Genomic DNA, 57,671 nt, shown 5'->3' on the forward strand with positions numbered 1-57,671 from the left:
AGGCTGGCCGCCGAGATAATCGACACGCCTATGCGCATGGTGAAATAGACCACGATAGACGAGACCGTTCCCGGCAGAATATGGCTGAACAGGATGGTGGCATCGCTGGCTCCCATGCTGCGCGCCGACTCGATAAAGGTCTGCTGCTTCAGCACCAGCGTGTTGCCACGTACCAGACGCGCGAAAGCGGGAATCGAGAATACCGCCACGGCGATAATGACGTTCGCCATGCCGCTGCCCATCACCGCCACCACGGCAATCGCCAGCAGAATACCGGGAAAGGCAAACAGCACGTCGCAGATACGCATGATGATGCGGTCCCACCAGCCTTCGTAGTACCCGGCCACCAGCCCCAGCACGGTGCCAATTGCTGCGCCCATCAGCACCGCGAAGACCCCGGCCGCCAGTGAGATCTGCGCCCCTACCAGCACGCGGCTGAATATATCGCGCCCGAGCGAGTCCACGCCAAACCAGTGCATCATCGACGGACCATCGTTCAGCCGGTCGTAGTCGAAGTAGTTTTCCGCATCAAACGGGGCTATCCAGGGGGCGATAATCGCCACCAGGATCAGCAGTAACACAAACAACCCGGCGACCATAGCGACGGGCTGACGACGGAATCGACGCCAGAACTCAACCCACGGGGTGCGAATATGGTCCGGCCTGATCCCCGGCATAGCGTTTAAAATGGCCTGGCGACGCCAGTTCAGTAATCGCATCTTACTTATACCTGATGGCCGGGTTAATGGCGGCGTACAGCACGTCCACCACGAGATTGATAAGAATAAATTCCAGCGAGAAAAGCAGGACTTCCGCCTGAATAACCGGATAGTCACGCATATCGACCGAGTCGACCAGCAGACGCCCCAGCCCCGGCCAGTTGAAGACCTTCTCTACCACGATAGAGCCGCCCAGCAGGAAGCCGAACTGTAGTCCCATCATCGTGACCACCGGGATCATCGCATTACGAAAACCATGCTTCAGAATGACCCATTTCTCACTCACCCCTTTTGCCCGCGCGGTGCGAATGTAATCTTCGCTCAGCACGTCGACAAAGGAGGCGCGGGTGAAGCGGGCCATCACTGCCGCAACGGCTGCGCCAAGCGTCATAGAGGGCAGAATGTAGTGCTTCCAGGTGTCGGCCCCGACGGTGGGCAACCAGCCCAGCTCGACGGAGAAAATCTGCATCAGTAGCATGCCCAGCGCAAACGCCGGGAAAGAGATACCGGTGACCGCCAGCGCCATACCGAGCTTATCCGGCCAGCGGTTGCGCCAGACGGCGGCGACAATCCCCGCGCCCAGGCCAAACACAACCGCCCAGCTCATACTGGCAATCGTTAACCAGAAGGTGGGCATAAAGCGGCTGGCAATCTCCTCCGACACCGGACGACGCGACACCATCGAGATGCCGAAATCGCCCTGAAGGACATTGCCAATGTAGCGCAGAAATTGCCGATACAGCGGCTGGTCAAGACCGAGCTGTTTACGCACCAGTTCTATAACCGTGGCATCCGCTTCCGGTCCGGCAATCAAACGCGCCGGATCGCCGGGCAGCATGTGGACAAACAAAAACACCAGCACGGCCACAATCAGCAGCGTCGGGATAAGCCCCAGCAGGCGTTTACACACATAATTCAGCATGAGTTTTATTTTAGATCCGCGTCATCAAAGCTAAAGCCCGTATCCGGCATGATGTAAAAACCGGTCAGCGCTTTATTGTGGGCTGAGACCAGTTTTTCCACCACCAGCGGCACCCACGGCGACTCTTTCCAGATAATGTCCTGCGCCTCTTTGTACAGGCGCGCTTTCTCTTCCGGTTTGGTGGTTTTCAGGGCATCGGCCAGATCCTTATCCACCTGCGGATTACTGTAGAACGCGGTATTGAACAGCGTTGGCGGCCAGTTCTGGGAAGCAAACAGCGGCGACAGGGACCAGTCCGCTTCACCGGTTGAAGCCGTCCAGCCGGTGTAGAACATCCGCACGCCGCTCTCTTTCTGTCCTTTGCCTTCCACTTCCGCCGCGCGCTGTCCGGCATCCATCGCCGTGACCCTGGCTTTAATGCCCACCTGTGCCAGTTGCTGCTGGGTAAATTGCAGCATCTTCTGCGCGGTACTGTGGTTATGCGACGACCACAGCGTGGTGCTAAAGCCGTTCGGATAGCCCGCCTCTTTCAGCAGTTCCCGCGCTTTCGCCGGATCGTACGGCCACGGCTGATAGCTCTGCGCGTACTCAATGGTTGGCGGCATCACGCCCGTCGCCGGGGTGGCGTAGCCGGCAAAGGCCACCTTCACCAGTGCCTGGCGGTTAATGGCGTAGTTGATGGCTTCGCGCACCTTCGGGTTATCAAACGGTTTTTGCGTGACGTTCATGCTGATGTAGCGCTGCATAATCGACGGGCTGGCCACCAGCTCCAGCTTGCTGTTTTTCGCCAGCAGCGCTGCCTGTTCGTAGGGGATCGGGAAGGCAAACTGCGCTTCGCCGGTTTGCAGCATCGCGGCGCGGGTATTGTTGTCCACGACCGGCCGCCAGGTGAGGGTATCCAGCATCGGCAGCCCCGGCTGCCAGTATCCGGCGAATTTCTTCACCTTCACATAATCGGTCTGGTTCCAGGTAAGCAGTTCGTACGGTCCGGTCCCCACCGGGTGGAAGCCAATCTCTTTGCCGTATTTCTTTAACGCCGCAGGGGAAATCATCACCGTCGCGGGATGCGCCAGGATATTGATAAACGCCGAAAACGGCTCTTTGAGGGTGATCTTCACCGTCGCCGGATCAACCGCCTCGGTTTGGGCGATATTTTTATACAGGTTGTAGCGCTTAAGACCGTTTTCCGGATTGCTGGCTCGGTCCAGGTTGACCTTAACCGCCTCGGCGTTGAAGTCGGTGCCGTCCTGGAACTTCACGCCGGTACGGAGTTTAACGGTATAGACCAGCCCGTCGTCCGACACGGTATAGCCTTCCGCCAGCACGTTTTTCAGCTTCATCTCGCGGTCCAGGCCGAACAGCCCCTGGTAGAAGGATTTTGCCACCGCCTGAGAAAGGGTGTCGTTAGCATCATACGGATCCAGCGTCGTGAAGTTAGACCCCACAGCCACCACCACGTCTTTCGCCGCGATCGCGGGGGCGGCGGCCAGCGCAGCCGTCACGCTCGCAGCAAGCAGCCATTGACGAGCAACAAAAGGAACCATTGTGTTCTCCTGCCTGTTGTAAGTTATAACCGCGAGAATGCATTGCCCTGACGCGGGGGTGCGACAAAATGATCGGGACCGACTTCACGCAGCGCCACGCGCTCCAGAGTTTCGCCCCGTTTACGAATATTGCTCGGCATTTCGTCCTGCAACAGCACGCGCTGGGCGTGACGATGTTCAGGATCGGCAACCGGTACGGCGGCCATCAGCTTGCGGGTGTACGGATGGTGCGGGTTTTCAAATACCGCCCGACGGGGGCCAATTTCAACAATTTGCCCCATGTACATCACCGCCACGCGATGGCTGATCCGCTCAACCACCGCCATATCGTGAGAGATAAACAGAAACGCAATGCCCAAATCCCGCTGTAAATCGAGCAGGAGATTGATGATTTGCGCGCGGATGGAGACATCCAGCGCTGACACGGACTCATCCGCAATCACCACTTTCGGATTGAGGGCCAATGCCCGGGCTATGCAGATACGCTGTCGCTGACCGCCAGAAAATTCGTGCGGATAACGCCAGGCATGCTCCGGTTTCAGGCCCACGCGCTCCAGCAGCCACGCGACGCGGCGCTGCGCGGCTTCACCGTCGAGCAGGTTGTGCACCCGCAGCGGCTCCATAATCGAGTACCCCACCGTATGGCGCGGATCGAGCGACGCATAAGGATCCTGAAAAATAAACTGAATATCCCGGCGCACCGCCTGCAATTTACCATTGGGGAGTGTATCGATGCGCTCACCGTTGAAGGTGATGCTCCCCTCCTGCGACTCAACCAGCCTGAGCAGCGCCCGCCCGGTGGTGGATTTACCGCAGCCGGACTCCCCCACCAGCGCCAGCGTTTCGCCCGGCCAGAGATCAAAACTGACGTATTCAACCGCATGCACTTCGCGCTTCACGCGATTGAGGATCCCGCTACGCAGCGGGAAACGGGTCACCAGTTCACGCACTTCAAGGATCGGCCTGCCGGAAACCACCGTGTTCTGCTCGGTTTCGTCTTCCTGTTGGCCCTGTTCGGTCTGAGAGAACAGCGGAAAACGGCGCGGAAAATCACTGCCATTCATGGCGCCCAGACGCGGGACCGCCGCCAGCAGCGCTTTAGTATAAGGATGCACCGGCGCATGAAAGACCTGCTCCACCGTGCCGGTTTCCACAGCATTGCCCTGATGCATAACCAGCACCCGATCGGCAATATCCGCCACCACCCCCATATCGTGGGTGATGAATATCACCCCCATCTCCATCTCCTGCTGCAACACCTTAATCAGTTGCAGGATCTGGGCCTGAATGGTGACATCCAGCGCCGTGGTGGGTTCGTCCGCAATGAGCACCGCCGGACGGCACGACAGCGCCATCGCAATCATCACCCGCTGGCGCATGCCACCGGAAAGCTGATGCGGATAGCGGGACAAAATCGCGTGCGCCTCAGGGATACGTACCAGCTCCAGCATCCGTTTAGCTTCGTTGAGCGCCTCATCACCGCTCAGTCCCTGATGCAGGCGGATAGATTCGGCAATCTGCTCGCCCACCGGGAAGACCGGGTTCAGGGAGGTCATCGGCTCCTGAAAAATCATCGCAATATCCGCCCCGCGCACCCCCTGCATCCGGGACGCGCTCAGCTCGTTGAGATCGATAACCTGACGGTTGCGACGGCGCAACAGCATCCGCTCGCTGGTGACCTGCCCGCCCGTCTGCTCAAGCAGACGCATCAGCGCCAGCGCGGTAACGGATTTACCGGAACCTGATTCGCCAACAATCGCCAGCGTCTCGCCGCGCCTGAGCGAAAACGATAAATTCTGTACTGCAGGGATGAACTGCCGCTCTTCCTGAAAGGCAATATTCAGTTGGTGGACAGCCAGCACTTCGCAGTTGTCCAGCTCTTCACTGTGCGGCACGCAATGCCCCCTTATTCACGATAAATGCCTGTGCTGGGCGCATCGCCGGCATACCCCCACGCCCGGTACATCCCTTCACTGTTGAACGGCAGCGCCACGTTGCCCTCCCGATCCACCGCGATTAAGCCACCATCTCCGCCCAGGGCTGGCAGTTTCTCCATTACCACCCGCTCGCAGGCCTCACTCAGGCTTAATCCGCCGTAATCCATTAGCGCGGTAATGTCGTAGGCCGCCAGCGCGCGAATAAACACTTCGCCAGTGCCGGTGCATGACACCGCCGCCGTGGCGTTATTAGCGTAACACCCGGCCCCCGGCAGCGGACTATCGCCGACGCGTCCGGGAAGCTTGTTGGTCATACCGCCTGTCGACGTCGCGGCGGCGAGGTTACCGGCTTTATCCAGCGCCACCGCGCCTACCGTGCCCATTTTGCTGCGTTCATCGAGCGGCGCGGCATGGTCCAGCTGCGTCATCCCCGCTGTACGGGCCTCCAGCAACTGCCGGTAACGCTCCTCGGTGGAAAAAAGATCGGGCGAGACCGTATCCATCCCGTGCTCGACGGCAAATTTCTCCGCCCCCGCCCCGGTCAGCAGCACATGCGGGCTTTGATCCATCACCAGACGCGCGGCCAGCACGGGATTGCGCAGTCGGCTGACGCCCGCCACCGCCCCCGCTTTCAGGGTGATACCGTCCATCACGCAGGCATCCAGTTCATGCGTTTCATCGCGCGTAAAGACCGAGCCAATACCGGCATTAAACAGCGGACACTCCTCCAGCAGGCGCACCGCTTCGGTCACCACGTCCAGCGCGCTTTCGCCCGCTTCCAGCATGCGCTGGCCTGTTTCCACAATGGCGTTCAGCGCATCAATATAACGCTTCTCCTGCTCGGGACTGAGCTGTGCACGGGTGATTGCCCCGGCACCGCCATGAATTGCGATAACCGCTTTACTCATTTCGCATCACCCATCAGCCTGGCTGGCTGCTTTTTCTATAAATATCATTATCGTCGACGAATCTTCAGATGATTTTTGAATATAGAAAGACGCAACTGTGATGTAAAGCGTACACCCATCGGGTCATACAGTTAGCCGCACTTTTCTGCCATAATGAGCGCTTTCGTTGTTACTCCGCAGGAGCCCACCATGGATTTTACCGCCGGACTGATGCCGCTTGAGACGGCACTCTCGCAGATGCTTGATCGTATTACTCCCCTGCACGACGTTGAGACGCTGCCGCTTGTGCGCTGTTTTGGCCGTATTGCCGCGCGCGATATCGTCTCGCCGCTGAACGTGCCGGGGTTCGATAACGCGGCGATGGACGGCTATGCCGTACGTCTGGCGGATTTGCAAACGGGTCAGCCGCTGCCGGTGGCAGGTAAAGCCTTTGCCGGGCAGCCGTTCAACGGTGAGTGGCCAGCGGGCACCTGCGTGCGCATTATGACCGGCGCGCCGGTGCCAAAGGGCTGTGAAGCCGTGGTGATGCAGGAAGAGACCGAACTAACGGACGACGGCGTGCGTTTTACCGCCAGCGTCAAAGCGGGACAGAATATCCGCCACATCGGGGAAGACATTACCCTCGGCGCAACGGTCTTTGCCGCCGGGCAAAAACTGACGGTCGCCGAACTGCCGGTGCTGGCATCGCTTGGCATCGCGGAGATTGACGTTGTCCGCAAGGTACGCGTGGCGGTGTTCTCAACGGGAGACGAGCTACAGCTTCCGGGTCAGCCGCTGAACGAGGGGCAGATTTACGACACCAACCGTCTGGCGGTGCACCTGATGCTTGAGCAACTGGGCTGCGAGGTGATTAACCTCGGCATCATTCCTGACGATCCGGAGAAACTGCGCACGGCGTTTATCGACGCGGACGCCTCTGCCGACGTGGTGATCAGCTCCGGCGGCGTTTCGGTTGGCGAAGCGGATTACACCAAAACCCTGCTTGAAGAGCTGGGTGAAATCGCCTTCTGGAAGCTGGCGATTAAACCGGGCAAACCGTTCGCGTTTGGCAAACTTCCGCACAGCTGGTTCTGTGGCCTGCCGGGTAACCCGGTCTCTGCCGCGCTGACCTTCTACCAGCTGGTGATCCCGCTGCTGGCGAAGCTTTCAGGCAACAATGCCGACCCGCTGCCGGAACGTGTGCGCGTGCGGGCGGCAACGCGCCTCAAAAAATCTCCGGGCCGTCTCGATTTCCAGCGCGGCATTCTGGCGCGCAACGCCGATGGCGAGCTGGAGGTGAGCACCACCGGGCATCAGGGTTCGCACATCTTTAGCTCCTTCAGCCAGGGTAACTGCTTTATCGTGCTGGAGCGCGATCGCGGCCACGTTGAGGCGGGCGAATGGGTTGAAGTGGAACGCTTTAACCACCTGTTCGGAGGCTGACATGACGGTGGAACTGAGCGTCCCGGAGATGATGCGCTACAACCGCCAGATCGTGCTGCGCGGGTTTGATTTCGAGGGTCAGGAAGCGCTCAAGGCGGCCAGCGTGCTGGTTGTGGGTCTTGGCGGGCTGGGCTGCGCGGCAGCGCAATATCTGGCTGCGGCGGGCGTCGGCCGCATGACGCTGCTGGATTTCGATACCGTGTCGGTGTCGAACCTGCAACGCCAGACGCTACACAGCGACGCGACGGTTGGTCAGCCGAAAGTGGAATCTGCGCGCACGGCGCTGGCGCGAATTAACCCCAACGTTCAGTTCACCCTGATTGACGCGATGCTGGATGACGACGCGCTGTTTGCGCAGATTGCACGGCATGACCTGGTGCTGGACTGCACCGATAACGTCGCCATTCGCAACCAGCTCAATGCGGGCTGCTTTGCCCATAAAACGCCGCTAATTTCCGGCGCGGCCATCCGCATGGAGGGTCAAATCAGCGTTTTCACCTACGTTGAGGGAGAGCCCTGCTACCGCTGCCTGAGCCGTCTGTTTGGCGAGAATGCGCTGACCTGCGTCGAGGCGGGCGTGATGGCGCCGCTGGTTGGGGTTATCGGTTCCTTGCAGGCCATGGAGGCGATCAAGGTGCTGGCGCATTACGGCACGCCCGCAGCGGGCAAAATCGTGATGTATGACGCGATGACCTGTCAGTTCCGCGAGATGAAGCTGATGCGTAATCCGGGGTGTGAGGTGTGCGGAGGTTAAACCCTGCTGCGCCCTGATGCCCTCACCCCGGCCCTCTCCCACAGGGAGAGGGAGAAAATCGTAGGCCGGGTAAGCGTCAGCGCCACCCGGCAACAGCATCAAATAGACGTCCGCCCAAACGCCCCCTGCCAGTCCTGCTCAAACTTCACAATTGCCGCATCTACTGCCGGAGAGGTAATAAACTGCTGCGCCACGTCCAGCGGCAGCGTGATGGACTCGCACCCTGCCAGCAGGCAGTCCAGCGCCTGGCGCGGGGTTTTAAAGCTCGCGGCGAGCACTTTTGACTGCGGTGCGTGCAGCGTCAGCAATTGTTGCAGTTCAATCACCGTCTGGATCCCGTCCCCGCCCTGCGCGTCCACGCGGTTCACGTAAGGGGCCACATACTCAGCACCCGCCAGCGCGGAGAGCATCCCCTGCGCTGCGCCGTATACCGCGGTACCCAGGGTCGGGATCCCTTCTGCTTTCAGCATTTTGATCGCCGCCAGCCCTTCAGCGGTCACGGGCACTTTCACCACCAGGTCATCGATTATCGCGCGCAGCTTACGTGCGTCTTCCACCATCCCCTCGGCGGTCTTCGCCATCACCTGGGCGAACAGCCGGCCCTTGCCGCCCAGCGCGTCGTGCAGCGCGGGCAGCAACTCTTCCAGGGGGGTTTTACCCGCCGCCACAATGCTTGGGTTAGTGGTCACGCCCGCCAGCGGGAAGATACGCGCCAGCTTTTTGACTGCCGCAACGTCAGATGTGTCGAGATAAAGTTCCATGATGTCACCCTCAAAATTAGCCTGCATTTACCCTATCACGAGAAAACCTGCTCATGAATTGACCCATATCAAGATAACTTTCATTCGAAAGTAATTTAATCTTCATATGTAATTAGAGGGCAAAAAAATGATCTTCAACATACAGCGTTACTCCACCCACGACGGCCCCGGTATTCGAACCGTGGTGTTCCTGAAAGGCTGCTCGCTGGGCTGTCGCTGGTGCCAGAACCCGGAAAGCCGCTCCCGCACGCGGGACGTCCTGTTTGACGCCCGTCTGTGTCTGGACGGCTGTGACCTGTGTCAGCAGGCCGCGCCAGGGTGTGTTGAACGCGCGCTGAACGGGTTGACCATCCATCGTGAAAAATTAAGTGAAAAGACGCTCACTGCCCTCACCGACTGCTGCCCGACGCAGGCGCTTACCGTCTGCGGTGAAGAGAAGCAGGTGGAGGAGATTATGGCCACCGTGCTGCGCGACAAGCCCTTCTACGACCGCAGCGGCGGCGGGATCACCCTTTCCGGCGGCGAGCCGTTTATGAATCCTGACCTGGCGCACGCCCTGTTTAAAGCCAGCCATGAACAAGGCATTCATACTGCGGTTGAAACCTGCCTTCACGTGCCCTGGCATTATATCGAGCCTTCACTGCCGTATGTCGATCTGTTCCTGGCGGACCTGAAACATGTCGACGGCGAGGTGTTCAAGCAGTGGACCGATGGCTCTGCTAAGCGGATCCTGGACAACCTGAAGCGCCTGGCTACCGTCGGGAAGAAGATCACCATCCGCGTGCCGCTGATCCAGGGCTTTAACGCCGATGAAGCGTCGGTTACCGCCATTACCAACTTCGCCGCCGATGAACTCGGCGTCGATGATATTCATTTTCTGCCGTATCACACGCTGGGCATGAACAAATACACCCTGCTCGGCCAACCCTACTCTGCCCCTGACAAACCGCTGGATAACCCTGCCCTGCTGGACTTCGCGCAGCAGTATGCCTGCCAGAAAGGGTTAACCGCGACCTTACGAGGATAAACTTATGACCACCCTGAATCTCAACACCCTCAGCGAGCGCATCAAGGCGCACAAAACGGCTCTGGTGCATATCGTTAAGCCGCCGGTCTGTACCGAACGCGCGCAGCACTATACCGAAATGTATCAGCAGCATCTGGACAAGCCGATCCCGGTACGTCGCGCGCTGGCCCTCGCCCACCACCTGGCAAAACGTACCATCTGGATCAAGCACGACGAGCTGATTATCGGTAACCAGGCCAGCGAAGTGCGTGCCGCGCCGATCTTCCCGGAATATACCGTCTCCTGGATTGAGAAAGAGATTGACGATCTGGCGGACCGTCCAGGTGCAGGCTTTGCGGTGAGCGAAGAGAATAAACGCGTTCTGCATGAAATCTGCCCGTGGTGGCGCGGCCAGACGGTACAGGATCGCTGCTACGGTATGTTTACCGACGAGCAGAAGGGCCTGCTGGAAACCGGCATCATCAAAGCGGAAGGCAACATGACCTCCGGTGACGCACACCTGGCGGTGAATTTCCCGCTGGTGCTGGAGAAAGGGCTCGACGGCCTGCGCGCGAAAGTAGCCGAGCGCCGCTCGCGCATCAACCTGACGGTACTGGACGATCTGCACGGCGATCAGTTCCTGAAAGCCATTGATATCGTGCTGGAAGCCGTAAGCCTGCACATCAGGCGCTTCGCCGATCTGGCTCGTGAGATGGCCGCCAGCGAAACCCGCGACAGCCGCCGCGACGAGCTGCTGGCGATGGCGGAAAACTGCGACATCATCGCCCACCAGCCGCCAAAAACCTTCTGGCAGGCGCTACAGCTGTGCTACTTCATTCAGTTGATCCTGCAAATTGAGTCCAACGGTCACTCCGTCTCCTTTGCCCGTATGGACCAGTACCTTTACCCGTACTATCGCCGCGACGTGGAGCTGGACCAGAGTCTGGATCGCGAGCACGCCATTGAGCTGCTGCACAGCTGCTGGCTGAAGCTGCTGGAGGTGAACAAAATCCGCTCCGGCTCGCACTCCAAAGCCTCTGCGGGCAGCCCGCTGTATCAGAACGTTACCATCGGCGGCCAGAAGCTGGTCAACGGTGAGCCGATGGACGCGGTCAACCCGCTCTCCTACGCGATTCTGGAGTCCTGCGGTCGCCTGCGCTCCACCCAGCCGAACCTGAGCGTGCGCTACCACGCGGGCATGAGCAACGACGTCCTCGACGCCTGCGTGCAGGTGATCCGCTGCGGCTTCGGGATGCCAGCGTTTAACAACGATGAAATCGTCATCCCGGAATTTATCAAGCTCGGCGTGGAACGAGAGGACGCGTATGACTATGCGGCGATTGGCTGCATCGAAACCGCCGTCGGCGGAAAGTGGGGCTATCGCTGCACCGGCATGAGCTTTATCAACTTCGCCCGCGTGATGCTGGCAGCGCTGGAAGGCGGTCGCGATGCCACCAGCGGCCAGGTATTCCTGCCGCAGGAAAAAGCGCTTTCGGCCGGTAATTTCGGCAATTTCGACGAAGTGATGGCGGCGTGGGATAACCAGATCCGCTACTACACCCGCAAATCTATTGAAATCGAGTACGTGGTGGACACCATGCTGGAAGAGAACGTCCACGATATTCTCTGCTCGGCGCTGGTGGACGACTGCATCGAACGCGCGAAAAGCATTAAGCAGGGCGGCGCGAAGTATGACTGGGTTTCCGGCCTTCAGGTGGGGATCGCCAACCTCGGTAACAGCCTGGCCGCGGTGAAGAAGCTGGTGTTTGACCAGGGCGTTATCGGTCAGCAACAGCTGGCGGCGGCGCTGGCGGATGACTTCGAGGGGCTGACCCACGAGCAGCTGCGCCAGCGCCTGATCAACGGCGCGCCGAAGTACGGCAACGACGACGACAGCGTGGACCTGCTGCTGACCCGTGCCTACGAAACCTACATTGAAGAGCTGAAGCAGTATCACAACCCACGCTACGGCCGTGGCCCAATTGGGGGTAACTACTACGCGGGCACGTCGTCTATCTCCGCAAACGTGCCGTTTGGCGCAGCAACCATGGCGACGCCGGACGGACGTAAAGCGCATACCCCGCTGGCGGAAGGGGCAAGCCCGGCCTCCGGTACCGACCACCTCGGCCCGACGGCGGTGATTGGCTCCGTGGGTAAACTGCCGACGGAAGCGATCCTCGGCGGCGTGCTGCTTAACCAGAAGCTGAACCCGTCGACGCTGGAAAACGACAGCGATCGCCAGAAGCTGATGGTGCTGCTGCGCACCTTCTTCGAGGTGCATAAAGGCTGGCATATTCAGTACAACATTGTCTCGCGCGAAACGCTGCTGGAAGCGAAGAAACACCCTGATCAGTATCGTGACCTGGTGGTGCGCGTCGCGGGTTACTCGGCGTTCTTCACCGCCCTGTCACCGGATGCGCAGGACGATATTATTGCCCGTACCGAGCATACGCTGTAACGGTTTATCCCCTCTCCCTTGAGGGAGAGGGTTAGGGTGAGGGGGAAATGCGCACGCTGATGCCCTCACCCCGGCCCTCTCCCACGGGGAGAGGGAGAAAACACTAAAAACGGCAACTTCGGTTGCCGTTTTGCTTTGACTTTCGAGTGAAATTAAATTTGTGCTCCCCGTCACCTTGTTATTAGAATGTTTCAAAACGCAGTGACCCAGGAGCACAGTATGACCGTAAAAGTTATCGTCACCGATATGGACGGAACTTTCCTTGATGATGCCAAGCAGTACGATCGTGACCGCTTCCAGGCACAGTTTGAGCAGCTTAAAGCCCGTAACATCGAATTTGTTGTCGCCAGCGGCAACCAGTATTACCAGCTCATCTCCTTTTTCCCGGAACTGAAAGATCAGATCTCCTTCGTCGCGGAAAATGGCGCGCTGGTGTTCGACCACGGCGAACAGATTTTCCACGGTGAGCTAACGCGTCATGAGTCGCAGATCGTCATTGGTGAACTACTGAAAGACAAAGGGCTGAATTTTGTGGCCTGCGGGCTGGAGAGCGCGTACGTCAGCGATAAGGCTCCAGAAGCGTTCGTGAAGCTGATGTCGAAACACTACCATCGCTTAAAACCCATCAGCGATTACCGCGACATTGACGACGTGCTGTTTAAATTCTCCCTGAACCTGCCGGACAGCGATATCCCGAATCTGGTCGATAAACTGCATGTCTCCCTGGACGGCATCATGAAGCCGGTTACCAGCGGCTTCGGTTTTGTCGATTTGATTATCCCGGGCCTGCACAAAGCCAACGGCATCAGTCGTCTGCTGAAACGCTGGAAAGTCTCCCCGCAGGCCTGCGTGGGCATTGGCGACAGCGGCAACGATGCGGAAATGCTGAAGCTGGTGAAATATTCATTTGCGATGGGCAATGCGGCAGAAAGCATTAAAGCGGTCAGCCGTTACACTACTGACGATAACAACCATCAGGGCGCGCTGAATGTGATTCAGGCCGTGCTCGACGCCCACTCCCCGTTCGACGTCTGATCCCCTACCTGCCGGAGCCTCACTCCGGCCCCTTCACTCTTTTACCATCCTGTGGCGCCCGTCAAGGTTTTAAACTTGCATTAACTTATTTTTAACTTAAAGTATCACTTGTAGACACTTTTACTTTCGAATGAAAGATGCGAGGCAGTTATGACCTTTACCAGCGAAACGTTGCCAGCGGACCACAAAGCGGCAATTCGTCAGATGAAACGCGCGCTACGGGCCCAGATCGGTGACCTGCAGGCAGTGTTCGACCGGCTTAGCGACAAAATCGCCGCCCGCGTGGCGGAAATTAATGCCCTTAAAAATAAAGGTGAATCCGTATGGCCGATAATCCCCTTTACGGATGTGAAAAACGGTACGATCACCGCCGAACAGCGCGAAGCGGTTAAACGTCGCGGCTGCGCGGTGATCAAAAGCCACTTCCCGCGCGAGCAGGCGCTGGCATGGGATCAATCGATGCTCGACTACCTCGATCTGAATAAGTTTGACGAGGTTTACAAAGGACCCGGCGATAACTTCTTCGGCACCTTAACGGCCTCTCGCCCGGAGATTTATCCGATCTACTGGTCTCAGGCGCAAATGCAGGCGCGCCAGAGTGAAGAGATGGCACAGGTACAGTCGTTCCTGAACCGTTTATGGACATTTGAGAGCAACGGTAAGCAGTGGTTCGACCCGGACGTGAGCGTAATTTATCCGGACCGCATTCGCCGCCGCCCACCAGGAACAACCTCGAAAGGCCTTGGCGCACACACCGATTCCGGCGCGCTGGAGCGCTGGCTGCTGCCCGCTTATCAGCAGGTCTTTGCCCGCGTGTTTGACGGCAACGTTGAGAAATATGATCCGTGGAATGCTGCGCACCGTACAGAGGTGGAAGAGTATACCGTCGATAACACCACCAAATGCTCCGTGTTCCGCACCTTCCAGGGCTGGACGGCACTGTCGGACATGATCCCCGGCCAGGGGCTGCTGCACGTGGTGCCGATCCCGGAAGCGATGGCTTACATTCTGCTGCGTCCGCTGCTGGACGACGTGCCGGAAGACGAACTGTGCGGCGTGGCGCCGGGGCGCGTGCTGCCGATTTCTGAGAAGTGGCATCCGCTGCTCATCGAAGCGTTGACCAGCATTCCCGCGCTGGAAGCCGGTGATTCTGTCTGGTGGCACTGCGATGTGATCCACTCGGTCGCGCCGGTGGAAAACCAACAGGGCTGGGGCAACGTGATGTATATTCCTGCCGCGCCGATGTGCGAGAAAAACCTCGCCTACGCGAAAAAGGTCAAAGAAGCGCTGGAAACCGGCGCGTCACCGGGAGATTTCCCGCGCGAGGATTATGAGAAAAGCTGGCAGGACCGTTTCACCGTGAACGATCTGAACATCCACGGCAAGCGCGCGCTGGGCATGGCTTAACTGTCGTAAAGCCCTTCCCGCTCAACGGCGGTGCGTCGTTTTCCCTGACGTATCCGCCGTACCGATTCCCGCACGGCCAGCGTGCCGTTTAGCAGCAATGTTCCGACCGGCGCGTCCGGGCGCATCAGCCGCTGCTGGAGCATATATACCGCTTCTGTTCCCAGCTCATCGCGCGGGACATGCACCGCCGTCAGAGGCACATCCTGAATCGCCGCGAGATTAAAGCCGTCGATGCTCATCACCGAGACATCCTGCGGCACGCGCAGACCGTGTTTTTGCAGGGCGCTGATGGTCCCCGCCGCCATAAAGTCGCCGCCCACCAGGAACGCCGTCGGCAGATCTTTCCCTTTTTGCTGGTGAAGCCACTCACTCACCAGCTGCTCCGTCTCTTTGGCGCTGAAGCTTGGCACCATCAGCAGATCGCGCCGGTCGCTAAACCTGAGGTTATGGCCGTGCCACGCGTCGCGGATCCCCGACAGGCGCAGCTCCATGGTATAGCGACGCAAACACAGCACATTCATCACCTCCCGGTGCCCCATCTCGAACAGGTACTCCGCCGCCCGCTCGCCAATGGCGCGGTGATCCGGCGCGACGGCGGGCAGGCGCATGTGGCGGTCCCGGCAGTTAATCAGCATGCAGGGTTTGCCCACGTCTACCGCCAGATCGTGGATATGCGGATCGTCGATACCGAGAAGGATCGCCGCCTGGGTGTCCACTTCGTTCATGCGGGCCAGAAACAGCTGGGCGTCGCTGTCGTTCTCCTCCAGCGCACAGTAACGCAGGCGAACCTCGTGCGAGGCCAGCCCTTTGCTCACGCTCTGGATGACGCGGTAATAAAAGATGTCAGACCGCTCGTCAAACGCCCGCTGCGGGGCAAACACCATCAGGCTGTTAAGCAACAGACGCCCCGCCGCCATGCCCTCTATTACCCCCAGCTCCCGCGCGCATGCCAGCACCGTTGCCCGTGCTTTTTCGCTGGTGTTTGCCTTCCCCGCCAGCACGCGGGAAACGGTGCTGATGGAGAGCCGGGTACGGGCGGCGATTTCGGTGATTTTAAGCCTTTTATCCATTTTGTGATCTGGCTCCGGATGTGAAATGAAAAAATTTTCACAACATCTTTATCAGGTAATAACTTGCGAGAAGGCCATAATGCCGAAAAATAAACCTCGGTTATGAGAAAGTTTGCACAAAATCCACTATTTCCTACTCAATTTCTCTCTTAAGGTGAACCTGTCACACAACTTCCATACTAGTTGTATAGCAGCTTAGCACTCTAAAACAGATAACTTTCAAACGCCTGACGCTGTGTGACACCTGAACCTTTGTCCCTTACCGTCCGTCTTGTGGAGAAGAAAATGAGTCAGGACATCAACAACACCGTTGCGACAAGCAAAACCCGTCGCGTCATTAAGAATCTGCGCTGGTACGTACTGGTGCTGTTTCTTCTTGGCGTGACCGTAAACTACATCACCCGTAACTCGTTAGGTATTCTCGCCCCCGAGCTGAAAGAGAGCCTTGGTATCACCACCGAGCAATACTCGTGGATCGTCGGCGCGTTCCAGATCGCCTATACCATTTTCCAGCCCCTGTGCGGCTGGCTGATTGACGTTATCGGCCTCAAGATTGGCTTTATGGTCTGCGCCGGGATTTGGGCGCTGATGTGTATCTTCCACGCAGGTGCCGGGAGCTGGCTGCATCTCGCGATCCTGCGCTTCTTTATGGGCGCGTCCGAAGCCGCCGCCACGCCAGCGAACGCCAAAACCATCGGTGAATGGTTCCCGAAATCAGAGCGTCCTGTTGCCGCCGGTTGGGCGGGCGTGGGCTTCTCCATCGGTGCGATGCTGGCTCCGCCAATCATTTACTTCGCTCATGCGTCGTTCGGCTGGCAGGGTGCGTTTATGTTTACCGGCGTGCTGGCGCTGCTGTGGGTGATCCTGTGGTGGATCTTCTATCACAACCCGGAGCAGCACCCGAACCTGAGCCGCGACGAGCTGGCGTTTATCAAACAGGATAACGAACCCGCACCGGTCAGGCTGCCCTTTCTGACCGCGCTGAAAACCGTCTCGAAGAACAAACGGTTCTACGGTATCGCCATTCCGGCCTTTATGGCGGAACCCGCCTGGGCGGTGCTGAGCTTCTGGGTGCCGCTGTACCTCGCCAAAGAGCACGGCATGGATTTGAAACAGATCGCGATGTTCGCCTGGCTGCCGTTCCTCGCCGCCGACCTCGGCAGCGTGGCGAGCGGCTACCTCACCCGGCTTTATACCCGCTGGTTCGGCTGCACCCGCGTCAACTCGGTGGTGGCAAGTTCAGTGACCGGCGCGTTTTTGATGATTTCTCTGGCCGTTGTGGCCGTGACCCGCGACCCGTATATCACCATCGTGCTGATCTCCATCGGCGGTTTCGGCCACCAGATTATCTCCTGCATGCTGAGCGCGCTGGTCGTGGAGTCGTTCGACAAGGGCCAGATGGCGACGGTTAACGGCATGCGCGGCTCGGCGGCGTGGATCGCCAGCTTCCTGTTCTCCCTTTTGATTGGGGTGACCGCCGACAAAATCGGCTTCAACCCGCTCTTTATCGCCATGGGCTTCTTTGACCTGATTGGCGCTTTCTTCCTGGTGGCATTTATTGCTGAACGTCGCGCCAAGCGCGCCTGATAGTGGATGTATTGCATATGAAAACCCTGAAAAACTGGACCATCGATACGCAGTCGGCGAATCATCTGGAACTGCTGGTGGATAACCAGCACCGTCTGTGCCTGTATGTGCTGGAAGAGAATCTGTTCCGCGTGCTGATCAAGCGTAAAGGCCAGCTGGCGCTGGACCGCACCTGGAGCATCGCGCCGGAACAAGACGTACCGTGGGAAGGCCGCCGTCGTGACGATGTCAGCGGCTTCACCTGCCCGGCCTGGACACTGACGCAGCAGGGCGATGCGTTAACCGTAGCGACCGAACAGCTGCGCGTCACCGTCCACCAGCCCCTGTGGCTGGAGTGGCACTACCGCAATGAAGCGGGCGAGTGGCACCCGCTGGTTAACGACCGTCCCACCAGCGCCTACCTGCTCAATGCCCACGGTGACGGCGTGGCGCACTATCTCAGCCGTCGCAAGGATGAACGTTTTTACGGTCTGGGTGAGAAAGCGGGGGATTTACAGCGTAACGGCAAACGCTATGAGATGCGTAACCTGGACGCGATGGGCTATAACGCCGCCAGCACCGATCCGCTGTACAAGCACATCCCGTTCACCCTCACCCGTCGCGATGACGTGAGCTACGGCCTGTTCTACGATAACCTGAGCAGCTGCTGGCTGGATCTGGGTAACGAGATCGACAACTATCACACCGCCTACCGCCGCTGGCAGGCGGAAGCGGGCGATATTGACTACTACCTCTTCACCGGCAAGCGCGTGCTGGACGTGACGAAAGCCTTCGTGCGCCTGACGGGGAAAACGCTGTTCGGACCGAAGTGGAGCCTGGGCTACAGCGGCTCGACCATGCACTACACCGACGCGCCGGACGCGCAGGACCAGCTCATGAACTTCATCCGCCTGTGCGATGAGCATGCCATTCCGTGCGACTCGTTCCAGCTCTCCTCCGGCTATACCTCGATTAACGGCAAGCGCTACGTCTTTAACTGGAACTACGACAAAGTGCCGCAGCCGAAGGTGATGAGCCAGGCGTTCCACGACGCGGGGCTGCGGCTTGCGGCAAACATCAAGCCGTGTCTGTTGCAGGATCATCCCCGCTACGGCGAAGTGGCGGAACGCGGCCTGTTCATTCGCGATTCAGAAACCGATGCGCCTGAACGTTCCAGCTTCTGGGATGACGAAGGATCGCATCTCGATTTCACCAACCCGCAGACGGTGCAGTGGTGGCAGGACGGCGTGACCACGCAGTTGCTGGAGATGGGGATCGATTCCACCTGGAACGACAACAACGAGTATGAAGTGTGGGACGGGGAAGCGCGCTGCTATGGCTTCGGCCAGGCGATCGCCATCAAGCATATTCGCCCGGTGATGCCGCTGCTGATGATGCGCGCCTCGCTGGAAGCACAGCAGCGCTTTGCGCCGGATAAACGTCCGTATCTGATCTCCCGCTCCGGCTGTGCCGGAATGCAGCGCTACGTTCAGACCTGGAGCGGCGACAACCGTACCAACTGGGACACCCTGCGCTATAACATCCGCATGGGCCTGGGCATGAGCCTGTCCGGACTGTTCAACGTCGGTCACGACGTCGGCGGTTTCTCCGGCGACAAGCCGGATGCCGAGCTGTTCGTGCGCTGGGTACAGAACGGCGTGATGCATCCGCGCTTTACCATCCACTCGTGGAATGACGATCGCACCGTGAACGAACCGTGGATGTACCCGGGCGTGACCCCTGCGATTCGCAGCGCCATTGAACTGCGCTATCGCCTGCTGCCGTATCTCTACACCCTGCTCTGGCAGGCGCACGCCGACGACGAGCCGATGCTGCGCCCGACCTTCCTCGATCATGAGCACGATGCGCAGTCCTTTGAAGAGTGCGACGACTTCCTGCTGGGCCGTGACCTGCTGGTGGCCAGCGTCGTCGAAGCCGGGCAGCGCGAGCGCCGCGTCTGGCTGCCGGATAACGAAACCGGCTGGTACGATTTTTACACCCACGCGTGGTATGCGGGCGGGCAATCGATCGTCCTTGATGCGCCGCTGGAAAAGCTGCCGCTTCTGGTGCGCGCAGGGGCCGGTTTGCCGCTCAGCGAACGCATCCGTCACGTGAGCGCCGATAAAGACGATACCCGCGAGCTAAAACTGTTCCCGGTGAAAGGCGTCGGCACCACCTCCGGGCTGCTGTTTGAGGATGACGGCGAAAGCTGGGGCTACCTGAACGGCAATGCGCTGTGGGTGGAATGGGAGATGGTGTGCGACGGCGCAAGTATCAACCTGAAGGTGAATGCGCGCGGCGACTATCGTCCGGCATGGAAGGCACTGAAGGTGTCGTTACCGACGGGGGAAAAACGTACGCTGCGGGTGAACGGGGTTGAAGGGGGCGAGTGGGTGGTTTAGTACGTCCTGATGCCCTCACCCTAACCCTCTCCCACAGGGAGAGAGGATAGAACGTAGGCCGGGTAAGGCGAAGCCGCCACCCGGCTATTTTTTAACTCTCGATACCTTTACTGCGCAGGTAATCTTCGTAGTTACCGGTGAAGTCCACCACGCGCTCTGGCGTGATTTCGATCACGCGGGTCGCCAGGGAGCTGACGAACTCACGGTCGTGAGAGACGAAGATCAGGGTGCCCTGATACATCTCCAGCGCCATGTTCAGGGATTCGATCGATTCCATATCCAGGTGGTTGGTTGGTTCGTCCATCACCAGGATATTCGGTTTTTCCATCATCAGCTTGCCGAACAGCATACGGCCCTTTTCACCACCGGAGAGCACTTTGGCGGGCTTTTTGATGTCGTCCTGGCTGAACAGCAGACGCCCCAGAATGCTGCGTACCGCCTGCTCGTCGTCGCCTTCCTGCTTCCACTGGCTCATCCAGTCGAAGACGGTCAGATCGTTTTCGAACTCATATTCATGGTCCTGCGCGTAGTAACCAATCTGCGCGTTTTCAGACCATTTCACGGTACCGTTATCCGGTTGCATTTCGCCCACCAGAGTTTTCAGCAGGGTAGATTTACCCACGCCGTTGGCGCCCAGGATAGCAATCTTCTCGCCCACTTCCAGCAGCAGGTTGAAGTTTTTGAACAGCGGGCCTTCATCGAAGCCTTTGGTGAGGGCTTCCACTTCCAGCGCGTTACGGAACAGCTTCTTGTCCTGCTCGAAGCGAATGAACGGGTTCTGACGGCTGGAGGCTTTTACCTCTTCGAGCTTGATTTTGTCGATCTGACGGGCACGCGACGTTGCCTGGCGCGATTTAGAGGCGTTAGCGCTGAAGCGGCTGACGAAGGATTGCAGGTCCGCAATCTGCGCTTTCTTCTTGGCGTTGTCGGCAAGCAGACGTTCACGCGCCTGGGTTGCCGCCGTCATGTACTCATCATAGTTGCCCGGATAAACGCGCAGCTCGCCGTAATCCAGATCCGCCATGTGCGTACACACCATGTTAAGGAAGTGACGGTCGTGCGAGATGATGATCATGGTGCTGTCGCGATCGTTCAGCGTCTGCTCAAGCCAGCGGATGGTGTCGATGTCCAGGTTGTTGGTCGGTTCGTCGAGCAGCAGGATGTCCGGGTTAGAGAACAGCGCCTGCGCCAGCAGCACACGCAGCTTCCAGCCTGGCGCAACTTCGCTCATCGGACCATAATGCTGTTCAACAGGAATGCCGACGCCCAGCAGCAGTTCGCCCGCACGCGCTTCCGCAGAATAACCGTCCATTTCGCCGTACTGCGTTTCCAGGTCGGCCACTTTGTAACCGTCTTCTTCGCTCATCTCAGCGAGACCGTAGATACGATCGCGCTCCTGCTTCACTTCCCACAGCTCCGCATGCCCCATGATCACGGTGTCGAGCACGGTGAACTCTTCGAAGGCGAACTGATCCTGACGCAGCTTACCGATACGCTCGTTCGGGTCGAGCGACACGTTGCCCAGCGTCGGCTCCAGGTCACCGCCGAGGATCTTCATAAAGGTGGATTTTCCGCTACCGTTGGCACCAATCAGGCCGTAACGGTTGCCGCCGCCAAATTTGACGGAAATATTTTCGAACAGCGGCTTACTGCCAAACTGCATAGTGACGTTGCTGGTAACTAACACGGAGAGATTCCTGCGAAAAGTGTGATAAACGCGGCATTATGCCACAATTCCGAATTGAGATCCTGTGTTGCGGTAATCCACTAAACTTTAACAAAATCGAAAAAAATGTGATTTCGTACACATCTGAATTCCCAGTTAACGGGAATGCACATATAATGCGCTCCCATTACAGATTCAGACTTCTCAACTCATCGCCAGAATGGCTTAGATACCTCGCATAACATGAACATGAAATTAACAACGCTTTTTGCGGCGGCGTTAGCCGTAGTAGGTTTTTGTAAGACCGCGTCTGCGGTGACGTATCCCCTGCCGACAGACGGAAGCCGTCTGGTGGGTGAAAACCAGGTGGTGACGGTTCCGGAAGGTAACACTCAGCCGCTGGAATACTTTGCGGCGCAGTATCAGCTCGGCCTGTCTAACATGCTGGAAGCGAACCCGGGCGTTGACCCGTATCTGCCGAAAGCGGGTACCGTACTCAACATTCCACAGCAGTTGATCCTGCCGGATACCGTGCACGAAGGTATCGTGATTAACAGCGCCGAAATGCGTCTGTATTACTACCCGAAAGGCACCAACACCGTGATCGTGCTGCCTATCGGTATCGGTCAGCTGGGTAAAGACACCCCGCTGAACTGGACCACCAAAGTGGAGCGTAAGAAAGCGGGCCCAACCTGGACGCCGACCGCCAAAATGCACGCTGAGTACATTGCTGCCGGTGAACCGCTACCGGCCGTTGTGCCTGCTGGCCCTGATAACCCGATGGGTCTGTACGCGCTGTACATTGGTCGTCTGTATGCCATCCACGGTACTAACGCCAACTTCGGTATCGGCCTGCGCGTAAGCCACGGCTGCGTACGTCTGCGTAATGAAGACATCAAATTCCTGTTCGATAACGTGCCGGTCGGTACGCGCGTGCAGTTCATTAACGAACCGGTGAAAGCGACGTCAGAGCCGGACGGCAGCCGTTACATTGAAGTGCATAACCCGCTGTCCACCAGCGAAGATCAGATCAACAACAACGAAATCGTACCGATTAAGCTGACCAGCGCGGTGCAGTCCGTTACCTCTCAGGCGGATGTTGACACGACCATCGTTGACCAGGCGATTCAGAACCGTTCCGGTATGCCGGTGCGTTTGAACTAATCGCGAGCACGAACAAAGCGGGCCTCGAGGCCCGCTTTTTTTTATCCGTTATTCACAATTACGATGCCGCCATGATCATAGCGATAGTGACAATGGGCGTACTCCAGCGGCGTACCATCTTCCAGATAGATCACCTGCTCGACCTCCAGCACCGGGTCGGTTGGCTCACAGACCAGATGCTGCATATCCAGCGCACTGGGCTTCAGCGCCCGCACCACACGATACGATCCCATGATCTTCAGCCCCAGCGTCTCCTGCACATACCGGAATACCGAACTTTCAAGATGGGTTTTGTTCAGGCCGGGCACCAGATTGAGCGGCATCACCGTGGCGTCCAGGGACATCGGCTCACCGTTGAGTAAACGCAGACGGATGAAGTCATAGATCGGCGTATCCGGATTTATCATCAGCGAGGCCTGCTCTTTCTCGTTCGGGAAGCGAAGTTCGAAGTGCACCACCTGGCTCGACACCGTGCCTAAATGTTCCCAGGTTTTGGTCGCCCCAAAGTAGTCGCTGCCGGAGAGATCCCACTGGGAAAGCTGGAGGAAATTTTTGCGGATGAACGTGCCCTGTCCCTGCCGGGTATAGACCAGCCCTTCTACGATCAGCTGACGCATCGCCTGCTGAATGGTCATCCGGCTGGTGCTGAATTCCGCCGCCAGCGCGAACTGGTCCGGCAGCGGTTCATTGGCGGCGTACTGCTGGGTAATAATGCGTTTCTTAATTTCCCGCGCTATGGTGATGTACTTCGCCGCCATCTTCCTTCCTTAAATTAGTTTTCTGTCCCGCTGTTTTTCAAGGCCACTCGCTCGGCCACCTTGAGGAAAGGCAGGTAGAAGAATACACCAAATACGATGATTGCCAACTGCACCACCACCGCCCGCCAGTCCCCCGCCGTCGCCAGCCAGGCGCTGAGGATCGGCGGCGTGGTCCACGGGATCATCACCACGCAGCGCGACATCAGACCCAGCGTGGTACAGAGCCACGCAAAGTAAATCCCGATGGCGGGCAGCAGCACAAACGGGATCATCAGCGGCAGGTTAAAGACAATCGGCAGGCCGAAAATCACCGGCTCGTTGATGTTGAACAGACCCGGCGCCAGTGACAGACGCGCCACCTGCTTCGCTGATTTCTGTCTTGAGAAGATGAAGATAGCGATCAGCAATGAGATAGTGCTGCCCGTCCCGCCCACCATGCCAAAGGTCGGCACAAAGATGTTGTTGATGATGTGTGGGATCGGCTGGCCGTTGGCAAAGGCCAGCATGTTCTCGTTAGTGTTGATCAGGAGGAACGGTTCCAGCACCACGCTGTTGACTACCGACTGATGAATACCGAGCGTGAACAGGAAGTTACCGAAGCTGTAAATGAAGATCGTCCCGGGCAGACTGGTGTTGATCAGCCGCAGCGGCTGCTGAATGAATGTCGTAATGAGATGGATCAGATCCGTATGCAGCACGTTCGCCAGTATGGCCGCCAGCACCGCAAACAGGGAGAGCGTGAGGATTGTCGGGATCAGCGCGGTAAAGGATTTGCTCACCGCCGGAGGCACGTTCTCCCCCAGCGAAATGTGCAGCGCCTTCAGCCGTGAAATGGCGATAAACAGCTCGGTTGAGAGCAGCCCAATCAGCACCCCGGCGAAGATCCCGGTGGAGCCGATATTGGCGAACGTCAGCACCTGGGTGACGTTCACCGGGGCGTCGCTGCCGACAGGCGTAATCTGTAAGCGCATCGGCATCATGATGATGAAGCTGCTGACGGCGATAACCACTGCCGAGACCGGATTGTCGAAATCTTTGTTGCGCGCCAGCGACCAGGCGATCATCGGTGCCAGCAGCAGCGCGGCGATGTTCAGCGTGCCGTTGATAATAGCCTCGCCCCACACCTTAAACTGCGTGAGCGTGTCGCCTTCCAGCACCCATGGAAACACGACGTTGTTCACCAGCACCGCCAGACCGGCGAGGATGAAAATCGGCATCACCGTGGCGAAAGCGTCCCGCAGGGATCGCAGGTGTACCTGGTTTGCCAGGCGCGCCGAGAACTCAACAAATTTATCGACAAAAGACTGCATGTGCGGTGTTATTTTTGTTTCAGACATAGCGGAGTATTCCCATCAATCAGTCACAAAAACGGCCCGGCAGCGTACGGCTTACATCTCGCGTCCGTTAGTATGGATAACCTGTTTTAACCACGCGTAGCTCTTCTTCGGCACGCGCTTAAGGTCTTTCAGGTCGTGATTTTCACGGTTGACGTAGACCACGCCGTAGCGCTTACGCATGTCACCCTGCGAGCTGAGAATGTCGATTAAGCCCCAGCCGAGGTAGCCCATTACCTCTGCCCCGTCCTCGAATATTGCCGCTTTCATCGCCTCGATGTGCGCCCGGTGGTAGTCGATGCGGTAGGTGTCCTCGATCGGGTTTACCCCGTCCCAGGACTCGATCACGCCGATGCCGTTTTCAATCGGGAATACCGGCATCCGCCAGTCGTTGGCATAGCGGGTGATGATGGTGCGAAAGCCCAGCGGGTCGATCTGCCAGTTCCACTCGGTGGCTTTCAGGTACGGGTTATTTTTCTCGCCATGCAGCAGGTAATGGTTCACCGGCGTGCCTTCCGGGATGGCATCGCTGTCCAGCGTTTTGCTGGCGTAATAGCTGAAGGCCATAAAGTCGTTCTTCGTGCGCGCAAACAGCGCGAGATCGTCTGCGCGGTAGATATCACCGAAGCCCTCCTGCTCCACCACCGCCATCACCGCCGGGCTGTAGCCCTGTCCCGCGAAGACGCGCAGCAGGTTCTGGTTGAGGAATTCGTCGTACTGCTGGGCGCAGAAGATATCGCGCGGTTTGCAGGTGGCTGGATAAATCAACTGGTGCGCCAGCATGCCGCCCATCAGCTTGCCTGGCTTAGTCTGGTGCAGGTATTCGGTCAGAGTCATGTGCGCCACCATCGCATGGTGCTGAAGCTCATACAGCTCGCGCAGGGTTTGTTCACCTTTCATGTAACCGGAAATGCGAAAAGCTTCCGGCATATGGAAAATGTTCTGCTCGTTGAAGGTCAGCCAGTACTTCACGCGATCGCCGTAGCAGTCGATCATCTTCTTGCCGTAGCGGATAAAGGCCTCCATCACCCGGCGTTCGTTGAAGCCGTTGTACTCCTGCGCCAGCGCCAGCGGCATATCGAAGTGGTAGAGGCAGACCATCGGCTCAATACCGCGGGCGAGCAGATCGTTAATAAAGCGGTCGTAAAACGCGATACCTTCGGCGTTGAACTCGCCGTCACCCTGCGGGCAGACGCGGCTCCAGGAGATCTGGAAGCGGTAGCAGTTCATGCCCAGATCCTGCATCAGATCGAAATCTTCCCGGTAGCGGTGGTAGGAGTCGGTCGCCACTTTCCAGTCGGAGATGTTTTCTCCTGCTTCCCGAATGTCATATACCGACATCCCCTTCCCGCCCTCATTCCATGCCCCTTCCGTCTGCATGCTGGATACCGAGTTGCCCCATAAAAAGTTGGCTGGCAGTGATTTGTTCATGGTCTCTCCCTATATGACTAGTCATTTAAATTTAATGACTAGTCATATAGATCGAGATGAAACATCAGGCAAAGAGAAGGAGCATTTTTTGTGAGGTGGGTTGAAATAAAGACCAGAGATAGTAGCCCCGGTAAGCGAAGCGCCTCCGGGGAAAAGGAAGGTTACTGCTGCGCGAGCTGACTACGACGGTATTCCCCCTGCCGCTCCAGCATCCAGCCTGGATATTCGCGCGGCAGCGCACTGACGGCATCAAGCTGTTTAAGCTCGTCTTCGCTTAAGCGGATCCCGGTGGCGGCAATATTATCGTCCAGCTGATCGACGCGTTTCGCACCAATAATGACGCTGGTCACCGCTTTTTGATGCAGCAGCCATGCCAGCGCGATTTGCGCCACGGAGACGCCCCTACGCTCGGCAATGACGCGCATTACGTCCACGCAGTCGAAGGCGCGATCTTTATTCACCGGCGGGAAGTCAAATTCCAGACGGCGGCCTCCGGTTTCGCTCTGCCCGTCACGACCGTATTTTCCGCTCAGCAGGCCGCCCGCCAGCGGGCTCCAGACCATCAATCCGACGCCTTCGCTCTGCATCATCGGCACCAGCTCGCGCTCCAGGTCACGTCCGGCAATGGTGTAATACGCCTGCAACGATGCGAAACGCACCAGCCCAAGACGTTCAGAAATACCGAGCGCTTTGGCAATCTGCCACGCAGTCCAGTTCGAGACGCCGATGTATCGCACGTGACCGTGCTGTACAAGGTTATCCAGTGCGTAAAGCGTCTCCTCAATGGGGGTCGCGGGGTCGAAACCGTGCAGCTGATAGAGATCGATATGATCGAGCTGCAGGCGGCGCAGGCTCTCCTTTACGCTGTCGATAATGTGATAGCGCGAGCCGCCGCGTGAGTTCACTCCCGCCGTGCCCGTTTCACCAAACACCTTTGTGGCGACCACCACGTTTTCACGTGGAACGTTCAGGTTTTTCAGCGCCTGCCCGAGGATCTCCTCCGAGCGTCCTTCCGAATAGACGTCGGCAGTGTCGATAAAGTTGATGCCCGCGTCCAGCGCGCGGCCCACCAGCTGCTCGGCTTCGTTTTGCCTTAGCTGGCCAATCTTGCCCCACATGCCGCCCTCGCCGCCGAAGGTCATGGTGCCGAGGCAGAGTTCAGAAACAAACAGTCCGGTATTGCCCAGTTTTTGATAACGCATAACGCTTTCCTCGCATGTCGATTGGGTGTCTGTTAGTTATACCCGCCCCCCAGCCATCGCGAATGTGGCGTTCCTGTCCGTTTCTTGCCCAATCCTCTGAATCTATCCGCGCGGGGCATCGCCAAAGACGCTGTAGTCTGGCAGCTGAACCTGCTGATACGGCTCCCAGCCGCCGCCGAGGGCTTTGTAGAGCGCCACCAGGTCAAGCGCGCTCTGCACCTGCGCCTGCGCCCGCTGCTGTTCGGCCTGAGCGAGCTGACGCTGGGCGTCCAGCACGTCAATAAAACTGGCGATCCCCTGTCGGTAGCTGTCGCTGGCGAGATCAAAAGCGTTTTGCAGCGCGTCGATGGTTTTCGCCAGGCCCGCCTCACGCTGCTGGTCAGTGCGATAGCTCACCAGCGCGTTTTCAACATCGCCGAGCGCCGTCAGCACCGTCTGACGATAGTCCAGCACCGCCGCCCCTTGCTGTGCGCGGGCCACCTTGACGCTGGAGACCAGCCGACCGCCCTGGAAGATGGGGATGGAGACCTGCGGACCGAAGCTGTAAAAGTGGCTGCTCCAGTCGGTCAGCCAGCCGGATTCGCTGTTACGCAGGCCAAACTGCCCGGAGAGGGTGAAGCTTGGGAACAGTTCGGCTACCGAAACGCCAATTTGCGCCGTGGCGGCATGGAGGTTCGCCTCAGCTTCGCGCACGTCCGGGCGACGACGCGCCAGCGTTGACGGAATGCCGGTTTGCACAATATCCGGCAACGCTGGCATCGGCTGCACGGATTGTAATTCGGCATCCAGCGCCCCCGGCGGTTTGCCGAGCAGGATGGCCAGCCCGTTCATCGCCTGGCGTTCCTGCGCCTGATACTGCGGCAATTGGGCTTCAAGATTGCCCAACTGCGCCCGGGCGTTTTCTACGTCCATCTGCGGTGACAGCCCGCCCCGCTGGCGGCTTTCGGTCAGATCCAGCGTCTGCTGCGCGCTTTCAATTTGCGTATTAAGCGTGGCAATGATGCTCTGCGCCCCTCGCAGCTGTAGCCACGCCCGCGCCACTTCGGCTTCCAGCGAGACCAGCGCATCGTTACGCTGCTCGATCGCCGCCCGCTGCTGCGCCTCGGCCGCTTCTACCTGACGGCGCACCTTGCCCCACAGGTCGATTTCCCACTGAGCGTCGAAGCTGCCCTGATAGAGGTTAATCGGCTGCGTCAGCGGGCCTAACGCGCTTCGCAGCTGCGGATCGACATTATTCAACTGGTCATACACGCCGTGGGATTTCAGCTCCCCTTCCAGCCCAAGCTGCTGGCGCGTCGCCTGCACATTGCCATTCACCGACGGGAAAAATGCCCCGCCGGCCTGGTTAATCTGTTCGCGCGCGCCGGCAATGCGCAATACCGTTTGCTGTAGCGTCAGATTTCCGGCGATGGCGCGTTCAATCAGGCTGTCGAGCTGCGGCGAGCCGAAGGTTTTCCACCAGCGCGGGTTGGTGGCGGCGGAGGACGTTTGCGATTTCACCGCGCCGTCGCCCTTATCGTTCCAGTGCGTGGTGGCGGGCGGTGCAGGCTGTTGGTAGTCCGGCCCGACGGCGCAGCCCACCAGCAGCATCATTATCATCAGGAGGTGTAAACGTCTGTGTATCATCAGTGTGCTCCTGCACTCCCCTCGCTCTTAACCGGCGAGAGCAACAAACAAAACGGAATCAGTAAGAAGGCCACCGCGCTCAGAATGGTGAAGACGTCGATGTAGGCCAGAAAGCGCGACTGCTCGATCATGGTCTGGTACATCCGCCCGGTGGCAATGCCGGTCGGATCGCCCACCTGAGTGGTGAAGTTCTGGATCGCCTGGGCGCTTTCGCGTATCGCCAGCTGGAACTGCTCATTAAACGGCGAAGCGTGGTAAGCCAGATGCGCGCTGTGCGCCTGTGAGCGCTCGGTGATCGCCGCCGTCGAGAGCGAAATCCCAATCGAGCCAGCCACGTTGCGGAACATGGTAAACAGCGCCGCCGCGTCGGCGTTAAGCCGCCTTGGGATCGAGATAAAGGCGATGGTGGTGAGGGGCACAAACAGGAACCCGAGTCCAATCGACTGGGCGCTGCGGAACAGCACCAGCGTTTCGAAATCGATATCCGGCGTCAGCGTCCGGGACCAGAAGAAGGACACCGCCAGGCAGGTAAAGCCGAAGGCGATGATCCAGCGCGTCTGCACCACCGGCATCAGCTTCAGTACCAGCGGAATAGTCAGCACAATCAGCACCGCGCCGGGCGAGAGCACCAGCCCGGACCAGGTGGCGGTATAGCCCAAATCCTGCTGCGCCAGTTGCGGAATAACCACCGAACTGCCGTACAGGATCATCGCCATCCCCGCCATCAGCAGGCTGGAGATCGCAAAGTTGCGGTCCTTCATACAGTGCAGATCCACCACCGGCTTTTTGGCATACATCAGCCAGTAGATCGCGCCGATAATGCCGACCAGCGTCAGTACCGCGAAGGTGCGGATAAAGTTCGAATAGAACCAGTCATCATCTTCGCCCCGGTCGAGCATCACCTGCAAACAGCCAAGTCCGAGAGCGATCAGGCCGATCCCCGTCCAGTCGACGGTGAGCTTCTCTTCCGACTTTTTCTCCCACGGCGGATCTTCCAGCAGCTGATAGATGGCCAGCACCGTCACAATCCCTACCGGAATATTGATAAAGAACACCCAGCGCCAGGAGTAGTTATCGGTGATCCAGCCTCCCAGCGTCGGGCCAAGTACCGGCGCGACGATAATGGCAATGGATGAAAGGCCAAAGGCTTTGCCCCTGTCCTCCGGCTTGAAGTAATCGAGCAGCACCGATTGCTGCGTGGGCTGCAACCCGCCGCCAAAAAAGCCCTGCATCACACGGAACAGGATGATTTGCCAAAGCTCGGTGGCGATGCCGCACAGGAACGAGCAGATGGTGAACATCACAATGCAGATCAGGAAGAACTGCTTGCGGCCAAACAGCCGGCTCAGGAAGGCCGAGATCGGCAGCACGATGCCGTTCGCCACCAGGTAGCTGGTGAGCACCCAGGTGGATTCGTCATAGCTGGCCGAGAGCGACCCCGCGACGTGGGGCAGCGCCACGTTGACGATGGTGGTGTCCAGAATTTCCATAAACACCGCCAGGGTGACCACAATCGCCACCGCCCACGGGTTACTGGCGGGCTTCCAGTTTTCGTGGCTGCTGTCCGTCATTCCACGGTGACCTTCGGTTCAACCGACAGCCCCAGCGGCAGCGGTTTGTTCGGATCCAGCCCCTTATCAATGACGATTTTCACCGGCACGCGCTGAACGATCTTCACAAAGTTACCGGTGGCGTTTTCCGACGGGAAGGCGGAGAAGCGCGAGCCGCTGCCCTGCTGGATGCTGTCAATATGGCCTTCGAGCGCCATATCCGGCCAGGCATCGACGGACACGGTCACTTTGTCGCCCGGCTTCATACGTTCAAGCTGCGACTCCTTGAAGTTCGCCACCACCCACACGTTCGGGGAAACCAGCGAGAACAGTGCCGTGCCTGCCTGCACCAGCGTACCAGGCTGGACGTTGCGTTTGGTGACAAAACCGTCGAACGGGGCGCGGACTTCGGTATAAGAGAGGTTCAGGTTGGCGGTTTCCAACTGCGCTCTGGCCTGATCGACCTGCCGTTCGCGGGCTTCGACGTTAGTCTCCTGCTGGCGGATTTGCAGCTGGACTTGCTCCGCCACCTCCAGCTGCGCCTGCGCGCTGGCCAGACCCGCCTGGGCACTCCGCAGTTGAGCGTTCGCGGCATCGATGCTTTGTTGTGTGGTCGCGCGGGGGTCAACGCCGCGCTGACGGCGGTACTCCGCCTGAGCGTTGGTCATATCCGCCTGGGCTTTCAGTACCTGGGCTTTGGCTTCATCGCGCTGGGCGGGATATTGCACCTTCGAGAGCGCCAGCTGCGCCTGTGCCTGATGCAACTGCGCAACCGCCAGCCCAAGCTGGGCCTGAGCCTGATCGCGCTGGGCGGTGGTATCACGCGGATCGATCACCACCAGCACATCCCCTTTCTTTACACGCTGGTTATCCCGCACGCGAAGTTCGGTAACGTAGCCTGCCGTTTTTGGGGCAATGGTCACTACGTCGCCGTCGGTGAAGGCGTCGTCGGTGGTCTCTTCGTTACGGGTTAAAAACCACCAGACCAGCGCCACGATCACCATCACGATGACCACGATGCCAAGGATAATTAACGGTTTTTTGCCCGGGCGCTTGCGCTCGTTATTGTTTTGATCCTGCTCGTCAGCAGGTGGATTTTGATCTTCTGCCATAGTTCAGCAACGGTCCTGTCAGTGAGCGGCATCACACTATGCCGTTCACTAAAGCTAGGACGTTGCTATACATTTGCCAGGAAAAACTGACAAATTGCGCACTATATGAGAAGGAATAGTCCGAAACCGACCGCCGCAGACCAGAGCAGCATCGGGATTGACCATAAATGGAAGCGCCACCAGATGCGGCGATCGTTGGCCATCCGCAGGGCGATGAGGTTGGCCAGCGAGCCGGGCAGCAGCCCAAAGCCGCCGACGTTGACCGCCCACGCCAGCAGTACCGTTGGGGGAACATAGTTAAGCAGCAAAATGGTGGACGGCACGTTACTGATCACCTGCGAGAGACCAATCGCCGTCAGCCATAGTCCCGGTTGCGACAGACCGCTGACGCTATGGAGAACGGTCTGCAATACCGGGAGCTGGATCAGTAGATGGACGTCAATAAACATCGCCATAAACACCAGCAGCAGCGTCCAGTCAACGCTCACCAGCACCCGCCGGGCGAGGAACAGGAAGCCACACGCCACCAGCAGCGCGCCCGCCAGCGCCTGGTTTAACTCCAGCGCGGTAATGAAAACGATATACAGTCCCAGGCAGCTCCAGACGAGACGCGGCTGCCACTGGGGGCCGGTGGTACCGCTGTGGTACTGCAACGATTTATTCGGGAAAGCAAACCAGCCCACCACCAGCAGCGTCGCCACGATCGCCAGCGCCAGCGGCGCCATCTGCCAGGTAAATGCGGTAAACGACAGGCCGGAGCGTCCCCACAGCAGAATGTTCTGCGGGTTACCGATCGGCGTGAGCAGCGAGCCTGCATTGACGGCCAGCGCTTCAAAGATAATCAGACGGGTAACCGGTATTTCGCACAGCTTACGCAGCGTGAGCGTAAGCGGCACCACGATAAACAGCGCTACGTCATTAGTGAGGAACGTCGACAGCAGCGCCGCCGAAAAGACCATGAACAGAGCCAGTTTGCGCTCGGTGGCGAAGCGGCGCACCATTTTGCGCCCCAGCACGTCAAAATAGCCGCTCAGCTCTACGCCTTTGGTGAGCATCATCAAACCGCTCAGGGTAATAATGGTGCGCCAGTCTATGGCCGCCGGCCAGGTGTGCGGCGTGAAGGGCACAAAGACGCTGAGCCCAACGCCAGTGATAAGTAAAAGATGGAAAAAACGATCGCGTTTCAGGGCCTGCAAGCCGGGGAGGTTCATTCAGCGGCGGGGCCATATTTGAGCGTAAATTCGCGGAACTTCACCAGCGTCTCTTCGCTGACGTGGTGTTCCATACCTTCGGCATCCCGACGGGCAATTTCCGGGCTGACGCCCAGCACCAGTAAAAAATTCTCGACGATCTGATGGCGCTCGCGGCTCTCCTGCGCCAGCTTTTCGCCTTCAGCGGTGAGAAACACCCCGCGCCAGGGGATCATCTCGATCAGCCCGACCGACGCCAGACGTTTTAACATTTTGGCAACGGTTGGCTGCGACACCCCCAGGCGTGCGGCCATATCCACCTGGCGCGCTTCTCCAACTTCACGAATCAGATCGGAGATCAGTTCGACATAATCATCAATCAGCTCCCGGCGGTGCGCCTCACGCACCTGGCGGAAGCCTTCCACATGTTCTTCAACGTTCACCAGTTGCGTCGTTTTTTTTGTTGTTGGCTTACCTGCGCGACGGTTCATTGTGCTTCCTCAATGGGTTGACGCTTCCAGCGCCCTGTAACGGAGCGCACATTGTAAACCATAGCTCTACAAGCACAAAAAATTAACGAATTAGCCATAGCTATACAATATAGCCTGTGCTATATCTGTATGTAATGCAGTCACCCTTCACGGATCGAAGGGATCATGAATCAGGAGGTCTTATGAATGAATTCAAGAGGTGTATGAACGTGTTTACCCACTCTCCTTTTAAAGTGCGTCTAATGCTGTTGAACATGCTGTGCGATATGTTTAACGCCAAACCGCATCAGGACGACAAATCTTCTCACTAAGCGGCGTCGCGGCACGCCGCTTCATTTTCCAGTCACACTTTCGTTGTAAACTCGCTTTTTCCTGATTATTTTTGCGGATTTGCAGCCCCCTTCGCAAAACATCTGTTTAGCAACTGTTGACCTTGATTCACGCTCGCACTATCTTCTTGCAGCCCTGCACAATTTGCGGCTCGCTGAAGCGGACCTCCATTCCCTTTCCACGCACTGTCCGGCAGGCTTTGACCCTTGACGCCAGGGTGAGCACATGGCGTTTTCGTGATAGTGATCTATGAACGTAACCCTGATTGATACACTTGTTACCCGCAGCCGGGCCCTAAGCCCGTGGACGGGATTCTATTTTTTGCAATCGCTGTTGATTAACTTTGCTCTTGGCTACCCCTTTAGCCTGCTTTATGCCGTCGGGTTCACCTGCATTCTTCACCTGCTATGGCGAAGCGCACCGCGCATGCAGAAAGTGCTTATCGGGATCTGTTCTCTGGTGGCTGCCGCCTATTTCCCGTTCGGCCAGGCCTATGGCGCGCCGAACTTTAATACCCTGCTGGCGCTCCACTCCACCAATATGGAAGAGTCTACAGAGATCCTGACGATCTTCCCGTGGTACAACTACGTGGTTGGCCTTTTCATTTTTGCTCTCGGCGTGATTGCGGTTCGCCGTAAGCAGGTCGGGAAAAAAACATGGGGTAAAATTGAAAGCCTGTGCCTGGCCTTTAGCGTAGTGACGCTTTTTGTTGCGCCGGTACAAAATCTGGCCTGGGGCGGCGTGTTTAAGCTTAAAGATACCGGGTATCCGGTGTTTCGCTTCGTTAAAGACGTGGTAGTGAATAACGAGGAAGTGCTCGACGAGCAGGCGCGTATGGCCGAGCTTTCCACCATGAAAGATACCTGGAACGTGCTGGTGGTGAAACCGAAGTATCACACCTATGTGGTGGTGATCGGTGAAAGCGCGCGTCGCGATGCGCTCGGCGCGTTTGGCGGTCACTGGGATAACACGCCGTTTGCCAGCTCCGTTAACGGTACGCTGTTTACCGATTACGTGGCGGCCAGCGGTTCGACGCAGAAATCTCTCGGTCTGACGCTCAACCGTGTCGTGGATGGAAAACCGCAGTTTCAGGATAATTTTGTCACCCTGGCCAACCGGGCAGGTTTTCAGACGTGGTGGTTCTCCAACCAGGGGCAGATCGGCGAGTATGATACCGCCATTGCCAGCATCGCGAAGCGTGCCGACGAGGTACAGTTCCTGAAAAGCGGTGATTTCGAAGCCGATAAAAACACAAAAGATGAAGCGTTGCTAAAAATGACCGCGCAGGTCTTTGCCACTCAGCGCACCCAGCCGCAGCTGATCGTCCTGCACCTGATGGGGTCACACCCGCAGGCATGCGATCGTACCGGGGGAAAATATGCGGAGTTTGTGCAATCCAAAGAGACCTCGTGTTATCTGTACACCATGACGCAAACCGACGATCTGCTCAGCAAGCTGTACGCGCAGCTGCGCAACAGCGGCGATAGCTTCTCGATGGTCTATTTCTCTGACCACGGTCTGGCGTTTAAGGAGCGCGGTAAAGAAGTGCAGTATCTGGCTCACGATGACAAGTTTCAGCAGAACTTCCAGGTACCGTTTATGGTGCTGTCGAGTGATGATAAAACGCATCGCATCATCAAAGCGCGCCGTTCCGCGAACGATTTCCTGAAATTCTTCTCACAGTGGACGGGGATTAAGGCGAAAGAGATAAAAAATGATTACCCGTTTATCTCCGGGAAGAAGGGCCCACCAGTTTACATTACCAACTTCAGGTTACAGAAAGTTGACTATAACCATCTGGGGACGGATATTTTCGATATTAAGAGTAAGTGATCTCTGCCGTCTCGTGCAGGCTGATGCCCTCACCCTGGCCCTCTCCCACGGGGAGAGGGTACAAACAAAAAAAATCCGCCACATTGGGCGGATTTTTTACTGGCTCACCGAAGTGATTAGAAGCGGTAACCTACGCCCGCGATCCAGGTGCCAACGTCAACGTTGCGGATACGGCTCTGCTCATAGGAGAAGTCCAGAGCAACGTTTTCGATTGGGTTGAACTGCATACCTGCGCCATAGGAGAAACCGTAGTCGCTGTTGCTTGCAGTACGGTTCAGACCCTGGTTTTCGGTCTGCTGGAATTTACCGTAGCCAACACCTACAACACCGTAGATGCTTGCCCAGTCATTCAGGCGGTAAGCAGGACCCGCGGTGATGCCGTAGTACTGACCTTTATTGTAAGAGCCATTTTCAGTACGATCTTTCTCGGTGTAAGTGAAAGAACCGATCACACCCAGCGGGTTGTTGTCTTGCTCGTAACGGTACTTCAGGTTGAAACCGTTGGTTTTGTTCATCACGCCCTGCATATCGCTCTGAGCGTAACCACCAGTTACAGTTGAAGTTGCCGCTACAGCGGTACCTGCGGAAACAGCCAGAACAGCTGCCAGTGCTGAAAGACATGCAATTTTTTTCATAACCACCTCAAATGTGCTTCAAGTAAGTCCGTAAGTTTTAAATATATCAAAAAAATCTGTGAAACTCTTTGTCATTCACGATGTCTAATGCGACCTTTCCTGTAACAGAACATTTCCAGCACCAGCTATCTCGTTCAAATAACTCCAGATTTTCACCTGTTAATGCTAATAGTGCGCGTCATCGCCATTTAGTTCATCCAGATTATTCCTAATCTTTCAGGCGATAAAATCAGCAACGTTTTCTCATTTTACGGATTTTCCCTGGATTTTTTTCAACAGTAGCTCAACCGTTGCAGGTTATTTCCATTACACTGCGACTTTTACCTCTTTTGACAAAAATTGACAGGAGAAAGGATGCCAGGTTTACCTCGTAAATCGTCGGTCTGGATGCCGGTGGCAGTCATACTTATCGCGATGATGTCCATACAAAGCGGCGCGTCGCTGGCAAAATCGCTGTTTCCGCTGATTGGTGCGCCCGGCGTCACGGCGCTGCGTATCGCATTAGGCACCCTGATCCTCGTGGTTGTCTTTAAACCCTGGCGGCTACGGTTTAAAAAGGAGCAGCGACTGCCTCTGCTTTTTTATGGGCTGGCGCTGGGAGGGATGAACTACATGTTCTACCTCTCTATTCAGACTATCCCGCTGGGGATCGCGGTCGCGCTTGAATTTACCGGCCCGCTGGCGGTTGCCCTCTTTTCTTCTCGTCGCCCGGTAGACTTTATCTGGGTCATACTGGCCGTGCTGGGGCTATGGTTCCTTCTGCCGCTCGGCCAAAGCGTTTCACAAATCGATTTGACAGGGGCCGCTCTGGCGCTGGGCGCAGGGGCGTGCTGGGCGGTGTATATTCTCACTGGTCAGCGTGCGGGCGAAGAGCACGGCCCCGCGACGGTCGCCTTAGGCTCGCTGATTGCCGCGGTTATCTTTGTCCCGATCGGCATGGCACAAGCAACGGACTCAATATGGCAGTGGTCAATCCTGCCGGTTGGGCTGGCGGTCGCCATTCTTTCCACGGCGCTGCCCTACTCTCTGGAGATGATCGCCCTGACGCGTCTGCCTACGCGTATTTTTGGTACGCTCATGAGCATGGAGCCCGCGCTGGCTGCCATCTCTGGAATGATGTTCCTCGGCGAAACCCTGACACTGGTGCAGACGCTGGCGCTCTGTTCCATTATCGCGGCGTCAATGGGCTCTACATTGACCATGCGCCCGGAACCAAAAGTACATAAGATTGACCTCAACTAGCCCTTAAATTCTGCATGGCTTACCGGCCATGCAGAATATAGGTCTCGTCAGCCCTTCAAATAATTTCTTACAAACTCTCTTATATTGCCAAAATATTTCACCTGCCCGCCTTGTCACTTAACGAATTAAGATTGATCTGCATCAATTTATATAAAAAACTTTAAAATCATTAAGTTAAAACTTCAACCATCCTTTCGCTATTAAACCGATAGGCAGCGCCAAACCGCAGAGAAAAAATCCGGTGCTATACTTAATCCCGTAATTACCTGGGACACAAACATCAAGAGGATATGAGATTATGAGTACCGCTAAACTGGTGAAAACGAAAGCGTCTAATCTGCTTTATACCCGTAACGATGTATCGGATAGCGATAAAAAAGCGACCATTGAGCTGCTGAATCGCCAGGTGGTCCAGTTCATCGATCTTTCGCTGATCACCAAACAGGCCCACTGGAATATGCGCGGTGCAAACTTTATTGCCGTTCATGAAATGCTGGATGGCTTCCGCACAGCACTGGTGACTCATCTGGATACCATGGCCGAACGCGCCGTACAGCTGGGCGGTGTGGCTCTGGGTACCACGCAGGTGATCAACAGCAAAACGCCACTGAAAAGCTATCCGCTGGATATCCATACCGTTCAGGATCACCTGAAAGAGCTGGCGGACCGTTATGCGATTGTCGCGAACGATGTTCGTAAAGCGATTGGCGAAGCAAAAGATGAAGACACCGCTGATATCTTCACTGCCGCGTCACGCGACCTGGATCAGTTCCTGTGGTTCATTGAGTCAAACATCGAATAATCCCTGCGGATTGTCTGGATAACCCTCGCCCCTGGCGGGGGTTTTGCACATTTATGGTGCACACTTTTGTCCGCAACGGCCGCAAAAGTGAATAAAATGTAATAATCACCTCACACAACCGTTAACGGAAGATTGTTTTTTCGTCAGATTCTGCGCTAAATATCCCCCTGTCAGAAGACCTTAACGAAGCGCACCAAAACGGTGCTCCATTCTGGTGCAACCTGACAGAATTGCCACGCTTTTTGTGCAATGCGTGACATTATCCCCTATGCAAAACAACAGCTTGTAAAACTGGCACGATTTTTTCATTGTGCCTGAGGTTCTCGCAGGGGATCGCCCCGTGGATATAAAAGGAAATGCTATGAAGTCTGTATTAAAAGTTTCACTGGCTGCACTTACCCTGGCGTTTGCGGTGTCCTCGCAGGCTGCCGACAAACTGGTTGTGGCGACTGACACGGCGTTCGTACCGTTTGAATTCAAACAGGGTGATAAATACGTTGGTTTTGACGTTGATCTGTGGGCCGCTGTCGCAAAAGAACTCAAACTGGATTACACCCTGAAGCCAATGGATTTCAGCGGCATTATCCCGGCACTGCAAACCAAAAACGTTGACCTGGCGCTGGCGGGCATCACCATTACCGAAGAACGTAAAAAAGCGATCGATTTCTCTGACGGCTACTACAAAAGCGGCCTGCTGGTGATGGTGAAAGCGGATAACAACGACGTGAAAAGCGTGAAAGATCTCGACGGTAAAGTGGTCGCCGTGAAGAGCGGCACCGGTTCCGTTGATTACGCGAAAGCCAATATCAAAACCAAAGACCTGCGTCAGTTCCCGAACATCGACAACGCTTACATGGAACTGGGCACCAACCGCGCAGACGCGGTGCTGCACGACACGCCTAACATCCTTTACTTCATCAAAACCGCCGGTAACGGCAAGTTCAAAGCGGTAGGTGATTCTCTGGAAGCTCAGCAGTACGGTATTGCGTTCCCGAAAGGCAGCGACGACCTGCGTAATAAAGTTAACGGCGCGCTGAAAACCCTGAAAGAGAACGGCACCTATAACGAAATCTACAAAAAATGGTTCGGTACCGAGCCTAAATAATTTCACCTGACTTCAGGTTTGTAACGCCCGGTGGCGCTACCGCTTACCGGGCCTACGTTTTTCGTTTTTCACCACGGTATACAGGAATACATCATGCAGTTTGACTGGAGCGCCATCTGGCCTGCCATTCCTCTCTTGCTTGAAGGCGCTAAAATGACCTTGTGGATTTCGGTCCTCGGTCTGGTTGGCGGGTTAATTATCGGTCTGGTGGCCGGTTTCGCCCGCACCTACGGCGGCTGGATTGCAAACCACATCGCACTGGTTTTCATCGAAGTGATCCGCGGCACCCCCATTGTGGTGCAGGTCATGTTTATCTACTTCGCCCTGCCGATGGCCTTCAACGATCTGCGCATTGACCCGTTCAGCGCAGCTGTCGTCACCATTATGATTAACTCCGGCGCCTACATTGCGGAAATCACCCGCGGTGCGGTGCTGTCGATTCATAAAGGCTTCAGCGAAGCCGGTCTGGCGTTAGGTCTTTCCCGTCGCGAAACGATCCGTCACGTGATCCTGCCGCTGGCGCTGCGCCGCATGCTGCCGCCGCTGGGCAACCAGTGGATCATCAGCATTAAAGACACCTCTCTGTTTATTGTTATCGGGGTGGCCGAGCTGACCCGTCAGGGCCAGGAGATCATCGCGGGTAACTTCCGCGCCCTGGAAATCTGGAGTGCGGTCGCCGTTGTCTACCTGATTATCACGCTTGTCCTGAGCTTTGTTCTGCGTCGTCTTGAAAGAAGGATGAAAATCCTGTGATTGAATTTAAAAATGTTTCCAAGCACTTTGGTCCAACCCAGGTGCTGCACAATATCGATTTGAACATCAGGCAGGGTGAAGTGGTGGTGATCATCGGGCCGTCGGGTTCCGGAAAATCCACCCTGCTGCGCTGTATTAACAAGCTCGAGGAGATCACCAGCGGCGATTTGATCGTCGATGGTCTGAAGGTGAACGATCCGAAAGTGGACGAGCGCCTGATCCGCCAGGAAGCGGGCATGGTGTTCCAGCAGTTCTACCTGTTCCCGCACCTGACGGCGCTGGAAAACGTGATGTTCGGTCCTTTGCGCGTGCGTGGGGCCAGCAAAGCGGCGGCAGAAACGCTGGCAAAAGATCTGCTGGCGAAAGTGGGTCTGGCGGAGCGTGCCCACCACTATCCTTCCGAGCTGTCCGGTGGCCAGCAGCAGCGCGTGGCCATTGCCCGTGCGCTGGCGGTGAAGCCAAAGATGATGCTGTTTGATGAGCCAACGTCCGCACTCGACCCGGAGCTGCGTCACGAGGTGCTGAAAGTGATGCAGGATCTGGCAGAAGAAGGCATGACGATGGTGATCGTTACCCACGAAATCGGCTTTGCCGAAAAAGTGGCGTCCCGTCTGATCTTCATTGATAAGGGCCGCATCGCGGAAGACGGTAATCCGCAGGCGCTGATTGCGAACCCACCTAGCCAACGCCTCCAGGAGTTCCTGCAACACGTCTCCTGATAGCCATACACAGAGCCGGGCATGCCCGGCTTTTTTAGGCCGGATTGTTCCCAAAAACTCCCCTCCGCTCCGCGCGCTCTATACTTATCATTTTGCACGATATTTTTGTCGGAGGACGCCGTGCCGTGGATCCTGTTGCTACTGTTTACCCTGTTTAGCGCGCCATCACTTGCTGTAACCATTCCCGGCGTCACCACCGGAGCCACCGCCACCCAGCAAAATGCGCCGCCAGAACCCGACGCTGAAAAGAAAAAAGCCGCTTACAGCGCACTTGCCGACGTGCTTGAGAACGACACGTCCCGGCAGGAGCTTATCGATCAGCTGAGGAAAGTGGCCGCCACACCGCCTCAGGATCCGGTTCCGACTATCGCGCCGCCGGAAGTCGAAGACGAAAAGACGGTACTGGAAAACGTCACCGATATCAGTCGCCGCTACGGGGAAGCCCTGTCGTCGCGTTTTGCCCAGCTCTATCGCAACCTTGTTGGCACCTCGCATAAGCCTTTTAATCCCCACACCTTTTCTGCAGCCGCGACCCAGTTTTCTATTCTGGCCGCCGCGGTATTCATTTTTTACTGGCTGTTGCGCCTGTCTGTCTGGCCGCTTTACCGGAAGATGGGCCACTGGGGACGTAAAAAGAATCAACATAAAAGCAGCTGGCTGCATCTTCCGGCAATGATTACCGGGGCCTTTATCATCGATTTGCTGCTGCTGGCGCTGACGCTGTTTGTCGGCCAGATGCTGGCCGACCGTCTTAATACCGGGAACAAAACCATCGCCTTTCAGCAGGGGCTGTTCCTGAACGCCTTTGCCCTGATCGAGTTCTTTAAGGCGCTCCTGCGGTTAATATTCTGTCCGCGCGTGCCGGAACTTCGCCCGTTCGCCATTTCGGATCGGAGCGCCAAATACTGGGCGGTTCGGCTCAGCGTGCTGAGCGGGTTGATCGGCTATGGCCTGCTGGTCGCCGTCCCGATTATTTCCAACCAGGTTAACGTGCAGTTCGGGGCCCTGGCGAACGTGCTGATCATGCTCTGTATTACCGTCTGGGCGCTGTACCTCATCTTCCACAATAAAAAAGCGATCACCGACAGTCTGCTTCACCTGGCCGATCGCTCCCTCTCCTTTTTCAGCCTCTTTATTCGCGCCTTTGCGCTGGTGTGGCATTGGCTGGCCAGCGCCTATTTTATTGTGCTGTGTTTCTTCTCGCTGTTCGATCCGGGCAACAGCCTGAAATTTATGATGGGGGCGACATTCAAAAGCCTGGCGATTATCGGCATCGCGGCCTTTGTTTCTGGCCTGCTCTCCCGCTGGCTGTCGAAGACGATCACCCTGTCGCCGCAGGTTCAGCGTAATTACCCCGAGCTGCAAAAACGGGTAAATGGCTGGACATCGGTGTCGCTGAAGGTGGCGCGTATTTTGACGGTCTGCGTGGCAATTATGCTGCTGCTGAATGCGTGGGGACTGTTTGATTTCTGGAACTGGCTGCATAACGGTGCGGGAGAAAAGACCGTCGATATTCTTATTCGTATCGCGCTGATCCTGTTCTTCTCCGCCGTCGGCTGGACGCTGCTGGCAAGCCTTATCGAAAACCGTCTGGTGTCGGATGTCCACGGCAGGCCCCTGCCAAGCGCCCGCGCCCGCACACTGCTGACGCTGTTCCGCAACGCGCTGGCGGTGATCATTAGCACCATTACCATCATGATTGTGTTGTCGGAAATCGGCGTAAATATCGCCCCACTGCTGGCGGGTGCCGGTGCCCTGGGACTGGCGATCTCCTTTGGTTCGCAGACGCTGGTGAAGGATATTATCACCGGCATTTTTATCCAGTTTGAGAACGGGATGAACACCGGGGATCTGGTGACCATTGGACCGCTCACCGGCACGGTGGAGAGGATGTCCATTCGCTCCGTCGGCGTACGTCAGGATACCGGGGCGTACCACATTATTCCGTGGTCATCGATCACCACCTTTGCCAACTTTGTGCGCGGCATTGGTTCGGTGGTGGCGAATTATGATGTCGATCGTCACGAAGATGCAGATAAGGCGAAACAGGCGCTGCGGGATGCGGTGAGCGAACTGATGGAGATGGAGGATATTCGCGGGCTGGTAATTGGTGAGCCGTCGTTTGCGGGCATCGTCGGGCTGACGAACACTGCCTTTACCCTGCGCGTGTCGTTCACCACCCAGCCGCTGAAACAGTGGACGGTGCGCTTTGCTCTCGACAGCATGGTGAAAAAACACTTCGATCTGGCGAACGTGAGAGCGCCGGTGCAGACGTATCAGGTATTGTCGCCGCCCGCTTCGCCGCTCCCTCCGCAGGAGCCGACGCTGTAACCGAGCCGGGTGGCGGCTTCGCCTTACCCGGCCAACGATGGGGTGCTATTTGCGACGTTTGTTATCGTCCATAAAGGACCAGGCAATAAAGCGGCTCTGCTTCTGACCCTGCGCCATCTCTTTTTTGACCACCTTCACCGCGCCGGCTTCGGTCAGCGCGCGGTAAAGCGGCGGCAGGTTATCGCCACGAGAGACCAGCGTGGTAAACCATTTCACCTGACGACCGAAGCCTTTACTCTCGGCAATCATGCGCAGAATAAAGGCTACTTCCCCGCCCTCGCACCACAGCTCCTGCTGCTGGCCGCCAAAGTTCAGCGCGCCATCTTCGGCCTGGCCCAGGTTACGCCGCTTGCGTTCACTTCCCGCACGCGCAGACGCGGCGGAGTCGTGGAATGGCGGGTTGCACAGGGTGGCATCATATTGTTCGTTCTTATGAATTATGCCGTTGAAAATAGCAGCGGCATCCTTCTGACGACGCAGACGAACGGCCCGGCTTAACCCCGGGTTAGCGTTGATAATGGCCTGCGCGCTGGCGAAGGCCTCATCACCGATCTCGCTGCCGGTAAATCGCCACTGGTACTCATGTGCGCCTATCAGGGGGTAGATCAGGTTCGCGCCCGTACCGATATCAAGGACGGTAGCCTGTTTCGGCACTACGCCATCGTGGTCATCCGCCAGCAGATCGGCAAGATGATGGACGTAATCCGCACGGCCCGGGACCGGCGGGCAGAGAAAGCCATCAGGGATGTCCCAGTGCGTCACACCATAAAAATGGGCCAGCAGCGCTTTGTTCAGCGTTTTAACCGCCAGCGGATCGGCAAAGTTTACCGACGGTTCACCGGCTGGTGTCTGAACGATAAAACCCTGCAATTCAGGGCAGCTCAGACACAGGGCTTTCATATCGTAGCGGCTACGGTGGCGGTTACGCGGGTGCAATCCCGGCTTGTGGGAAGTCATGGCATTCTCCTTTAAACAGCCGCGTAAGATACCCTGTGACGGCGCGGGGGTAAATATCTGTCTGAGTCGCACAAAAAAACGACAAAAATCAGCGACCTGTATGTCTATGATCTGTCAACAAATTGTCAGAATTTATCGTTCAAAAAATAAGCAGATCATCATCAAATTTTTGCGCTAAATCACACGCATCAGGCTTCTAAACTTAACAGGAATCACCTGTTGTTTCCCCTGAGGATGTGATTATGAAAAAGTATCTGACCTTTATTATTGCGGGTGCGCTGGCAGGCGCATCATTCTCTGCCTTGTCCGTTCAACCTCTGACCGACAGTACCGACACCAGCCAGCTACGCGCGGCTGGGACGGTCTCTGTCAGCCGGGCAAGCAACCTTGATGACCTTCAGGACAAGCTGGCCGAAAAAGCCCGTCAGGAAGGCGCTAAAGGCTTCGTGGTGAACGCCGCCGGTGGCGATAACCATATGTACGGTACAGCGACTATCTATAAATAACTTACCGCCTTCCAAACTGCATCTGCCCGGCAGATGCAGTTCTCTCTGCCTGCGCCTTGACTGTGCGTTTTTTCACCCCATATTAAAATGCATGACTTGACCCTTTCAGGAGAACATCATGGCTTCCGGCTGGGCGAATGACGACGCCGTTAACGAACAGATCAACAGTACCATTGAAGATGCGGTTGCGCGTGCTCGCGGTGAAATTCCGCGCGGCGAAAGTTTGACGGAATGCGAAGAGTGCGGGGATCCCATTCCTGAGGCACGACGTAAAGCCATTCCCGGGGTACGGCTTTGCATCACCTGTCAGCAGGAGAAAGATTCAAAAAATGCTTCACATTCAGGATATAATCGTAGAGGATCGAAAGACAGCCAGTTACGTTGACTTTCCTTTACCGTAGTTAACCGCACCAACAGTTTACTTTACGCTCACGACTTTCAGCGAAGCGCGTAGCAAAACGTGCCCTTCTGATTGTGTCTGTAAAGCGTATCCGCAAGAAGTGTCAATTGCGCTTCTGATTTTATTAATAATCAATAAGTTATTTGTCATTCAATTTTTTTGACCAACCACGTCAATTCTCTTCGATTTTATCTTCCGCTAAAAAGCGTGATACTTATCACATCGACGGAACATCGTCCCCTTAACAGAATAACCTGCGAGAATTGACCTATGAAAACCATCAAATATGCTGTTGCCGCTGTTGCCCTGTCCGCTCTGTCTTTCGGCGCTTTCGCTGTAGAGCCAGTCTCCTCTACTCAGGCACAGGATCTGAACAAAATCGGTGTGGTGAGTGCTGAAGGCGCGACCACGCTGGACGGTCTGGAAGCAAAACTGGCTGAAAAAGCTGCCGCCGCGGGCGCAAGTGGATACACCATCACTTCCACTAACGGTAATAACAAACTGAGCGGTACTGCGGTTATCTACAAGTAATCGAACAAATTATGCTCCACCCTCGCCATACCCTCTGGTGAGTTGCTCCAACCCTCATTGACCCTGTTGTTGTTACCCTTGTTTGCCCGTCCGCCACTGGACGGGCTTTTTTTTGCTTAAAATGACTGCGCCACGCGCTGCAACCCGGCTTCCACGGACTCGACTTCCCCTGCAGCCAGCAGGCAGCAGGCCATTTGCAGCTTGATTGACTGCGGAGCCGGCACCTTCCCGGCCAGACACTGCACAATCCAGCGCGCGGTGACCTGCGGATCTTTCGACTCAGGCAGGATCGCATCTCTGTTCTCTTCCCCACGTTCAACAACGACCCGCGTCCCGGCGGGCTCAATCAGCATCAGCTGTGGACAACGCTGCGGGTTGGCGTAAACCTCGCCTTCTGTCCCGTGCATCAGCAGCGCGCGTCCACCGATTTCGGCAAAGAATTGCCCGACTCGCGTCACGTATTCCGGATGGGAGACGCTGGAAAGACGCAGCGCGGCGTCTTCGGCAAACGGCGTCGCCAGCTTCGCCAGGGTGTGAGCACTGTTACGGACGCCCATGCGCCAGCGCATGTCCAGCTGCTTTTCCAGCGGTGGGCAGAGCGCGCTAACGGGGATATAGACCGGCTGATTCCCCTCCAGCTTTGCCTGTGCCTGACCGGCATGGAGGGTCGGTTCAATACCTAACAACGCCAGGATGGTTTCTGTCAGCACGCGCGTCGGATCTTCGCTCACGCCATGCACTACTACCGGGAAACCGAGTTTCTGCAACAGAATAGCCAGCAGCGGCGTGAGGTTTGCCTGCTTACGCGCGCCGTTGTAGGTCGGGATCACAACTGGCATCGGCTTCGTGACGGGCGGGGTTAAGCGCATGGTCTGCGACTGCATGGCCTCATAAAAACCGCGCATTTCCGCCTCACCTTCCCCTTTAATACGCAGCGCAATCAAAATGCCGCCCATTTCCAGTTCCGGCACGTCGCCATTCAGCATATGCGTGTACAACGCGCGGGCTGTTTCCTGGTCCAGATCGCGAGCGTGGTTTTTCCCACGCCCTACCTCTTTGATAATTTTGCGGTAATCCACGACATTTCTCCTGACTGCATTATCTTGTTAACAATATAGCCCGATGAACACAGACCCGATAGTGTTTTGTGATCATTATCAACCTGCTGTTTTCATATAAAAAAATTAAACTCAAGTACTATTTACATTATTTGTGATTGGGACAAAAGATCCGCAGCGACCCTTTTTTTGATTAAATAAACATCGAAAAATCATTAAGGGTCAACGGTAAAAACGTCCAGGCAACGCTTTTACCAGAATCACATCAGGATTAACTATGAACAAGGTTGCATTAGGTTTTTTTATCGCCGCAACGGTGGGATGTTCTGCATCCGCATTTGCGGCAACTAACGGTGAAGGCCAGATTAATTTCACCGGTGAAATTATCGATTCTGCTTGCCAGGTCGTGAATGGATTAAGTAATCCATTAAACGTTCAGTTGGGTAAGGTGTCTAAAACGGTATTTACCGGCGCAGGCTCTACCAGCACATCAACGAAGTTTGATATTAAGTTAACCAATTGTCCGGAAACAGTGACCTCGGCTGCGATTAACTTCGGTGGTACCCCGGATGCGGATAATAATGCCGCGCTGGCATTAACGCCAGATACCGATGCGGCAACCGGTGTAGCGATTCAGTTGATGGATGCTTCCGGGCAGCCTGTCACTCTGTATACGCCTTCGCAGCAATATCCTTTAGCCTCCGGCACGGCAGTTAACGACCTGGAATTCGGTGCGCGTTATATTCAAACTCAGGCCGCCATTACCGCAGGCCCTGCCAACTCTGTATCGACTTTCACCGTTATTTATAACTGATCTTATCAATCCTGAGATATTAATGCTTTTGCGGGCATTAATATCTCTTCTATTTATTGAGAAATCTTTATGCGCCACGGTTATTTACTGAGCACTCTTTTACTGATAGCAGCCTCTGCACATGCGGGTGTCGTGATTAATGGTACCCGGCTGGTCTATCAGGGAGATAAAAAGGAATCATCTCTTGGCCTATCAAACCCGGATACGACGGATTATCTGGTACAGTCCTGGGTCGATTCTGGCGGTAAAAACCCGGCCAAAGCCCCATTCCTGATCACCCCGCCGCTTTTCCGTCTGGATGCAAAAGAAGATAACGTTCTGCGCGTGGTACGCACGGGCGGAAATTTACCGGAAGACAGGGAATCTCTGTACTGGTTGAATATCAAAGCGATCCCTTCCTCAAAACACGTTGAGGGAGTAAATACGCTGCAAATTGCCATTAATACCCGCATTAAATTGCTGTATCGCCCGTCCGCGGTAAAAGGCCGACCAGAAGATGTGGCGGATAAGCTTGAATGGCATCGCGAAGGTAACGACCTGGTGGTGAATAACCCTACGCCTTTCTATATGAATTTCCAGACCGTCACGCTTAACGGTCAGAAAGTCACAAAAGCGACCTGGGCTGTTCCGAAATCAGAAACACATTTTGCCATACCGGGTAATGTCGGGGGCTCAAACGTGACGTATTCCATTATTAATGATTACGGCAGCATCAGCCATTCCTGGTCGAAATCCGTTAATTAATTGTTCCGGTAATAAAATAATCATGTACAGCCACAAAAAGCCGTTCACCTGCCGAATGTCTTCATTGCTGGTCATTCTCTGTGGCCTGGCAATAGCCACCTTTGCGCAGCAGGTTATGGCTGATGATTATTTTAACCCCGCCCTGCTGGATATTGATAATCCCCAGCAGGGTAAAACCGATCTGTCCGTCTATGAAAAAGGTCCCGGCCAGGCACCGGGGAAATATGAGGTCGCGGTGTTTATCAATAATAATAAAATTGATACCCGCAACGTGACCTTTACGCTTGAGAAAGATTCGCAGGGCAACGACACGTTACAACCTTGCTTTAGCATGGGTGAATTAAAAAGCCTCGGTATCAAGACCCAAAAGTTTCCTCAGCTAATGGCCAAAGGCCAGTGTGCCGATCTAGGTGTCATCCCTGCTTCATCTGCAATCTTTCACGTTCGCAACCAGCAGCTGCTGCTAAGCATTCCGCAAAAGGCGCTCGGACAGGTGCCACGCGGTTACATCGACCCGAAAGAGTTTGACGAAGGGATCAACGCGGGCTTGCTTAATTACAGCGTCAACGCCAGCCAGAGCCATGCGCGCCAGCAGGGTGAAGAGGATAGCAGTAGCCAGTACGTGAACCTGCGTCCGGGTTTAAACGTTGGCGCATGGCGCCTTCGCAACTATTCCACCTGGAATCGCAGCACCACAGGCAATGAGGAGGAACAGAAATTCACCTCCGTTTATACCTATGCGCAACGCGATATTGTGGCGATGAAAAGCGATATCACCGTTGGCCAGAGCTCATCACCTGCTGATGTTTTTGACAGTGTCCCTTACACCGGCGTGGAGCTGAAATCCGATAACGACATGCTTCCCGACAGCGAAAAAGGCTATGCGCCTATTATTCGTGGCACCGCCCACAGCAACGCGCTGGTGATGGTGCGCCAGAACGGGTACGTGATTTATCAGAACACGGTCGCGCCGGGGGCCTTCGAAATTAACGATCTCTACCCCACCGGCAGCAGCGGCGACCTCCAGGTCACGGTGAAAGAAACTGACGGCAGCGAAAGTCATTTCGTGGTGCCGTTTGCCTCCGTTCCGGTATTGCAGCGTGAAAAAAACCTGCGCTACAGCGTAACTGCCGGGCGTTATCGTTCTTATGACAAAGATGTTGAAAAGACCCCGTTTGCTCAGGGGAGCGCCATCTATGGTTTACCCCACGGCTTCACGGCCTACGGCGGCGTGCAGCAGAGCAGTCATTATCAGTCGCAGGCGATAGGCGCCGGGAAAAACATGGGCGATTTAGGGGCGTTCTCCATTGACGTGACTCGCGCCAGAGCCCTGCTGAAAAAACAGCAGTCCAGCACAGGCAAATCGTGGCGCGTACGCTACAGCAAAGATTTCGCCGGTTCAGGCACCTACTTTTCGCTTGCGGGCTATCGCTACAACAGCAAGGGGTTTTACACCCTGGACGACACCATGGAGTCGTATACCCGCGCCGACAACTGGTCTGCGCCACAGCAGCGCCGCGCCCGTACCGAAGCCACCATCGACCAGACGCTACCAGAAGGCTGGGGATCGGTCACGCTGAGCATGGTGAAGGAAACCTACTGGAGCCAGAATCAGGACATGACCTCCATGAGCGTCAGCTACAACAACAGCTGGCACGGCGTTAGCTACAGCCTTAGCTACAGCATGAATAAAAACACCCACGACAGCGATCTGGACGGTAATGCGGTGACGAACGACAACCAGTTCTCGCTGAGCGTTTCGGTTCCGCTGGATCGCTGGATGCATAACACCTGGGCCACGTACAACCTGAACAACACGAAAGATGGCACCACGCAGAACATCGGCCTGAACGGTACGGCCCTGAAAGAAGACAACCTGAACTGGAATCTCCAGGAGGGGCTGAGCAGCACCGGCAGCGGTAACTCCACCAGCGTTAACGCCGACTACAAAGCGACATACGGTGAAGTGAGCGGTGGCATCAGTCAGGATAAATATCAGCAAACACTGAACGTCGGCTTGCAGGGAGGCGTGATTGCCCATGCAAACGGCATCACGCTAAGCCAGCCGCTCGGTGAGACCATTGCGCTCGTGAAAGCCCCGGGTACGCACGGCACGCATATCACTAACCAGACCGGCGTTGAAACCGACTTCCGCGGCTACACCGTCGTACCGTTCGTCACCGCGTATCGCCACAACACTATTGCGCTGGATACGGAAACGCTGCCGGAGGACGCCGACGTCACCCATGCGGCACAAATTGTGACGCCAACCCGCGGAGCCATTGTGCGCGCCAGCTTCACGACGCGCGTGGGCAATCGCGTCCTGATGACGCTCACGCAAAACGGTAAACCGCTGCCGTTCGGCGCAACGGTTACCACCGAGGACAAGGACAGCGAATTTATCGTCGGGAATGACGGCCAGACCTATCTCTCGGGTCTGCCACAGCAAGGGCATCTCCGCGTTTCCTGGGGACAGGAGGCAAACGAGCATTGCGTCGCTGACTATGTGCTCACGGATGAGAAAGCGAAAACCAGCATCATTAACGCTGCCGCGCAGTGTCACTGATCTCCCCTAAAGGCAAAACATTATGCAAATGATTAAACAGTGCTTTTTCTTACTGATTCTGGGAACCGCTGCGTTATTCATGCCGCATGCGAAGGCGACCTGCACCACGCCGGATCTCCCCAAAATGATCAACGTGGCATCCATTTCTGTCCCGACGACGCTGGCAGTTGGCGCAACTATCCCGGGTACAGAGCAGAGCGTTCATGTTGCCGGGCATTGCGATCAGAGTACCGACAGCGGCCTGGAGATTGTCTCCTGCTACTACGGCACCGGAGCGGAAATGCCAGGGCTCAGGGGGGTATACGAATCCGGTGTGCCGGGGATTGGCGTAGCATTGATGAATGATCACGGGCAGCGAATTAGCGGCGCTGGCGGCGTGCAGTGCGATTCACGTGGAACGCCTGTCGGCTACGTCTCTACCGATGGAACACAGACTTTTAGCTTTGAAATAACGCTTGAGCTGGTTAAAACGAGTGACACCGTGACATCCGGTACGCTGGTGCAGTCTCAAACCGAATTTGGCATTGGCGTTTTCGGCCATGAAGGGATCGGCAACCCTAACCACATCGCCTATGCAGGTAATGTTATTCTTCATCAGGTCACCTGCTCCGTTTTACCGAAAAATCTCACCGTTAATTTGGGCGATTTTCCCGTCAGTGATTTCATCAGCGTAGGTTTTTTATCCAGCCCTGCTCAAAAATTTAATATCACCGTCAACTGTGACACAACCGTACAGCCTGAGCTAAAAATCACCAGCGCGAATGGATATGACACAGCATTTGAGGGGGTGATCAAACTCACGCAGCAGACCGGCATGGCTACAGGCGTCGGAGTAAGAATGCTATTTGATGACCATCTCGCCACCTTCGGTACCTATGAAAGTACCCAAAATCAGGCCGTAGCCAACGAAACGCTGGTGATCCCGTTTGAGGTTCGCTACGAGCAGGTCAGCAATGTAGTCACCCCCGGGCCAGCCAATACTGTGGCAACCATCACCCTCGCTTATAAGTGAACGTCATGAAAAAAACCGCATTGATTCTCGCGCTGGGGCTGATCGCCCAGGCCCACGCCGATGATATACAGATCCAGATGACGGGTAACATTTACGCCAACACGTGCGTCATTGACAGTGCCAGCCGCAACCTGACGGTGGACTTAGGCCAGGCGGCATCGGGTAGTTTTAAAGACGTGGGCGATACCGGCGAGTGGAAGGACTTTTCCCTTTCGGTGTCGCACTGCCCGGCCACGCTGGCGCTTGCCACCGCCTTTTTCTACGGTCAGGCCGACAGCACCCATCCCACCAAATTTGCCAATCTCGGTAGCGCAAAGGGGCTGGCACTGGAGCTGGCAGATCGTCAGGACAAGATACTGATTGCCCCGCAGGCCGCCTTTAACGCTGCCATAAACCCGACAGATCACACGGCCACGTTCCCGCTGGCCGCACGCTATTACGCCACCTCGATGCCCATCTCTGCCGGCACGTTCAGCAGCGTGATCCAGGTGACCTTCACTTACCAGTAGGACCGCGCCCCTTAGCACGGAAGCTTTTTCGACGCCCGGCAGCCAGTTTTGTCGGGCGTTTTTTTACTTCCGGCACGTCCGGCTGCTCAATCGGGAAGATCGGCAGCGCATTCAGCAGCCGCTGGCCGTAGTTTTTGGTGAGCAGTCGTTTGTCATAAATCACCACCTCGCCCCAGCAGCCGTGGCTACGGATCAAGCGCCCGACCTGCTGAATCAGGTTAAACGACGCTGCAGGCAGGCTTTGTACTTCAAACGGATAACGGTTAAGGCTTTTCAGCCATTCGCCTTCGGTGATCACCACCGGGCTGTCGATGGGCGGGAAGGCGATTTTATGGATATGCACCTGCGTCAGGTAGTCGCCTTTCAAATCAAGCCCTTCCGCAAAGGACTGTAACCCCACCAGCACGCTGCGCTCGCCGTTATCAATGCGTTTACGGTGGGTTTCCACCAGCCGATAGCGCGGCTGATCGCCCTGCACCAGCAGGAGTAAGCGCAGCTCGGTGACGTGCTCCAGGAAGCGTTGCATCGCCCGACCGCTGGCAAACAGCACCAGCATACCGGGGTATTTTTTACTCTCAACCTGCTCGCGGAAGTAGGCCGCCATTTCCGCAATATGCTGCTCTTCGTTATCGATAAGCGGCTCATAATTCATGCGCGGAATGACCAGCTTTCCCTGCTCACAGTGGTTGAACGGCGAGTCCAAGGCTACAAAGCGGTCGCCCGCTTTCTCTTTCAGGCCGCTCATCTCCTGCAACCTTGAGAAGCTGTTCAGGGAACGCAGAGTCGCTGACGTCACTACCACGTGCGGAACGCTGCGCCAGATCAGCTTTTCCAGCTGATCGGCCACGCGGATGCCCACGCAGTGGAAGAAGAGATGTCCCTGCCCGTCTCGTACTTCGCGGGTGGCCCACTTAGTCACCGGCGCGCCGGACGCCTGCGCCATCGAAGCCAGCCGCCAGAGTTTGCTCTGCGCTTCAAACATCCCCAGCGCACGATTCATTTGCAGCAGAATGCGGTGCAAACGCACCACGTCGTGAGTACCGGTTTTCTCGCTGAGATCGTTTAAGAACATCTCCGCCAGCCCGCGCAGCTTTTCCAGGTGCTTCGCCAACTGCTGGCAAATCTCCATCACTTCCTGCGGCAACTCACCCATCGCAAAGCGGTGTTCCGCCTCCTGGGTGGCGGGGAGATACAGGTTAAGAATATTATTCAGCGAGGCGATGAGGCTGTACACCTCTTCACAGTGCTCGCTCAACCGCTCCGGAACCGCCAGCGGCGGCGTGGTTTTCGGACGGAACTGCTCCATGCAGGTTGCCACCAGTTTGCAGAACAGATCCAGTTGCAGGCGAAACCACGGGGCGGTAATTTCCGCGCTCATCTCCAGCGCATCTCGCGCCACGTCGGGCAGATGATGGCCTTCATCGAGCACCAGCAGCAGGTTTTTGGGCTCCGGCAGGACCGCTTCACTCTCCAGTGCAGCCATGACCAGCGCGTGGTTGGCGACAACCACCTCCGCTTCCTGAATCTCACGCCGGGCGACAAAGAACGGGCACTCGCGATAGTAGTGACAGTTACGGTTCAGGCAGCTTGCTTTATCGGTGCTGAGCCTGCGCCACAGGTCGTCGCCGATCGCCTGGTTGGTGTGATCCCGCAGGCCGTCCCACTTGTAGCCGTCGAGATCGGCCTTCAGCTTTGCGCACTGCTCCTGCTCCGCCTTGTTGTTTGGCGTCAGCTCGTCATCAAGAAACGCGAGCAGATCCTGTTGGGAGGGTTCACTGCTGGCCAGAGCCGCCAGATTGCGCGGACAGACGTAGCGCCCGCGACCAAAGGCGGCGGTAAACCGTAAATCGGGGATAATTTTGCGCAGCAGCGGCAAATCTTTGCTGAAGATCTGATCCTGCAAGGCCACGTTAGCGGTACTGACCACCAGCGTTTTATCTTCTTCCCGCGCGATGGCAATGCCGGGAATAAGATACGACAGGGTTTTCCCGACGCCGGTCGGGGCTTCAATCGCCAGATGTCGCCCGTCGTCCCCGGCGAGCGTTTTTGCCACGTCGGCAATCATCTGCCGCTGCGGGGCTCGGGGAATAAAATCGGGGATCTGCTGTTGTAGCGCCTTATACCATGCGCCAATTTGCGCCTTGAGCGCAGCGGTTAAAGCCATCGGAAACCTGAAATACTGTATAAACAGCCACTATTGTGGCACTTTCTCTCCGCTGCCGCAAAAAGAAAAGCCCGGCTTTACGACCGGGCTTCCAGATTACTGCGGGTTAGCAGGCTTACGCGGGCGGCGTCGGCGCTGCCCCTCGCCTGCCGGTTTCCCTTCGCCGCTACGCCATGGGTTTTCACCGGCCGGTTTGCTGTCGTTATTACGACGCGGCGGTTTGCCCGAAGATTTCGGCGCGCCGCCTTCGGCACGACGCGGCTGCTGACCGCGACCACCGCCGCCCTGACCGCGCCCGCCACCCTGACGACCGTTCTGAATTGGCTCGGCTTTGATTGACGGGTCAACTTCATAGCCCGGGGTTTCAATACGCGGGATCTCTTTCTTCAGCAGGCGTTCGATGTCGCGCAGCAGCTTGTGCTCATCCACGCAAACCAGAGAGAGCGCTTCCCCGGTTGCCGCCGCGCGTCCGGTACGGCCGATACGGTGAACGTAATCTTCCGGCACGTTTGGCAGCTCGTAGTTCACCACGTGCGGCAGCTCTTCGATATCCAGACCGCGTGCGGCGATGTCGGTTGCCACCAGCACGCGTATGTCGCCGGACTTGAAGTCTGCCAGCGCGCGGGTACGCGCGCCCTGGCTCTTGTTGCCGTGAATGGCCGCGCTGCGGATGCCATCTTTATTCAGCTGTTCCGCCAGGTGATTGGCGCCGTGCTTGGTGCGGGTAAACACCAGCACCTGCTGCCAGTTGCCCTGGCCGATCATCTGGGAGAGCAGTTCCCGCTTGCGCTTCTTATCTACAAAGTGCACGTGCTGCGTCACCTGCTCGGAGGCGGTGTTGCGGCGCGCGACTTCCACTTCCAGCGGGTTATGCAGCAGCTTTTCCGCCAGCGCCTTGATCTCGTCGGAGAAGGTCGCGGAGAAGAGCAGGTTCTGACGACGCGTCGGCAGCTTCGCCAGCACGCGACGAATATCGTGGATGAAGCCCATGTCCAGCATACGGTCGGCTTCGTCCAGCACCAGAATTTCGATGTTATCGAGCTTCACCGCGTTCTGGTGTTCCAGATCCAGCAGACGCCCCGGGGTTGCCACCAGCACGTCCACGCCGCCGCGCAGCTTCATCATCTGCGGGTTAATGCTTACCCCGCCGAAAACTACCAGCGAACGAATGTTGAGATAGCGGCTGTATTCACGCACGTTCTCACCAATCTGGGCCGCCAGCTCGCGGGTTGGGGTGAGGATCAGCGCACGCACCGGACGACGGCCTTTGGCGTGTGGCTGGTTTTTTACCAGCAGCTCCAACAGCGGAAGGGTAAAGCCCGCGGTCTTACCGGTACCGGTCTGCGCGCTTGCCATCAGGTCACGGCCCTGCAAAACGGCCGGGATAGCCTGCTGCTGAATAGGGGTTGGCTCAACGTAGCCCTGCTCTGCGATGGCGCGCAGAATTTCCGGGTTCAGACCAAGGGAATCAAAAGACATAAAAACTCCGAACCGCCCCGACCATCACAGGTGTAGTTTTCAGGGAGATATAACGAATAGAAGGACAAAAACCACAATGTCGCGAAGGAGCGGAGTGTAGCAGCTTTTGTGACGTGGCGCATAAAATATCCCCGGCGATGACTCGACGTTTGCGCAAATCAGGCATAATCTTAATCAATCGATTGATTAATTTTTAATGCTGCTATGAATACAACCCCAACGACAACCAAAGGCGAACAGGCGAAAAGTCAGCTTATCGCCGCCGCGCTGGCGCAGTTTGGCGAGTATGGTCTGCATGCCACCACGCGGGATATCGCCGCGCAGGCCGGGCAGAATATTGCGGCCATTACCTACTATTTTGGCTCAAAAGAGGATTTATACCTCGCCTGCGCCCAGTGGATCGCGGATTTTATCGGCACCAGCTTTCGCCCACACGTGGAAGAAGCCACCGCGCTGTTCAGCCAGACAGAACCGGACCGGGTTGCCATCCGCCAGCTGATCCTTAACGCCTGTCACAACATGATTCGCCTGCTGACGCACGACGATACGCTGAACCTGAGCAAATTTATCTCCCGCGAGCAGCTCTCCCCCACTGCCGCGTACCAGCTGGTGCACGATCAGGTGATCGCCCCGATGCATAGCCATCTGACCCGGCTGATCGCCGCCTATACCGGACGGGACGCCAGCGATACGGACACCATTTTGCATACCCACGCCCTGCTGGGCGAAGTGCTCGCCTTCCGTCTGGGGCGTGAGACCATCCTGTTACGTACGGGCTGGACACAATTCGATGAGGATAAAGCCGCGCAAATTAGCCAGGTCATTACCTGTCACGTTGATCTGATCCTGCAAGGCTTAACGCAAAGGAGCCAGAAGTCATGAAAAAACCTGTCGCCATCATTCTGGTGGTTGTTGTCTTGCTTGCTGCGGGAACAGGCGGCTGGCTGTGGTATCAGAGCCAGCAGGATCGTGGCCTGACGCTGTACGGCAACGTGGATATCCGCACCGTGAACATGAGCTTCCGCGTCGGCGGACGGCTGGCCTCGCTGAGCGTTGACGAAGGCGATGCCATCAAAACCGGGCAGACGCTGGGGATGCTGGACAAAGCCCCGTTTGAAAACGCGTTGATGCAGGCAAAAGCGGGCGTCGCCGTCGCACAGGCGCAGTACGACCTGATGCTGGCGGGCTATCGTGATGAAGAAATCGCCCAGGCGGCCGCTGCCGTTAAGCAGGCAAAAGCCGCCTATGACTATGCGCAGAATTTCTATAACCGTCAGCAAGGCTTATGGAAAAGCCGCACTATTTCCGCCAACGACCTGGAAAATGCGCGCTCATCCCGCGACCAGGCGCAGGCGACGCTGAAATCTGCCCAGGATAAGTTAAGCCAGTACCGCACCGGTAACCGCGCGCAGGACATTGCCCAGGCGAAGGCCAGCCTTGAGCAGGCGCAGGCGCAGTTAGCCCAGGCGGAGCTGGATCTGCACGACACCACGTTAATCGCCCCGTCTGACGGTACGCTGATGACCCGCGCCGTGGAGCCGGGCAGCATGCTCAGCGCGGGCAGCACCGTGTTAACGCTCTCCTTAACCCGTCCGGTGTGGGTGCGCGCTTACATTGATGAGCCGAATCTTGGCCAGATGCAGCCGGGCCGCGAACTGCTGCTCTACACCGATGGTCGCCCGGACAAGCCGTATCACGGCAAAGTGGGCTTCGTCTCCCCAACGGCCGAGTTCACGCCAAAAACCG

The 57,671-nt window shown here is 56.8% G+C and carries 49 protein-coding genes (2 of these 49 cut by a window edge); 27 read left to right on the top strand and 22 right to left on the bottom strand.

All coding sequences use genetic code 11. The annotated features are described in order from the left end of the window. The 5 genes in view from gsiD to iaaA are tightly spaced (at most 23 nt apart) and all read right to left on the bottom strand, a layout consistent with a single transcriptional unit that may run on beyond the window. Positions 1-719: the 5' portion of a glutathione ABC transporter permease GsiD gene (gsiD, locus tag SK51_RS19500; RefSeq protein ID WP_015571027.1), read on the bottom strand. The gene continues 193 nt to the left of window position 1, outside the view; the window shows 719 of its 912 coding nt (coding positions 1-719); the start codon lies at positions 717-719; its stop codon lies off the left edge, out of view. 1 nt (position 720) lies between these two features. Further along, a complete protein-coding gene (gene gsiC / locus SK51_RS19505; protein WP_006809475.1) occupies positions 721-1,641 on the bottom strand; it encodes a glutathione ABC transporter permease GsiC in 921 nt (306 codons plus the stop codon). Positions 1,642-1,646: 5 nt separating this feature from the next. Continuing rightward, entirely contained in the window at positions 1,647-3,185 is a 1,539-nt protein-coding gene (gene gsiB / locus SK51_RS19510; RefSeq protein WP_023305759.1) for a glutathione ABC transporter substrate-binding protein GsiB, read from the bottom strand. A gap of 23 nt (positions 3,186-3,208) precedes the next feature. Further along, positions 3,209-5,080, bottom strand: coding sequence for a glutathione ABC transporter ATP-binding protein GsiA (gene gsiA / locus SK51_RS19515; protein WP_023305758.1), 1,872 nt, complete (start codon positions 5,078-5,080; stop codon positions 3,209-3,211). Between the two features lie 11 nt (positions 5,081-5,091). Next, complete coding sequence (gene iaaA, locus SK51_RS19520; protein WP_047359525.1) at positions 5,092-6,030, bottom strand: beta-aspartyl-peptidase; 939 nt, start codon at positions 6,028-6,030, stop codon at positions 5,092-5,094. Positions 6,031-6,219: 189 nt separating this feature from the next. On the opposite strand from iaaA, the gene moeA reads away from it, so the two are divergent. Together moeA and moeB are read left to right on the top strand one after the other, a co-directional pair. Beyond that, a complete protein-coding gene (gene moeA / locus SK51_RS19525) occupies positions 6,220-7,452 on the top strand; it encodes a molybdopterin molybdotransferase MoeA (protein ID WP_023305756.1) in 1,233 nt (410 codons plus the stop codon). Between the two features lies 1 nt (position 7,453). After that, entirely contained in the window at positions 7,454-8,206 is a 753-nt protein-coding gene (gene moeB, locus SK51_RS19530; protein WP_023305755.1) for a molybdopterin-synthase adenylyltransferase MoeB, read from the top strand. Between the two features lie 98 nt (positions 8,207-8,304). Here the strand turns inward: moeB and fsa are convergent, their stop codons facing one another. After that, positions 8,305-8,967: a fructose-6-phosphate aldolase gene (gene fsa / locus SK51_RS19535; RefSeq protein WP_022647542.1), complete on the bottom strand. Its 663-nt coding sequence runs from the start codon at positions 8,965-8,967 to the stop codon at positions 8,305-8,307. Positions 8,968-9,094: 127 nt separating this feature from the next. Here fsa and SK51_RS19540 point away from each other — a divergent pair, with 127 nt between their 5' ends. The 4 genes from SK51_RS19540 to SK51_RS19555 all read left to right on the top strand — a co-directional run bounded on the left by SK51_RS19540 (position 9,095) and on the right by SK51_RS19555 (position 14,873). Beyond that, on the top strand, positions 9,095-9,994 hold the full coding sequence (locus SK51_RS19540; protein WP_023305754.1) for a glycyl-radical enzyme activating protein: 900 nt from the start codon (positions 9,095-9,097) through the stop codon (positions 9,992-9,994). Positions 9,995-9,998: 4 nt separating this feature from the next. After that, a complete protein-coding gene (locus tag SK51_RS19545; protein WP_023305753.1) occupies positions 9,999-12,431 on the top strand; it encodes a formate C-acetyltransferase/glycerol dehydratase family glycyl radical enzyme in 2,433 nt (810 codons plus the stop codon). 219 nt (positions 12,432-12,650) lie between these two features. Next, positions 12,651-13,466, top strand: a complete 816-nt coding sequence (locus SK51_RS19550) for a Cof-type HAD-IIB family hydrolase (RefSeq protein WP_023299662.1) — start codon at positions 12,651-12,653, stop codon at positions 13,464-13,466. Between the two features lie 150 nt (positions 13,467-13,616). Continuing rightward, complete coding sequence (locus tag SK51_RS19555) at positions 13,617-14,873, top strand: DUF1479 domain-containing protein (RefSeq protein ID WP_023305752.1); 1,257 nt, start codon at positions 13,617-13,619, stop codon at positions 14,871-14,873. On the opposite strand, the gene SK51_RS19560 is transcribed toward SK51_RS19555, so the two are convergent. Then, entirely contained in the window at positions 14,870-15,943 is a 1,074-nt protein-coding gene (locus SK51_RS19560; RefSeq protein ID WP_032676354.1) for a LacI family DNA-binding transcriptional regulator, read from the bottom strand. The genes SK51_RS19555 and SK51_RS19560 overlap by 4 nt on opposite strands. A gap of 285 nt (positions 15,944-16,228) precedes the next feature. Between SK51_RS19560 and SK51_RS19565 the strand changes: the two genes are divergently transcribed. Together SK51_RS19565 and SK51_RS19570 are read left to right on the top strand one after the other, a co-directional pair. After that, positions 16,229-17,530, top strand: coding sequence for an MFS transporter (locus SK51_RS19565; RefSeq protein WP_023299659.1), 1,302 nt, complete (start codon positions 16,229-16,231; stop codon positions 17,528-17,530). A 17-nt stretch (positions 17,531-17,547) separates the two neighbouring features. Then, positions 17,548-19,911: a glycoside hydrolase family 31 protein gene (locus SK51_RS19570; protein WP_032676355.1), complete on the top strand. Its 2,364-nt coding sequence runs from the start codon at positions 17,548-17,550 to the stop codon at positions 19,909-19,911. Positions 19,912-20,002: 91 nt separating this feature from the next. Here the strand turns inward: SK51_RS19570 and SK51_RS19575 are convergent, their stop codons facing one another. After that, complete coding sequence (locus SK51_RS19575; RefSeq protein ID WP_023299657.1) at positions 20,003-21,598, bottom strand: ABC-F family ATPase; 1,596 nt, start codon at positions 21,596-21,598, stop codon at positions 20,003-20,005. Between the two features lie 222 nt (positions 21,599-21,820). On the opposite strand from SK51_RS19575, the gene ldtB reads away from it, so the two are divergent. After that, complete coding sequence (gene ldtB, locus SK51_RS19580; RefSeq protein WP_003858435.1) at positions 21,821-22,741, top strand: L,D-transpeptidase; 921 nt, start codon at positions 21,821-21,823, stop codon at positions 22,739-22,741. 41 nt (positions 22,742-22,782) lie between these two features. On the opposite strand, the gene SK51_RS19585 is transcribed toward ldtB, so the two are convergent. The 9 genes from SK51_RS19585 to mntR form a co-directional block, all read right to left on the bottom strand. Next, positions 22,783-23,499 carry a GntR family transcriptional regulator gene (locus tag SK51_RS19585; RefSeq protein ID WP_023305749.1) on the bottom strand — a complete coding sequence of 239 codons (717 nt, stop codon included), beginning with the start codon at positions 23,497-23,499 and terminating at the stop codon, positions 22,783-22,785. 14 nt (positions 23,500-23,513) lie between these two features. After that, entirely contained in the window at positions 23,514-24,836 is a 1,323-nt protein-coding gene (locus SK51_RS19590; protein ID WP_023305748.1) for a PTS sugar transporter subunit IIC, read from the bottom strand. Between the two features lie 51 nt (positions 24,837-24,887). Further along, a complete protein-coding gene (locus tag SK51_RS19595; protein ID WP_022647532.1) occupies positions 24,888-26,264 on the bottom strand; it encodes a glycoside hydrolase family 1 protein in 1,377 nt (458 codons plus the stop codon). 161 nt (positions 26,265-26,425) lie between these two features. Then, on the bottom strand, positions 26,426-27,466 hold the full coding sequence (locus tag SK51_RS19600) for an aldo/keto reductase (RefSeq protein ID WP_032676356.1): 1,041 nt from the start codon (positions 27,464-27,466) through the stop codon (positions 26,426-26,428). 102 nt (positions 27,467-27,568) lie between these two features. Then, positions 27,569-29,092, bottom strand: a complete 1,524-nt coding sequence (locus SK51_RS19605; RefSeq protein ID WP_023305747.1) for an efflux transporter outer membrane subunit — start codon at positions 29,090-29,092, stop codon at positions 27,569-27,571. Then, positions 29,092-30,663: a DHA2 family efflux MFS transporter permease subunit gene (locus tag SK51_RS19610; protein WP_022647529.1), complete on the bottom strand. Its 1,572-nt coding sequence runs from the start codon at positions 30,661-30,663 to the stop codon at positions 29,092-29,094. Before SK51_RS19610 ends, SK51_RS19605 begins: the two co-directional genes overlap by 1 nt. Further along, positions 30,660-31,754, bottom strand: a complete 1,095-nt coding sequence (locus SK51_RS19615; protein WP_023305746.1) for an HlyD family secretion protein — start codon at positions 31,752-31,754, stop codon at positions 30,660-30,662. The genes SK51_RS19610 and SK51_RS19615 overlap by 4 nt, the downstream gene beginning before the upstream one ends. A 101-nt stretch (positions 31,755-31,855) precedes the next feature. After that, positions 31,856-32,965 carry an anion transporter gene (locus SK51_RS19620; RefSeq protein WP_023305745.1) on the bottom strand — a complete coding sequence of 370 codons (1,110 nt, stop codon included), beginning with the start codon at positions 32,963-32,965 and terminating at the stop codon, positions 31,856-31,858. Beyond that, positions 32,962-33,435, bottom strand: a complete 474-nt coding sequence (gene mntR / locus SK51_RS19625; RefSeq protein WP_022647526.1) for a manganese-binding transcriptional regulator MntR — start codon at positions 33,433-33,435, stop codon at positions 32,962-32,964. Before mntR ends, SK51_RS19620 begins: the two co-directional genes overlap by 4 nt. Before the next feature lie 182 nt (positions 33,436-33,617). On the opposite strand from mntR, the gene mntS reads away from it, so the two are divergent. Together mntS and SK51_RS19635 are read left to right on the top strand one after the other, a co-directional pair. Continuing rightward, on the top strand, positions 33,618-33,746 hold the full coding sequence (gene mntS / locus SK51_RS19630; protein WP_022647525.1) for a manganase accumulation protein MntS: 129 nt from the start codon (positions 33,618-33,620) through the stop codon (positions 33,744-33,746). Positions 33,747-34,014: 268 nt separating this feature from the next. Further along, a complete protein-coding gene (locus SK51_RS19635; RefSeq protein WP_023305744.1) occupies positions 34,015-35,598 on the top strand; it encodes a phosphoethanolamine transferase in 1,584 nt (527 codons plus the stop codon). Positions 35,599-35,714: 116 nt separating this feature from the next. On the opposite strand, the gene ompX is transcribed toward SK51_RS19635, so the two are convergent. Next, on the bottom strand, positions 35,715-36,233 hold the full coding sequence (gene ompX / locus SK51_RS19640) for an outer membrane protein OmpX (RefSeq protein ID WP_003858450.1): 519 nt from the start codon (positions 36,231-36,233) through the stop codon (positions 35,715-35,717). Between the two features lie 354 nt (positions 36,234-36,587). Here ompX and rhtA point away from each other — a divergent pair, with 354 nt between their 5' ends. From rhtA to ybiO, 6 genes are all read left to right on the top strand, one after another. Next, positions 36,588-37,475 carry a threonine/homoserine exporter RhtA gene (gene rhtA / locus SK51_RS19645; RefSeq protein WP_023305742.1) on the top strand — a complete coding sequence of 296 codons (888 nt, stop codon included), beginning with the start codon at positions 36,588-36,590 and terminating at the stop codon, positions 37,473-37,475. 298 nt (positions 37,476-37,773) lie between these two features. Next, a complete protein-coding gene (gene dps, locus SK51_RS19650) occupies positions 37,774-38,277 on the top strand; it encodes a DNA starvation/stationary phase protection protein Dps (RefSeq protein ID WP_000100801.1) in 504 nt (167 codons plus the stop codon). A 361-nt stretch (positions 38,278-38,638) separates the two neighbouring features. Continuing rightward, the gene (gene glnH, locus SK51_RS19655) at positions 38,639-39,382 is read left to right on the top strand and encodes a glutamine ABC transporter substrate-binding protein GlnH (RefSeq protein ID WP_003858455.1); all 744 of its coding nucleotides are present in this window, start codon (positions 38,639-38,641) and stop codon (positions 39,380-39,382) included. A 93-nt stretch (positions 39,383-39,475) separates the two neighbouring features. After that, positions 39,476-40,135, top strand: a complete 660-nt coding sequence (gene glnP, locus SK51_RS19660) for a glutamine ABC transporter permease GlnP (protein ID WP_010428919.1) — start codon at positions 39,476-39,478, stop codon at positions 40,133-40,135. Then, on the top strand, positions 40,132-40,854 hold the full coding sequence (glnQ, locus tag SK51_RS19665; RefSeq protein WP_022647522.1) for a glutamine ABC transporter ATP-binding protein GlnQ: 723 nt from the start codon (positions 40,132-40,134) through the stop codon (positions 40,852-40,854). The genes glnP and glnQ overlap by 4 nt, the downstream gene beginning before the upstream one ends. A gap of 120 nt (positions 40,855-40,974) precedes the next feature. Then, entirely contained in the window at positions 40,975-43,185 is a 2,211-nt protein-coding gene (gene ybiO / locus SK51_RS19670) for a mechanosensitive channel protein (protein WP_022647521.1), read from the top strand. A gap of 45 nt (positions 43,186-43,230) precedes the next feature. On the opposite strand, the gene rlmF is transcribed toward ybiO, so the two are convergent. Then, positions 43,231-44,142, bottom strand: coding sequence for a 23S rRNA (adenine(1618)-N(6))-methyltransferase RlmF (gene rlmF, locus SK51_RS19675; protein WP_023305741.1), 912 nt, complete (start codon positions 44,140-44,142; stop codon positions 43,231-43,233). A 242-nt stretch (positions 44,143-44,384) separates the two neighbouring features. On the opposite strand from rlmF, the gene mcbA reads away from it, so the two are divergent. The 3 genes from mcbA (at position 44,385) to ybiJ (ending at position 45,579) form a co-directional block, all read left to right on the top strand. Beyond that, positions 44,385-44,648, top strand: a complete 264-nt coding sequence (mcbA, locus tag SK51_RS19685) for a DUF1471 family periplasmic protein McbA (protein WP_022647519.1) — start codon at positions 44,385-44,387, stop codon at positions 44,646-44,648. A 118-nt stretch (positions 44,649-44,766) separates the two neighbouring features. Then, on the top strand, positions 44,767-45,033 hold the full coding sequence (locus tag SK51_RS19690; protein ID WP_022647518.1) for a DksA/TraR family C4-type zinc finger protein: 267 nt from the start codon (positions 44,767-44,769) through the stop codon (positions 45,031-45,033). A gap of 285 nt (positions 45,034-45,318) precedes the next feature. Beyond that, a complete protein-coding gene (gene ybiJ / locus SK51_RS19695; RefSeq protein ID WP_003858474.1) occupies positions 45,319-45,579 on the top strand; it encodes a DUF1471 family protein YbiJ in 261 nt (86 codons plus the stop codon). A gap of 116 nt (positions 45,580-45,695) precedes the next feature. Here the strand turns inward: ybiJ and ybiB are convergent, their stop codons facing one another. After that, positions 45,696-46,658, bottom strand: a complete 963-nt coding sequence (gene ybiB / locus SK51_RS19700; RefSeq protein WP_048206982.1) for a DNA-binding protein YbiB — start codon at positions 46,656-46,658, stop codon at positions 45,696-45,698. Between the two features lie 256 nt (positions 46,659-46,914). Here ybiB and SK51_RS19705 point away from each other — a divergent pair, with 256 nt between their 5' ends. From SK51_RS19705 to SK51_RS19725, 5 genes are all read left to right on the top strand, one after another. Then, positions 46,915-47,451, top strand: coding sequence for a fimbrial protein (locus SK51_RS19705; protein ID WP_022647516.1), 537 nt, complete (start codon positions 46,915-46,917; stop codon positions 47,449-47,451). A gap of 69 nt (positions 47,452-47,520) precedes the next feature. Next, positions 47,521-48,195, top strand: coding sequence for a fimbrial biogenesis chaperone (locus tag SK51_RS19710; protein WP_023305738.1), 675 nt, complete (start codon positions 47,521-47,523; stop codon positions 48,193-48,195). Positions 48,196-48,217: 22 nt separating this feature from the next. Continuing rightward, positions 48,218-50,761, top strand: a complete 2,544-nt coding sequence (locus SK51_RS19715; RefSeq protein WP_023305737.1) for a fimbria/pilus outer membrane usher protein — start codon at positions 48,218-48,220, stop codon at positions 50,759-50,761. Positions 50,762-50,783: 22 nt separating this feature from the next. After that, complete coding sequence (locus tag SK51_RS19720; protein ID WP_023305736.1) at positions 50,784-51,773, top strand: fimbrial protein; 990 nt, start codon at positions 50,784-50,786, stop codon at positions 51,771-51,773. Positions 51,774-51,778: 5 nt separating this feature from the next. After that, positions 51,779-52,282, top strand: a complete 504-nt coding sequence (locus SK51_RS19725) for a fimbrial protein (protein WP_023305735.1) — start codon at positions 51,779-51,781, stop codon at positions 52,280-52,282. Here SK51_RS19725 and dinG read toward each other — a convergent pair. Both dinG and rhlE read right to left on the bottom strand, forming a co-directional pair. Continuing rightward, a complete protein-coding gene (dinG, locus tag SK51_RS19730; RefSeq protein ID WP_023305734.1) occupies positions 52,269-54,446 on the bottom strand; it encodes an ATP-dependent DNA helicase DinG in 2,178 nt (725 codons plus the stop codon). The two genes, SK51_RS19725 and dinG, sit on opposite strands and share 14 nt — an antisense overlap. Before the next feature lie 96 nt (positions 54,447-54,542). After that, on the bottom strand, positions 54,543-55,925 hold the full coding sequence (gene rhlE, locus SK51_RS19735; RefSeq protein WP_017693771.1) for an ATP-dependent RNA helicase RhlE: 1,383 nt from the start codon (positions 55,923-55,925) through the stop codon (positions 54,543-54,545). A gap of 204 nt (positions 55,926-56,129) precedes the next feature. Between rhlE and cecR the strand changes: the two genes are divergently transcribed. Together cecR and hlyD are read left to right on the top strand one after the other, a co-directional pair. After that, positions 56,130-56,807, top strand: a complete 678-nt coding sequence (cecR, locus tag SK51_RS19740; RefSeq protein ID WP_022647510.1) for a transcriptional regulator CecR — start codon at positions 56,130-56,132, stop codon at positions 56,805-56,807. Beyond that, positions 56,804-57,671 carry the 5' portion of a secretion protein HlyD gene (gene hlyD, locus SK51_RS19745; protein WP_022647509.1) on the top strand. Its footprint extends 128 nt past the window's final position, so the window shows 868 of its 996 coding nt (coding positions 1-868); its start codon is at positions 56,804-56,806; its stop codon lies off the right edge, out of view. The genes cecR and hlyD overlap by 4 nt, the downstream gene beginning before the upstream one ends.

It is taken from the genome of Enterobacter sp. MGH85 (assembly GCF_001037655.1).
In the GTDB taxonomy this organism is placed as follows: Bacteria; Pseudomonadota; Gammaproteobacteria; order Enterobacterales; family Enterobacteriaceae; genus Enterobacter; species Enterobacter intestinihominis.

Coding starts and splice junctions, on each gene's coding strand:
- gsiC (WP_006809475.1), bottom strand. CDS start 1,641: ATGCTGAATTATGTGTGTAAACGCCTGCTGGGGCTTATCCCGACGCTG.
- gsiB (WP_023305759.1), bottom strand. CDS start 3,185: ATGGTTCCTTTTGTTGCTCGTCAATGGCTGCTTGCTGCGAGCGTGACG.
- iaaA (WP_047359525.1), bottom strand. CDS start 6,030: ATGAGTAAAGCGGTTATCGCAATTCATGGCGGTGCCGGGGCAATCACC.
- moeA (WP_023305756.1), top strand. CDS start 6,220: ATGGATTTTACCGCCGGACTGATGCCGCTTGAGACGGCACTCTCGCAG.
- moeB (WP_023305755.1), top strand. CDS start 7,454: ATGACGGTGGAACTGAGCGTCCCGGAGATGATGCGCTACAACCGCCAG.
- fsa (WP_022647542.1), bottom strand. CDS start 8,967: ATGGAACTTTATCTCGACACATCTGACGTTGCGGCAGTCAAAAAGCTG.
- SK51_RS19540 (WP_023305754.1), top strand. CDS start 9,095: ATGATCTTCAACATACAGCGTTACTCCACCCACGACGGCCCCGGTATT.
- SK51_RS19545 (WP_023305753.1), top strand. CDS start 9,999: ATGACCACCCTGAATCTCAACACCCTCAGCGAGCGCATCAAGGCGCAC.
- SK51_RS19550 (WP_023299662.1), top strand. CDS start 12,651: ATGACCGTAAAAGTTATCGTCACCGATATGGACGGAACTTTCCTTGAT.
- SK51_RS19555 (WP_023305752.1), top strand. CDS start 13,617: ATGACCTTTACCAGCGAAACGTTGCCAGCGGACCACAAAGCGGCAATT.
- SK51_RS19560 (WP_032676354.1), bottom strand. CDS start 15,943: ATGGATAAAAGGCTTAAAATCACCGAAATCGCCGCCCGTACCCGGCTC.
- SK51_RS19565 (WP_023299659.1), top strand. CDS start 16,229: ATGAGTCAGGACATCAACAACACCGTTGCGACAAGCAAAACCCGTCGC.
- SK51_RS19570 (WP_032676355.1), top strand. CDS start 17,548: ATGAAAACCCTGAAAAACTGGACCATCGATACGCAGTCGGCGAATCAT.
- ldtB (WP_003858435.1), top strand. CDS start 21,821: ATGAACATGAAATTAACAACGCTTTTTGCGGCGGCGTTAGCCGTAGTA.
- SK51_RS19585 (WP_023305749.1), bottom strand. CDS start 23,499: ATGGCGGCGAAGTACATCACCATAGCGCGGGAAATTAAGAAACGCATT.
- SK51_RS19590 (WP_023305748.1), bottom strand. CDS start 24,836: ATGTCTGAAACAAAAATAACACCGCACATGCAGTCTTTTGTCGATAAA.
- SK51_RS19595 (WP_022647532.1), bottom strand. CDS start 26,264: ATGAACAAATCACTGCCAGCCAACTTTTTATGGGGCAACTCGGTATCC.
- SK51_RS19600 (WP_032676356.1), bottom strand. CDS start 27,466: ATGCGTTATCAAAAACTGGGCAATACCGGACTGTTTGTTTCTGAACTC.
- SK51_RS19605 (WP_023305747.1), bottom strand. CDS start 29,092: ATGATACACAGACGTTTACACCTCCTGATGATAATGATGCTGCTGGTG.
- SK51_RS19610 (WP_022647529.1), bottom strand. CDS start 30,663: ATGACGGACAGCAGCCACGAAAACTGGAAGCCCGCCAGTAACCCGTGG.
- SK51_RS19615 (WP_023305746.1), bottom strand. CDS start 31,754: ATGGCAGAAGATCAAAATCCACCTGCTGACGAGCAGGATCAAAACAAT.
- SK51_RS19620 (WP_023305745.1), bottom strand. CDS start 32,965: ATGAACCTCCCCGGCTTGCAGGCCCTGAAACGCGATCGTTTTTTCCAT.
- mntR (WP_022647526.1), bottom strand. CDS start 33,435: ATGAACCGTCGCGCAGGTAAGCCAACAACAAAAAAAACGACGCAACTG.
- mntS (WP_022647525.1), top strand. CDS start 33,618: ATGAATGAATTCAAGAGGTGTATGAACGTGTTTACCCACTCTCCTTTT.
- SK51_RS19635 (WP_023305744.1), top strand. CDS start 34,015: ATGAACGTAACCCTGATTGATACACTTGTTACCCGCAGCCGGGCCCTA.
- ompX (WP_003858450.1), bottom strand. CDS start 36,233: ATGAAAAAAATTGCATGTCTTTCAGCACTGGCAGCTGTTCTGGCTGTT.
- rhtA (WP_023305742.1), top strand. CDS start 36,588: ATGCCAGGTTTACCTCGTAAATCGTCGGTCTGGATGCCGGTGGCAGTC.
- dps (WP_000100801.1), top strand. CDS start 37,774: ATGAGTACCGCTAAACTGGTGAAAACGAAAGCGTCTAATCTGCTTTAT.
- glnH (WP_003858455.1), top strand. CDS start 38,639: ATGAAGTCTGTATTAAAAGTTTCACTGGCTGCACTTACCCTGGCGTTT.
- glnP (WP_010428919.1), top strand. CDS start 39,476: ATGCAGTTTGACTGGAGCGCCATCTGGCCTGCCATTCCTCTCTTGCTT.
- rlmF (WP_023305741.1), bottom strand. CDS start 44,142: ATGACTTCCCACAAGCCGGGATTGCACCCGCGTAACCGCCACCGTAGC.
- mcbA (WP_022647519.1), top strand. CDS start 44,385: ATGAAAAAGTATCTGACCTTTATTATTGCGGGTGCGCTGGCAGGCGCA.
- SK51_RS19690 (WP_022647518.1), top strand. CDS start 44,767: ATGGCTTCCGGCTGGGCGAATGACGACGCCGTTAACGAACAGATCAAC.
- ybiJ (WP_003858474.1), top strand. CDS start 45,319: ATGAAAACCATCAAATATGCTGTTGCCGCTGTTGCCCTGTCCGCTCTG.
- SK51_RS19705 (WP_022647516.1), top strand. CDS start 46,915: ATGAACAAGGTTGCATTAGGTTTTTTTATCGCCGCAACGGTGGGATGT.
- SK51_RS19710 (WP_023305738.1), top strand. CDS start 47,521: ATGCGCCACGGTTATTTACTGAGCACTCTTTTACTGATAGCAGCCTCT.
- SK51_RS19715 (WP_023305737.1), top strand. CDS start 48,218: ATGTACAGCCACAAAAAGCCGTTCACCTGCCGAATGTCTTCATTGCTG.
- SK51_RS19720 (WP_023305736.1), top strand. CDS start 50,784: ATGCAAATGATTAAACAGTGCTTTTTCTTACTGATTCTGGGAACCGCT.
- SK51_RS19725 (WP_023305735.1), top strand. CDS start 51,779: ATGAAAAAAACCGCATTGATTCTCGCGCTGGGGCTGATCGCCCAGGCC.
- dinG (WP_023305734.1), bottom strand. CDS start 54,446: ATGGCTTTAACCGCTGCGCTCAAGGCGCAAATTGGCGCATGGTATAAG.
- rhlE (WP_017693771.1), bottom strand. CDS start 55,925: ATGTCTTTTGATTCCCTTGGTCTGAACCCGGAAATTCTGCGCGCCATC.
- cecR (WP_022647510.1), top strand. CDS start 56,130: ATGAATACAACCCCAACGACAACCAAAGGCGAACAGGCGAAAAGTCAG.